Genomic DNA, 56,215 nt, shown 5'->3' with positions numbered 1-56,215 from the left:
ACCGAAACCTACCGGGGCGGCGGCATGGCCGGTGAGATCGAAATCCCGGTTGGTGTCGAAAAGCTCGAATCCGGATTCACCACCAACGGCGTGCGTCGTGAGGCGTTGAAGTGGTTCGGGCTGTCCGACCGCACCGCCTGCAATGCCGTGTTTCGCGGCACTTTCAAGGGCCTTCAGGGCAAGGTCACCCCGGTCATCGTCACCATGCGTGGTGGCCTGAAAGAAGTCGACATGGGCGACTGGAAGGCCGGTGAAAAAGCCGAGACCAAACACAGCATGGCATTGACCTACTACAAGCTCGAAGTCGGCGGTCGATTGATTTACGAGATCGACATGGTCGGCATGGTGCTGGTGATCGACGGCGTCGACCAGCTCGCAGAAGAACGTTCGGCCCTGGGCCTTTAAGGAATACGCAATGAATCAAGCAACTCAAACCACACCCGAAGAGCCGCTGCCAAAGTGGATGGAGCTCACCGACGAAGGTTGTCGAATCAGCTTCAAATATCCGACCGAACTCAATGGTGTTCAGGTCGACCGCCTGGCGATGCGCGCACCTTGCGTGCGGGATGTGCGGGCCGCGCAAGCGGCCTCTAACGGTGACGCCGAGCAGCGGGAACTGTCGTTGTTTGCCTCGCTGACCCAGACCCCGGAGGCGGATCTGTTAGCGCTCAAGCTGGTCGATTACATGCGCCTGCAGACCGGCTATTTTCGTCTGGTCACGGACGAGTAAATGTGACGGCTCCACGTTGAAGCTCCTGGCCAAACGCATGGCCAAAGAAACCGGGTTCTCGGCAGCTGAGATCACGGCCATGCCCTTCAACGAACTGGTGTGGTGGCTCTCTGACTGAGCCACCGCTCAACACTTTCCGACGCATAAGGCACGCTCATGGCGAAGAACCTCGCGCTTGGCTTTGTCATTGGCGGCGCCGTCGATCCGACGGTGGGCAAAGCGTTCAAGGACGTCGAAAGCAAGATCAAACATCTGGATTCGGTAGGCAGCAAGGCCCGAGTCCTGCAGAACACCATCGGCGACACGATGCGTCTGCGCGATGAATGGCGCAAGGCGCATACGACCGGCGCTGAAGGCGCCGACAAGCTGCTAGCCAAGTATGAAAAGAACCTCGCGCTGCTTAAGAAACAGGGCGTCGAGGTGGGGCGGTTGAGCAAGGCTTACGCGACGATGGGGCGCGTGGCCGCCGGCGCTGAATTGAAAGCACTGGGACACCGGCAGATCGAGGAGGGCCGGTCCGGTCTGAAAAGCACCCTCGGTCAGGCCGGAGCGCTGACCGCCGCCGCAGCCATTCCGACCAAGGTCAGTGCCGATTACGGCGCGATCATTCGCGACATCGCGATCAAGGCCAACATTGCCAACTCGCCGGAAGAGGCGCAGCTGTCCAAGACCGTGATCGACACGTCGCGCGATACCGGCATGGCACGCAATCAGGTGGCCGAAGTGGTCAACGCCCTGGTCGGTGCCGGCATGGAGCTGGACAAGGCACTGGCCTATGCACCGACGGCGGCCAAGTTTGCCGTGGGACAGGGATCGGAGGGCACTGAAACGGCCAGGATGATCAATGCTCTGGGACAGAACGCCAAGATCACTGACCCCAAGGTGATGGAGAAAGCGCTGGAAGCCATCGCCTATCAGGGGCAAGCAGGCAGCTTTGAAGCGGTCGACATGGCACGTTGGTTTCCTGAACTGCTGGCCGGCATGGGCAAGCTGGGCATCACCGGCATGGATTCGGTGACGCAGCTGGGCGCCATGCTTCAGGTGCAGATGAAGACGGCCGGCGGTTCGGACGAGGCGGCGAACAACCTCAAAAACTGGATGGAAAAAATCGGTTCTGGCGAGACGGTCGAAGCTTACAAAAAGGCCGGCATCGACTACAAGGGCTCGATGCAGACAGGTTTGCAAAACGGCATGTCCACACTGGAGTCCAGTTTTGCCCTGGCCCAGAAGTACATCCAGGCGATCGATCCGAAGCGAGCCGCCGAAATGGCCAAGGCCACGGCCGCTATCAGCAAAGAGGCCGATCCCGAAAAGGCCAAGGCCATGATGAAGTCGCTGGAAGAGGCTTTGCGCACGGGTGACTTGTTTGCTGACATGCAGGTGAAAGCAGCCCTGACCGCGTACATGCAGAACAAGGATCTATACAGCCAGCTGAAAAAGGACTCGGCCGACGCTACCGGAATCCTCGACAAGAACCTGGCTGAGCGTCGACAAACCTCGGCGCAGAAATGGTCCGAGATGGCACAGTCCATGGATGACGCCATGCGCAGCATCGGCGATGCGCTGCGGCCGGTAACCGACACCGTGGCCGACGGTATCAACAACGTCAGTCGCAAGCTGTCGGGGTTCGCCGATGAGTTTCCACGAGTTGTCGTTGGGATCGGCACGGCCGTGGCTGGACTCGTTGCGCTCAAGGGCGCGGTCAGCGCATTCAAGGTCGGCAAGGGTCTGATGAACCTCGGGCGCGGCACGCTGATGGGCAATCCGAACATCCCGCAAAAGGTGATCGTCACTAACCTGCCAGGTGCAGGTAGTGGGCTGGATGCCGGTGACGTGAGTGGCGGCGAAAGTAAGAGGGGCAAAGGCGGAAAGGGTGGTGGCAGCGGAGGCGGTGGTCGCGGCGGCAAGATCGCCGATGGCGTCAAGGGGCCGGCGATCTTGGCGGTGGTCGACGCCGGCTTCAAGGCCTACGACACCTACGAAAATGCCGTGACTCAAGACGAAAAAGCCGAAGGCTACGGCGAGGCTGCGGGTGGACTGGCCGGCACTTTGGCCGGAGCAGCTGCGGGCGCCGCCATCGGAACGGCGGTGCCGATCATTGGCAACATCGTCGGTGGGCTGATCGGCGGATACCTCGGTTACATGGGCGGCGATGCGGCCGGCGGTTTTTTGGGCAAAAAACTATTCGGCACCGATGAGTCCCTCAAGCGAGTACCGGATGCCGGGCCATTGATGATGGCCAGCGCCGGCAAAAACCTGCCGCCGGTGATGGGCGATATTGCAAAGTCGTTCGAGCCCAAGGCCGCTGCTGGTCCATTGGCACCTGCAGCAATGGGCGATGTGGCCCGGTCGCTTGCAGCACCTGCTACAACGCCGGTGCCTCCGGCATTGTTGGCCGCCCCGGTTCCGGCCGCGAAAGCAGACACGCCGAAGGTCGAGCAGCGGGTCGAGATTTCGGCGCCGCTGCACATCACAGTCCAAGGCGATGCCAAGGATCCGGCGCAAATGGCGCGAGAGCTGCAGCCCTACATCGCGCAGCAAATGCAGCAGGCCACGCAGCAGTTGCAGAACCGCAAACTCTACGATGAACCGCATGTGTAAGGAGGACTGATGGCCTATATGGAACAGCTGCAGTCAGGGCTCAAGCAACTGGCGGCGGCGGGAGAGACCGGACGGCGTAGCCTCGACGGCATGATGGGGCCGGTCAACGGCGCTATCAGCGAGATCAGCGGCGCGGCCTCCGAGCTGGAAGGCATTCCGATTGTCGGTCCGGCAGTCGGTGAGAAACTGCAGCGCGTGATGCGCGGGGTGAATGCCGCCCAGGCCAAGGTCGGGCAAGTGGTGGCCACGTACAACAAGGCCACCCGTGCGGTGTCGCAGATTGATGAGCGCATGGGCCAACTGAAGGAGCAGGCCGCCCGGGCGTCGACCGCCATCAATAAGATCGCCGGCAAGGTTAGCCCATCGCTGGGGAACATCCTGCCAACCGGATCGCTGGCCGGTGACGCGACGCCAGTACCGGAAGCGGTGAAGCCATTCCCGCACCTGCTGATCGTACAGCCACTGGATCCCAAAGCGGTCCCGTATTACTTCAACCTGGATACTGCCGCCTTCGACGAATTGCGACGCTCGACGGAGTACCGCTGGGCCTCGCAGGAGCGCCTGACTCGCCGGCCTGCGCAGCAAGCGGTGGGCATCGGTGAGGACAAGATCACTCTCAAGGGCGCGATCTTTCCGGGTTTCAAGGGTGGCATCAAGCAACTGGATACGCTACGCAGTCTCGGTGCTCAGCAGCTGCCACTGACGCTGACCACCGGCAATGGCGACGTGCTCGGCACCTGGTGCCTGAAGAACGTCGACGAAGAACAGAGCGCGCTGTTGCAGGGTGGTATCCCGCGTAAACAGGCGTTCACCTTGGAGTTTGTGCGCTATGGCGATGACTTGCAGAACATCTGACGGAGATCTGCTCGATACCCTGTGTTACCACGCTTATGGGCATCTCAACGGAACGGTCGAGGCGGTGCTGGATGTTAATCAGGGCCTGGCCGACGAGCCGCAACCGTATCGCGCCGGCATCGTGATCGAGCTGCCGGATCTGCCGGCGCCCGACGAGAGTGAGGTGATGTTGTGGGGTTGAGTGCAATGTCGAGCACGATTTAGCAGGGTTTGCCCTGCCCGTCGGGCGCCGATAAGCTTGTCATTTTTGCGAATGACTAAGGCGCTCCTCATGGAAAGATCAACAGAGTTAAGGAAAGTAAAACGCAGCATTTGGGGGGAGCTCAACTACAGGCTGAACTGGATCATCTTCGGCACCATCGGTGCGATCCTCCTGGCCTTTATTCCTGTACTCGGATGGCTCCTCGCTATTGGGGTGATGGGAGCAGTGCTATTCAAGACTTTTGGTTTTCGAGAGACCCAGCTTGTCGGCAACTGCCCGGCATGCACCAAATCGCTACCGGTTGATCCTAAGAACGATGTGTTTGCCTGTCCCGTCTGCAACAGCGTTATTGCCGTGGGAGAGGACAGCCTGACCATCGTCAAGATCGACTGACCAGCAGAAAAGTGAAACCACTGAGCCCGCCTTGTGCGGGCTTTTTATTGGACGAAACAATGACCCCAATCTTTCGTGTCGTAGCCGACGGCGCCGACATCACCCAGCGGATCAATGATCGCCTCCTGCAGCTGAAGACCACCGACAAACCCGGTATGGAGTCCGATGAGTTCGAGCTGCGCATCGACGACCGCGACGGTAAGGTGGTGCTGCCTCCACGCGGGGCCAGCATCGAGATCTACCTGGGCTACGCCGAAACCAAACTGACCCGCATCGGCCGTTACGTTGTCGATGATATCGAGCTGTCCGGCCCGCCGGATACATTGGTGATCACTGGCAAGGCCAGCGACATGCGTGGCAGCGGCAAGACTACTCGCAGCGGCAGCTGGGAAAATGTGCCGTTGTCGCGGATCGTCGCCGACGTCGCGGCTCGCAACGGCTGGCAGGCGGTCTGCCCAGTGCAGACCAAGGTGCCCCGCGCCGATCAGCTCAACGAATCTGACTTCAATTTCATCACGCGTCTGGCCAAGCAGTACGACTGCACGGCCAAGGTGGCCGACGGCAAGCTGTTGGTGATGCCACGTCAGGGTGGGGAGAGCGCTTCGGGCAAAGCGCTGGGAACGGTGACTATCCATCGTCGGGACGTCAGCCGCTTTCAGTTCAGAGTCGGCGACCGCAACACCCACAAAGCCGTGTCGGCCAAACACCAGGACAAGAAGACCGGCAAGCTCGCCGTTGTCACACTCGACAACGACGAATCGCCGGACGGCTTACCGCCGGTGCACACCGACCGCCACATCTATCCGAACAAGTCAGCCGCCGAAGCTGCTGCCCAAGCCCGCCTCACTGCATTCAATCGCTCCACGGCCGGCGTCCGACTGGAGATGGTAGGGCGCACCGATCTTTTTGCCGAACGATCGATCAACGCCCAGGGCTTCAAAGTCGGGCTCGACGGCGAGTACCTGGTCGACTCCGTAGAGCAGGTCGTCACTCAGGCCGGCTGGAGCACAACGGCCGAGTGCAACGGCGGCAAGAAGGGCAAGGCGAAAGCCAAAGGCAAGAAGAAAAAGCCGGCGAAGGATCTGAAGGTTGTTCAGATCAAGCAGTAGCGCCGAAGTCCCACAACCGAGGAGAACTCCATGTCACTGACAGAGCAACAACTGCAACGCATCATGCCCAACGCCCGCCGCCAAGCGGGCGTTTTTGTTTCTGCGCTCAATGCCGCGATGATCCGCCGGCAGATCAACACACCGCAACGCCAAGCTGCGTTTCTCGCCCAGGTCGGGCACGAGTCCGGCGAGCTGAATTACGTGCGCGAACTGGGCGGCGACCAGTACCTGAGCAAGTATGACACCGGGACTCTGGCCGCACGGCTGGGCAACACGCCCGAGGCCGACGGCGATGGCCAGCGTTACCGTGGCCGGGGGCTGATACAGATCACCGGCCACAACAACTACCTGCGCTGCAGCTTGGCGCTGTTCGGCGACGAGCGTTTGTTGCGTACGCCTGAGTTGCTGGAGCTACCGCAGTGGGCCGCCGAGTCGGCCGCGTGGTTCTGGTGGGTTCGTGAGCTGAATGCTCTGGCGGATCGACACGAGTTCGAAGCGATCACCCGCAAGATCAACGGCGGCCTGAATGGTCTGCAGGATCGCTTGCAGTTGTGGGAGCGGGCGAGGGCGGTGCTATGCGCCTCGGCGAAATGATCCCGGCGCCGTATCGGTTGTTGGTCAACGCGGCGCTGCTGGCCACTCTGGCCGGCGGATCCGCTGCTATCGCCTGGCAAGTGCAGGACTGGCGCTACGGCAAACAGCTCGCCGAGCAGGCCCGCCTCCACACCGAATCGCTCAATCAACTGGCCCTGGCCTCCGCGGCGCAGCAGCGCGCCGAACAAGACAAACGCCTCGCGCTCGAGCAGCGCCTGGCTACCAGTGAACAAACTCATTACCGAGCCTTGACCGATGTCCAACGTAATCAAGATCGCCTGCGTGACCGTCTTGCCACTGCTGATCTGCGCCTGTCAGTCCTACTCGACGCCACCACCAATGCCGGCAACGGATCGGTGCCAACCTCCGCCACCACCGGCAGCATGGTTCATGGTTCCACAAGAGCCGAACTTGACCCAGCGCATGCTCAACGAATTATCGGCGTCACCGACGACGGCAACCGGGGATTGATCGCTCTGGCCGCGTGTCAAGATTACGCACGAGAGGTATCGCGGAAGAGGGAGAGGTAGGAGCTGACTGCAGGTTCGAGGTCGAAACCTTCAGCTCCCCGAGAGCACTTGCTACACAGCTGGCAAGAGTTTCCTACCGGTCAAAGCTAAGCGAATACTCGAGTTGCCGGCAACGGTTCCACTTAGGGAAAGAGTGCCGGTCTCGTAGTTAATCTCACCGCTGGCGTCGAGCGTGTAGTTGTCGATTCCAGTGACGCTCGTGTTCCCATCCTTCCATTTGGAAACCTGAAACGGCCCGGAAAACCTACCAGAGGTTTGAGGTACATGGCCCTGGTACAAAAAATTTGCATCCCCCCCATTCACGGCCCCGTCCTTGATGACCACAACGCCGGATCCGCTATCTGGAAGGTTCGTTTCAAACTCTACCGAAAAAATTCCGTTCGACATCTCGATGCTCCTGTGTGATGGCCAATTGAGACTAGGTCACTCAAGAGAATTAGCAAGGAGAAGGATTCCCTACATATCAATCGTCGTAAAAAAGAGCGGCCGGTCCAGATGCGCCAACATCCGGATCGACCGCCGTCCCTGCAGATTGTCCCTGCAAGTCCAGCCAAGGCTCTTGCTCCGTGCACAAAGCGCGGCGAGCCTAGCACCTGTTTATCCATACAGTAAAGGTCTTGCTTTTTATGTCTACACCCATCATCCCTTGGATGGGCGGTAAACGCCGCCTGGCCGACCGCCTACTTCCGCTTTTTCCGCCTCACGAATGCTACGTCGAAGTCTTTGCCGGCGGTGCCGCGCTCTACTTCATGAAGCCCCAGCCATCGCCCGTGGAAGTCCTCAACGACATCAACGGCGACCTGGTCACGCTTTACCGCGTCGTGCAGAACCACCTCGAAGAGTTCGTGCGCCAGTTCAAATGGGCGCTCAGTTCGCGGCAAGTGTTCGAATGGCAGAAGATGACCCGCCCCGAAACCCTCACCGACATCCAGCGCGCCGCCCGATTCTTCTACCTGCAGCACCATGCCTTCGCTGGCAAGGTCTCCGGGCAGACTTTCGGCACGGCGACCACCGCCCCGGCCATCAACCTGCTGCGCATCGAGGAAAACCTCTCGGCCGCGTGGCAACGCCTGTCCGGCACCTACGTCGAAAACCTCCCCTGGCTTGAATGCGCTGAACGCTACGACCGTGCCCACACCTTCCATTACATGGACCCGCCTTACTGGCAGACCGCCGGCTATGGCGTAGACTTTCCGTTCGAAAACTACGAGCGGATGGCCGACTTCATGCGTCGCTGCAAAGGCAAGGTGATGGTCAGCATCAACGACCATCCGGATATCCGCCGCGTGTTTGCAGGCTTCCATTTCGAGACTCTGGACATCCGCTACACCACTACTAATCAGCGCCAAGGGAAGGCCGACGTCACTGGTGAGCTGGTGATCATGAACTGGGAGCCGGCAATGCTGGGCGGCCTGTTCTAGCTCCAGAGCTGCCCGCCTGCATACAAAGTAAGAATAAGAGTAATAAGGTTGATGGTTTTGATGTACGCAACAATCAGCAGTGCATTTATCATTTTAAATACTCGCAGAGGTACGCGCCGTTGTTGTGGCGGTGCTTGAGGAATGAAGTTCTCTGTAACTGTTGCTAACAGTACGGCTAGATAAATAACTGCGTCAATATGTGATGGTGCTGCTTTCCAAAAAAATAAGCTCAATCCCCATGGGTCGAGCGAGTGCGGATAGTGTTGTGTTGTCTATGGCCCTTGTATATCAAGGCTTTCCGGCTGTTTTGGCTCGGCAGTAAAAGGGGCGGGCTAGTGCGAGATTTTATCAAATCCTATTGTTGGAATTGAGTTTGGAAAAGCTATCATGAAATTGGTAGCTAAATCCGATGTTAGGAATTGAGATTGAAATAGCTATCGTGAAATCGGAAGTTAAATCCGATGTTAGGAATTGAGATTGGAAAAGCTATCGTGAAATCGGAAGTTAAATCCGATGTTAGGAATTGAGATTGGAAAAGCTATCGTGAATTCGGTAGTTAAATCCGATGTTGGGAATTGAGATTGGAAAAGCTATCGTGAATTCGGTAGTTAAATCCGATGTTGGGAATTGAGGTTGGAAAACTAACGTGAAATCGATAGCTAAATTCGACGTTGGGAACTGAGGTCGGGAAGCTAACGTGGACGCCGTAGTCAAATTCGACGTTGGTAATTGTGCCTGAAAAGCTATCGTGAAAGCGCAAGCTAAATTCAGCGTTGGGAACTGAGGTCGGGAAGCTAACGTGGACGCCGTAGTCAAATTCGACGTTGGTAATTGTGCCTGAAAAGCTATCGTGAAAGCGCAAGCTAAATTCAGCGTTGGGAACCGGCGCTCCACATAGGAATTCGAAATCTAGGAAGGGTATCGGATGTTGGATCGCTATCAGAAAACGTTTGAACGTTCGGGTGTCCGTCCATGATCAGCCCGCCTGTCCGATATCTCCTACAAGAATTGACCTCAAGGCTTTCAGAAAGTTAACTGTATATTTGTACAGTATCGGAAGTCGTGCGTCATGAATTACTCAATTCTCGGTTCCATCAGTGAGGGCGGCTCGAAGGTGCCGCTGTGTCTCTTCCGCGTTCCGGCAGGCTTTCCCTCGCCGGCAGCAGATCACATCGAAGCGCAGATCTCGTTGGACGAAGTACTGAACATCCGTGCGCCTCACGTCTACCTGGTATCGCTCTCTGGCGAAAGCATGCAGGGCGCCGGGATCTATGAGGGAGACCTGGCCATTGTTGATCGATCAATCGAGCCTGCCCACGGCCACATCGTCATTGCGCTGTTGAACAATGAACCTGTGTGCAAGCGCCTGTGCCTTCGCGGCAGGGAAGTTATCCTGATGTCGGAAAATCCCAAGTACCCGCCACGTTACGTTCTTGAAGGTGATGAGCTGGCGATCTGGGGAGTGATCACCAGCAGCGTACGCAGCCATGTCTAAGGCGCTGCCGATATTCGGCCTGATCGATTGCAATAGCTTCTACGCCAGCTGTGAACGTGTGTTCCGACCAGACCTGGCCAAAGTACCTATCGTGGTGCTGTCGAACAACGACGGCTGCGTCATCGCCCGTAGTTACGACGCCAAGCCCTACGTGAAAATGGGTGAGCCGTACTTCCAGATCAAACACAAACTCAAGCAACACGGCATTGTCCCGTTCTCCTCGAACTACGCGCTGTACGGTGACATGAGTGAACGTGTCATGACCTTGATCGAGTCCATGGTGCCGGCCGTCGAGGTCTACAGCATCGACGAAGCCTTCGTCGACCTCACCGGCATCAACGACGTGGAGGGCCTCGGCCGCAAGATCCGCAGCCAGGTGCTGCGTTGCACGGGCATCCCCGTCGGCGTCGGCATCGCGCGCACCAAGACCCTGGCCAAGCTGGCCAACCACACAGCCAAACGCCTGCAGGCGCAAACCGGTGGTGTCGTGAACATCTGCGATCCGATCAAGCGCGACTGGGTGTTACGCAACACGGACGTAGCCGAGGTCTGGGGAGTAGGGCGACGCATGAAGCTGCACCTGGATGGCATGGGCATCAAGACCGCGATGGACCTGGCCAAGGCAGACGCTTGGACGCTACGAAAAAATTTCAGCGTGGTGATCGAGAAGACCGCCCGTGAATTGGCTGGCACTGCATGCCTTGAGTTGGACGAGCCAGATCCACCCAAGCAGGAGATCTGTTGCAGCAGGATGTTCGGTAAGCGCCTCACAGAAATGGCACCGATCAAGGAAGCCGTCGCCACATACGTGATGCGCGCTTCGGAAAAATTGCGGGCCCAGAACTCACTGTGTAAGGAGATCCGCGTCAGCATTCGCACCGACATGTTTAATCCGGACGAGGCCAAGTACGCAAACGGCGTCCTGATTGAACTGCCATATCCCACCGATGATTTGCGTCTGCTGACCAACGCATCCGTCAACGCTGTCGAGCGTGTATTTCGGCCGGGATTCAAATACAGCAAGGCAGAGGTGATGCTCGTCAATCTTTGCCAGCCTGGTGAATTCACTGAAGATCTATTTGCCACCACGCAATCGGCCGAGGCGACGAACTTGATGACGGTGCTGGATAAGATCAATGAGAGATGGGGCAGGGGAACACTGCGGTCTGCGGGCGTGCCCAGCAATCCGGATTGGGCAATGCGGCGTGAGATGATGAGTCAGAGCTACACGACCAAGATTGATCAGCTGTGGACGGTAGCTTGTATTTAGCAGAAGTGTCCCGTTTTATTGTTACTGGACACCGAAAACTGGAAACAAACATCTTGAAATTCCGCGATGGAACGGATGCCCGGCAAATAGTAATCCAAGAGAAGTAAGTCGAGCCCTAATATTCGACTTCGAATTGCTATAATGAGTGTAAAATGGAACTCGAGTTAGAGTAATAATATCAGTCAGGGTGCAGAAAAATGGAGTCAACACTAAACAATCTGTAATCGCTCGTCTTCCCGCACAACCATAACGTTGAGGCGGCCAGCGATAGGCTCGATCGCCTCAAGCAGGGTGCTTTCCATATTTTCTGTAGACGGATCGTTATAGATCTTAATAAGTAGGTCAAGTGCAGCGCGGTTCCCGTGCGCTACGATGGCGTTTATTCCGGCAAACGGGATATTCGGACGTTTGCAGCGTGTGAAAAGTTCAGCAAGATTGAGCGGAAGAAGGAGTCTTCTACGTTGTAATTCGTCAATGGCGCTTCGAATTTTGTGTCCATATTCGTCTTCGTCATCGAATCTGGTGTCATCAGGATCGCCTAGTGCGTAAATTAACCGCTTCAGATGATCTATTGCTCTCACCGAGCCTAGCCTTACTGCAGATAATGCAATGGTTAGCCTCTGTATTTCACTTGCGTCTTCTAAATCAATCCAGTCGTCAACAAGGTTGGCCCATGCATCGAGTGCTGGGTGAGGAGGAGCAGGCATAAGCGCTCCTCCACCGAAAAAATCCATCTCAAAAATGTATGTCATACCCAAAACGGCGCGGTCTGCAAAGTCTGCTGCTTCCTTAGCATTGGTGACCCGATCTCTAATTGTTGTCGCGGCGGCTATACCTAGATCACGGAGAGGATAATGTCCAAAAAGAGAGATGGTAAGTTCAGCGAAGCGAAGATCTATTGTCGCTAGATCCCCAATCAATAGTCGAAAAGCCTGTTCGTCGCTAAAACGTGCAGAAAACAGTAACATGATATATCGCAAGCTGATCGCTAGACTTAGATCTTTGGAACAGTCGCGTATGAATGAAGCTCTCTCCTTGTCTGTTTTTAGGATGTATGTAACTGACTCGGCAATGCGCTCTCGCAATCGTAATTCAAGGCTTTCATTGCGAAGGATATTTAGAATTGCTTCTTTCGGATGACGGCATTTTGATATTGCTTGAAGAGCTGCCCAGCGATCATCATCCAAATGGATTGCACGTTCAATGATCGGCCAGGCTCTGTCGTCTAAAGTTTTTCCAGCGATAGAGAAAGCTACAAGTCTCAACTTGTCCGTAAGCATTTCGTTGCAAGCAAGTTTGAGCGCGATTTCTGGTGTAATTCTATCAGGATTTAGTGCTCCGATCAGATCTGTTAGCCCACTTAACTGCGCTATAGATGTATTAGGATCAAACACTTTGTGGATGTAAAGCTCGAGGGCCTCATCGCCTAGGCTATCGATTGCTGGCTGAAGCGAGTGCATACTCATAAAGCGCTGGAGTCCATTTTCAAGAACAGTGCATAGGACCTCACGCGTAAGTGCCGGATCGTTGGTTTGGGTGACGATTTCGCCGGCTCCACTCGGTATCAACTTGCGCTGGCTTAGCATGGCCCGAATTTTAGGATTAAGTGGTTTTGAGAAACCGTCTACTATAACTCGGCCTATGCGATCCCTGATAAAATAAGATGATATCTCCCACACTGTGGCAAGCTGTACAGCTATCTCATCTTTAAGCCCAGAGTCCACTTTTGCACCATTGACGATGCATCGAGCGACTAGTCGCAAACCAGTGGAAAACGCATCATCTCGACGCCCTAACATCTGCCGGATGATCGGCGATGGTTTAGGATGCAATTCTAGTGCGAACTGAACCACCTGCGCCCAAGGTCGTTGAATCGCATCGTCAATACGTTGTGAAAGGGTTTGGGACTGCTCGCGAATTAGGTAGCAGGCAGCAAGATACTCTTGAACAATAGGGTAGGGAAACTGCAGTCGAATTGCGCTTTGCCTACGTAGTACACCCTGCGTCAACAAACAGGCGAGAACCGCTTCCGCTGATTCTTTCTGCACTCCAACTCGAGCAGCAGCATCAAGTACCTCTCGTTCTGTTGTTCCAATCTCTTGTGCCTCCAAGCGACCAAACGCCAAAACTTCAGCGACTAGACGCAGACTTGATATGTTGGATGAGGGGGATAGAAGCACTTTATGCTCATGTGGCGCGAATAGAGTTTTAAGATAACTTTCTATCAGGTCAACCCGTCCACGAGGCATCGTCATTGCTTTGCCGGTAAGTGCCAACAGCATCGAGAGAAATAATGGGATTTTAGCTAAGCGGGCGACATCTGGATAAGCCTCAAGGCGGCGGGAAAACTCCCAGCTATCAAGATCAGGGATTCGACTTTTCATTGCATCGGCAAAGCGAACTACGTCTAAGTCATTCAGAGGCATTAGTTCAATAAATCGAGCGTCCGCCGGCCCGCTAATAACGGCCGGATCACGCACTGTCATAAGCCATGGTACTAGTGGGTGTCGAGCCGAAAAGGTGGCTATGCGATTAAGTACGGCCTGGCGTTGGCTCGATGGTATTTCATCTAGTCCATCGAATAGAGGAACTACAGAGCCCTGCTCAGCCAGTCGATTCCAGTCAACACGAATGTCAAGTTCTCGATTTTTCTCATTTGCAAGGAATTCTAAGGTGCTAACATTAGATGCTGCAAATGTTGCAAGTGGTATAAGTACCGGAACATAAGAGGTACGGGCTAATCGAGCCGCCACCGCGTTCAGTAAGGCTGATTTTCCGTAGCCTGGTCCTGCCACAATTATGTATCTGTCAGATTGTTGTTGTGGGAAGCTTTTGAGGTCTACGCTGCTTTGCTCAATAGGAGAGTTTAAGACAGGCTCTTCATCCTCAAAGTCTGTCGGAGCAGAGCGATCAAGATCTCGCGCACGTGGCCAAACAAAAAGATCGTCGCTACTGCCAGAAACCCCCGTACCTGGAATTTCGATCCGAGATAGGCGCATAATCGTAGATCGATATGCGGGAAGTCCCCATTCCGCAGGTTCTTTAACTTCTATACCAAATTCGTTTGCCAGTTTTGTGCGAAGCGCAACGGCGAGAATTAGTGCCCTTTGCCGAGCACTACCTCCGGCAATATCCCTTAAAACCGACAAAAGACGAGCTGGAAGAGAGAATGCTGTGCCGAGGCGGCGCCGCTCGAACGCCCGCTCCATCTCTTCCAGCGGTAAAATCTCTACCGTGATACGTCGGAGCAGTTCGAGTGCGTCGACATCGGTAATCAAATGAGGCCCGATGGCAGAGAGTACTTTTTTATTGTGAACTGACAGTCGCGCTGACCACTCTCCGGCGTCCTGGGCCGTCAATGCGCGCTCCGCTAAGTCTCTAATGGAGCGCGCGGTTTCGTCTGCTTCAGCTAGTACGAGTAAAAGACGATCTTCACCTGCAAATTCTGAGCTTACGAATTGAGCAGATAAGTCAGCCCACATACGCTTCCAAGGTTCGCCAGAAGTACGAATACGTGTTTTGGCCTGGATCCACTCTCGATGTCCATCGGCATATCGTACAACGATGTCATCAACATCTGCGGGGGCTTCTAGCCGTACCTCGACAACCCTCTCTCGCGGGGGAAGAGGACGTAGATCTAGTAGGTCGGCAAGTAACCCCGCCGCTACCGTATTTTGGTAGAAGATCCCATCTTGAGTTGTAGAACCACCTAGCTCTGACATTTAGTTTTTCATTCCCGGCAGCGCTCGGAGGACGTGTATTGGAGAGACATTAGTAGTGAATTTTCTCGCGCCGTGATCAGTTAAGCAATGCCGCAGCGAGCTGTCATTTTGAGGATGGCGTGACAGAAAGGGCGTGGGTGATGCCTAGATCGATATGTGGTCATTGTGCGCGGCAGTGTAATGCTGCGTCCAATCCATCATAGGGAGCATCTAAATGCTGCTCACGGCGAATGCGAGCCACACCTGATTACCATTTTTGACCTGTTGTCGCCCTGGTGGTCAAAAACGCTGTCGACAGCTAAGCGGGCGAATACATAAGTACGTAAGCTTATCATCACCAGTGTCCCAGTCTGTTAAGATATGGCAATCTTGCTATCTTTTGGGGAACTCTTGTCGCGAAAGTATAGGATCACGCTCTAGGAGTTCGAGACGGAGTTGCGCGATCAGGGCCCTGATTGCAAATCCTTCTTTTTATACAACGGCGCGAGTTGTTCAATTTAGTACTCGCGCATGAAGACTAGTCAAATGTCAGTTGGTGCTTCATTACTCCGTGAAATATTGTGGCTATGTAGTTGAGGGTTATTTTGTTGATGAATGAAAAAAGCAAGTCCGCCTCGACAATGTCATCAAGTCCGATATTGTCGCTTCGCGCATTTGAGTAATGAAAAAACCTATTTCGCAAAGTAACAAAAAAACTATGATATTCCGCAAAAGGAATAGCCAAGCGGTCTGGTCGATTTGTTGCGGGTGTATAACTTTCTAGATTTTTCCAGCCTGCAATTTTTTCAGCTAAAGCTTTGAATATTGGCTCCCTATACTCTTGCTTTGTATTTATTTCTACATCAATAGTTCGCGATAATTCTGGCATTCCTTTGAAAAGACTAACCACAAATGTTTTATGGAATTTCAGCTCGCCAGCATTCCCATCGGAATCATTGTTCATCCACTTTCGTAGATTCTCAAATGTGCCGACGTAGTCTTGCGTCCTTGATGCATAAATCATTGGGAAAGCATATGATAGATGCTCATAAGATCTGTACAGGTGGACGAATGCGGCTGTATGACGCCCGCCCTCTTCATGGTAAATGCAGCTTGCCAACTCATTCAGAAACGGCTGATAGAATTTTCGATTATTCCAAGCTGTTCTCTTCACCAATCGTTCATAATCCGAGAGTTTCAGGTCCTCATCGAATTCATCAAAAAATGACAAATCTCTATTTTCATTGTTTCTAATGTCACTATAGAAATAATTTTTTGAGAGAACTGCGCTTTCATCTGTGTTCAGGTTCGTGATTTGGCAACTGCCGGATAATACTCGAAATATTATGGGGAATTCCGCAACTCGTTCATGTATAAAAAAAGGAGATTCCGCTGTAATTACAGATCCATTGCACTCCGAAAATTCGTAGCTAATAGTTTTCATCTATGCCGCGATCTCATCCGAGAAATAGGTAAGCAGCTCGATATCATTAGCATCCTTTAATGTATTGATTTTCTCTATAAATTTCTTGCTGAGTTCGCGGCGATATTTTCCGAGGTTTACCTTGGCTGCATCAATTGATTTGAATGCTCCGTCGAACATTTCAACGGCTTCACCAAATTCGTTGGCACTCATTTCAATTAAATCGTTATATGAGGATTTGACGCCTACACAAAAGCCGATGAAGTTATTTTGAGTTTTAAGCCAGGATTTAGCATTTTCATTAACCGAAAACTTGTCTACCAGCTCAAGAACTTGTTGGAATTCTAGGCCGTTCTCTACTACAGCGGTCGCCATAATATTCCCAACAATAATCTCATCCATTTTTTCGCTGATAATTTTATTATTTTCGTTATGAACACTGTTGGTGAAGAAAGCCAAATATCCTTTGGATATGTCGGCGAGATTAAAAGCGCCGCGTTTTATTTTGTCGCCACGATCTTTCTCTGATTGGACCTCGATATCGAGCGACTCGAAATCGAACAGTTCTTCAGTGAGAACCTCTATTTGATGTCGAGGTGTCATTGGGCGCTGACCATTATTTAGCGTGATCATCCGATATAGAAGCATGTCTTTGTTTTCAGAGATGATAATGCTAAGAAATAATGCTTTATCTTTTGGAAAGTCTTCTTCATCTCTGATGCTGTTAAGCGTATTCAGGCGTTGCATGCCGTCGAGAACGTATCCGTTAGTAATGTTCTCATTAGCGTATGAAGCTGCATCTTCTATGTTTTCGAACTCGGGATTCTGATCAACCATTGCCAAAGTAATCGCGGGCATCAGGCATCCTTTTAAAAGGTCATTCCGAAGGCGATCATAAAAGGCTGGGTTTTGAATTTTTCGCTGAGCGGCAAAACGGTTGATAAGCGGAAAAATATTCTCGATTGCGTAGCCATATGTGGTTTGGCCAGTCAACACAACGCTCTTGATAACAGCATCGTATTCCTGCGTGAAAATTGTGATGCTCATGTAAGATTCCCTCCTCAAAACGAGAATAATATTCACATTCCTGGTCGGGGTAAAGATCAGCTCTAAATCTATCGCTCAACTCTCGAATCAATCGTCGAGAGGAGTGCATGCCGTGATTTTTCTCCACGTCTAAAGGCGACGGACTTGGAGTGTCCCATGGCTCGCCAAAAATTTTTCAGTCAAAACCTGAGCCGTTCCTTTCGCGCATTGTCTACTGCGACCGGGTCTAGTTAAGGAGTGGATGGCGGCATGGGCTCAGCTGTCATCCTTCATTGCTAACCAGTAATCGCATCACGGCTCAGTACTCGCAACGTTCTAGGCTCCCTGGATTTCACCCGATATGTCGATGGCCACGCTGACGCAACAGAGTTTGAACCCAAGCTACCCTAGGGATGGTCGAGGCTGGACAAGAGGCATGACCCCTTCCTGGCATGAAATGGAATGTGGGTATTTAGCGAAATAGGGAAGGCGCGGTCATCTCTGCAGACATACTGTTTTTAGGGCTGATTTCAGCTTCGTGCTTGTCGTAATAGCTTGCTGATGCAGAGGTTTCACCCCGAGTGTCCACTTGGAGTGGAGGCATGTACCAGAGCGCCCGCTACTTATTTACAGCTTTCATCCGATTATCCATGAGTTGAAAAAAGCCCCGCATCGTTGCACGCAATGCGAGGCTTTCTCGATGTATGGGATTTGAATCCCGTACCAATTTCTGTACCACTAACTTAGTGATGGTAGGTGATTTGGGGTTTCTCTCGATCCTAAGTCACTGATTATATTGACCCTGGTAACCCACTCGAGCCGCTTAAACATAGCGGTGTAATTCTGTTCCAGGGACATGAAACTACCTGTGGGGATTTTCGCAAAGGGCAAGGGTACGGTGGCGGACACGACCCTGCAAGTTCGGTGTGACGGGATTATTCGTCGCGGCCTTCCATCATGGTGCGTTTGAGCATCACATACACGGCGCCGGCGCCGCCATGTTTCGCCTGGCACGAGCAGAAACCCAGCACCTGCGCATGCTGGCGCAGCCAGGTGTTGACGTGGCTTTTGATCATCGGCCGCTTGCCGTCCAGACGCACAGCCTTGCCGTGGGTGACGCGCACGCAGCGGATTTCGAATCTGGTGGCTTCGGCGAGAAACGCCCAGAGGGTTTCGCGGGCTTTTTCTACGCTCATGCCGTGCAGGTCGAGGCTGCCTTCGAACGGGATCTGCCCGATCTTGAGCTTGCGCATCTGGCTTTCCTGCACGCCGTCACGGGCCCACATCAGCTCGTCTTCGGGGCCGACGTCAATCACGAACTGATCGGACAGGCCGTCAACGGTGGTGGTGTCGGTGCGCACGGTGGCGGACTGGCGCAGCTTGGCGATCCGGTCTCGGTCAGCCTTGGGTTTGCCGGTGTCGGCGCGGTCGTGCTTGATCGGCTTGACGCCTTGGATCGCACTTTTGAACAGGGAAAAATCGTCGTCTTGCATATCAGCCTCCGCGAAGGGCGGCCAGTTTACCCAAACGGATACAAAACGGCCCGGCAAAAAGCCAGGCCGTCGATCAATCGTGTTTTTTCATCAGGTGCGGGGACATGTTCAATTCCCGCGATTGCCGTGCGCGACGCCGGCAACGACGCCACAGGGCCACGCCGAAATACAGGAACAGCAGGCCGACTGCCAGAATGATCGCCGAGCCGAGCGGGGTTGCGTTCAGGTCGCCGAGCGCCGGTGGGCGCCCCAGCAGGCTGGCGGCCCCGGCCATCGCCAGCAGCACGCCGAACGTCGCCAGTATGGCCGCGATCGCCGCGCCGAATCGAAATCGCCAGTTGCTTTGGCCTTTGGGCCGCAAGCGGCGTGCGTCAAATCCATCGGATAACTTCATTCCGACCTTCCTCAATGGGTATCGGCCCTTCGACCGGGAGTTGACCGGGTTGTTCCTGAGGCTAGGGTAATTGAAGCAAATGCGAGGTTTTTGCAGATGAGCGGCGGGCTGAGCCGCTCATTTACGGAAGATCAGATCAGATCCTGGGTCAGGGCGAGAGTAGCGAAGTTGTCAGCCATGATCGCCATTTCCGCTTCCTGCACCTGTTCGGCGCTGAGCACGCGGCCCTTGAATGGCAGATCGCGGGTGGCACAGGCATCTTCGACCAGGGTGCAGCGGAAACCCAGGTTCTTCGCCGCGCGCACGGTGGTGCTGACGCTGGAGTGACTCATGAAACCGCAGACGATCAGGTCCAGCGAGCCGATGGTTTGCAGACGATCGTAGAGTTCAGTGCCGTGAAAGGCGCTCGGCAGCAACTTGCCGATGATGGTTTCATCGCCCTGGGGTTCCAGGCCGGGGATGAACTCGCCGCGTTCGCCCTGCGGGTCGAACAGACCGCCGACGGTGCCGAGGTGGCGCACATGCACGATCGGCCGGCCGGCCGCGCGGGCGGCGGCAACCAGTTGTTTGATGTTCGCGACAGCCGCGTCCATGCCGCTCAGGGCCAGCGGGCCGCTGAGGTACTCTTTCTGGGCATCGATGATGACCACGGTGGCATGGCTCAACGTGGCCGCTGCGTAACCGCGACCGCTGAGTTGAAACATCGTTTTTGGAACGGACATTCTGGGGCTCCTTCGGGTGGGGCTTTTGCGACATTGTCCTCTGGCTGAGCGGTTCTGTGAATCGCTACCATCGTAGACACCGTCGTTGCTGGCCTGCAGCCTTGTCAAGTTACACGATCTGTTCAATAGCCGAGGGGAAAATCGGAAGCGTCCTACCGTCGCCCCGGAGTCTTTCCTGCGTCGTCGCGGCGCGTTTTGGCTGCTAGAATCGCCAGTCGTTTTTTCTGGAGTTCTGCCCCGTGATCACTTCCCGACTTCGTACCCTGCGCGACCACATTCGTTGGGCCGTCAGCCGCTTCCATGGGGAGGATCTGTTTTTCGGCCATGGCACCGACAATGCCTGGGACGAAGCCCGGCAGCTAGTGCTCGGTGCCTTGCACCTGCCATGGGAAATCGCCGACAGCTATCTGGATTGCGCGCTGGAAGACGACGAGCTGGTCAATCTTCAGCGCCTGCTCAAGCGTCGCATCGAAGAACGCATTCCGACCGCTTACCTGCTGGGCGAAGCCTGGTTCTGCGGCATGTCGTTCATCGTCGATGAGCGCGTGCTGATCCCGCGTTCGCCGATTGGCGAGCTGATCGAAAACCGTTTTGCCCCATGGATCGGTGACGAGCCGGCGCGGATTCTCGATCTGTGCACCGGCTCCGGCTGCATCGGCATCGCATGCGCCTACGAGTTCCAGAACGCTGAAGTGGTGCTGGCGGACCTGTCGTTCGAAGCGCTGGAAGTGGCGAACCAGAACATCGAGCGTCATGGCGTCGATGAGCGTGTGTTCACCGTGCAGGGCGATGGTTTCGATGGCCTGCCGGGTCAACGTTTCGACCTGATCGTGTCGAACCCGCCCTACGTCGATGCGGAAGATTTCGCCGACATGCCGGACGAATACCAGCACGAGCCGGAACTGGGCCTGGCCTGCGGCGATGACGGTTTGAACCTGGTGCGCCGGATGCTCGCCGAAGCGGCGGATCACCTGACCGAGAAGGGTTTGCTGATTGTCGAGGTGGGCAACAGCCAGGTCCACGTCGAGGCGCTGTACCCGGAAGTCGATTTCGCCTGGCTGGAGTTCGAGCGCGGCGGGCATGGCGTGTTCATGCTGACCGCCGAACAGTGCCGCGCCCATCAGGCACTGTTCGCTTCCCGCGTCTAAATGGCATGAATCGCTCCCACAGCTGAAATGCATTCCCCTGTGGGAGCGAGCCTGCTCGCGAATGGCGGTACCGTGGTCTCAAACCATCAACGGTGCGTTGCAATCCAGATCAGCAACCCAGCCTGAAACACCGCAAACGCCACCAGACAGGTAATGGTGAAGCGCAACCCGGCATCTTCGCGCTTGAACTTGCTGACCTTGTCTTCCTGCTTCTTCAGCTTCACTTCCTGCTCGGCCAGATTCTGCTCGGCCTGCTGCAACATCTGCGCAGCTTCAAGAATTTCGACGATCTGCAGCTTTTCGCTGTTCCAGTCACCCAGCAGGTCGCCGACCTTCACTTCTTTGACGCTACCCTTCAAATGCTGGGCATCGGCGTAAACCACATCAAAGCCGTGCACCCGCAAAAAGTGATCGCGGCGCAGGCGAGTGTCCTCGTTCAGCGCGTCCTTGTTGTTCAAGTCCATGCCGTCGACGGTGTAGGTGGGCCAGCGTTTTTTTGCCCAGTTGATGCCCTGGGCAGCCATGAAACGGCCGATGCCACGGTTCATCGGTTCGATCTGCAGACCGCTGTCCGGGCCGAAATGCACGCGTTTGGTCGTGTGATCGACCCACACGTCCAGATGATTCTGTTCTTTGCGCACACGCTGAGCAGGCAACTTGATCGCCATGCGCATCAGACTGTGTTCTTTGCCGTTGCGCTCGGCGTATCCGAATTCAACGAAGCGCAGCGGCCGTCCGCCGGTATTGCGGTCAGTCTGCAACGGCGCCAGGCGGAGCATCTTGTGGTGCTCGACGTGGACATCCGCCCATGGCAGCTCGACCGCTGGCGGTGCGTCTTTTTCAGCGGTGGTGTCGGGTGAAGTCTGGGTATCAGTCATAACGGCGAGATCCTGTCCAAGCTGCTTGCCGCCAGCCAGTACGCTGGCGACAAAGGCTTATCGGCCGTTTTCTACAGGACTAGAGGGTAAAAAGAGCTCAACGGGTGCGAAGTCCGTCAATAAATTCAAGAACGCGTGTCCCCAGTTCCGCCGCCAGGGGCAAATTCGGGTCCTTGTAGGAGGCCAATTGCCGCTTCACGTCATTGGGCACGATGCGCAACACGTGGTTCATGCCTTCGATCAGCGCCAGTTGCGCATCCGGTTTGGCGGCCTTGAGCAATTTCGCATCATCGACCTGGACCTGAATGTCGTTGCTGCCTTGCACGACCAGCGTCGGCATTTGCAGTTGAGCGAAGGCCGCCGCCGGATCCTGACGGAACAGCGAAATCAGATACGGTTGCACACTCGGACGGAAAATCACCTGTAAGGGCGCCGGCACATTGTCGTCGGTGCGCCCGGCCTTGAGGCTGTCGAGCAATTCGTTGCTGCGCAGCATCAAAGGAGGAGGGAGGCTGCGGGCCAGTTGGCGGCGCAGTACCTGATCAATGGGCCGGGCTGTGCCAGAGAGGGATATCACCGCGGCGGCGTCCACCTTCGGCGCCGCCAGGCTGGCGATCAATGCACCTTCGCTGTGGCCCAGCAAAATCAACGGACCGAAGCGCGGATCGGCTTTCAGTTTCTGCCCCCAGGCTACAGCGTCCGCCACGTAGGCTTCCACCGACAGGTTTCGCTCGTCCGGGGTTGCCGCCAGGCTGGCGGCCACGCCGCGCTTGTCGAAACGCACACTGGCGATGTTGTGTTTGGCCAGCACCCAGGCCAGTCGCTTGAGGCTGTCATTGCGTCCGCCGTCCGGGTTGTTTCCGTCACGATCGGTAGGACCCGAGCCAGAAAGGATCAGGACAACCGGCACGGGGTTGTCGGATTTGGGCAGCAACAGCGAGCCGAAAAGTTCGCCGTTGTCAGTCGTCAACGTGACCGGACGTTGCAGGACAGTCGCCTGGACGAAGCCGGTAAACAGGGAAAGGCTCAAGATCAAAACTCGCAGCATCATCACGCCATCATTTGCCAAGGTGCCGGTTGGACTCACCCACACCGCTAAGGTTCGAGGATGAACTACTCGGTTAGCCTGCGTATACTGGCGCGCATCACGAATCTGGGTTCGATTTAACGGAGCGTCCTGCATGTCCGGCAATACCTACGGCAAGCTGTTCACTGTCACCACCGCGGGCGAAAGCCATGGTCCGGCGTTGGTCGCCATTGTCGACGGCTGCCCGCCGGGCCTGGAGATTTCCCTTGAAGACCTGCAACGCGACCTTGACCGTCGCAAGCCGGGCACCAGCCGCCACACCACCCAGCGCCAGGAAGCCGACGAAGTCGAGATCCTCTCCGGGGTGTTCGAGGGCCGCACCACCGGTTGCTCCATCGGCCTGCTGATCCGCAACACCGACCAGAAGTCCAAGGACTATTCGGCGATCAAGGATCTGTTCCGCCCGGCCCACGCCGACTACACCTACCACCACAAATACGGCGAGCGCGATTATCGCGGCGGCGGTCGCAGCTCCGCGCGGGAAACCGCCATGCGCGTCGCGGCCGGCGCCATCGCCAAGAAGTACCTGGCCAGCCAGGGCATCGTCATTCGCGGCTACATGAGCCAGCTCGGCCCGATCGAAATCCCGTTCAAGACCTGGGAATCGGTCGAGCAGAACGCCTTCTTCAGCCCGGACCCGGACAAAGTGCCGGAGCTGGAAGCCTACATGGACCAGCTGCGTCGCGATCAGGACTCCGTCGGCGCCAGGATCACCGTGGTTGCCGAAGGCGTGATGCCGGGCCTGGGCGAGCCGATCTTCGACCGTCTCGACGCCGAACTGGCCCATGCGCTGATGAGCATCAACGCGGTCAAAGGTGTGGAAATCGGCGCCGGTTTCGCCTGCGTCGCCCAGCGCGGCACCGAACACCGTGACGAGCTGACCCCGGAAGGTTTCCTCAGCAACAATGCGGGCGGCATCCTCGGCGGGATCTCCTCGGGGCAGCCGATCGTCGCGCATCTGGCGTTGAAGCCCACTTCGAGCATCACCACCCCGGGCCGTTCGATCGACATCGAAGGCAACCCGGTCGATGTCATTACCAAGGGCCGTCACGACCCATGTGTCGGTATCCGCGCCACGCCGATTGCCGAGGCGATGATGGCCATCGTGTTGATGGATCACCTGCTGCGCCACCGTGGCCAGAACGCCGATGTGCGCGTGAGCACCCCGGTGCTGGGTCAGCTTTGATGGGTGATCTCAAAGCCGCCGCGGTCTGACCGTGGCGGCGCTCCCGTACTGGCGGCTGTCCAGTTTCTATCTGTTCTATTTCGCCTTGCTCGGTTCGACGGCGCCGTTTCTGGCGCTGTACTTCGATCATCTCGGATTCAGCGCCGCGCGCATCGGCGAGCTGGTGGCGATCCCGATGCTGATGCGCTGCGTGGCGCCGAACATCTGGGGCTGGCTCGGCGATTACACCGGCAGGCGCCTGGCCATTGTGCGCTTTGGTGCGGTTTGCACGCTGTTGACCTTCTCATTGATTTTCGTCAGCAAGACCTACGCCTGGCTGGCGATGGTCATGGCCTTGCATGCATTCTTCTGGCACGCGGTGCTGCCGCAGTTCGAAGTCATCACCCTGGCGCATTTGCAGGGCCAGACCTCCCGCTACAGTCAGATTCGCCTCTGGGGCTCGATCGGTTTCATCATCACCGTGGTCGCCCTCGGTCGCCTGTTCGAGTGGCTCAGCCTCGATATCTACCCGGCGGCGCTGGTGTTGATCATGGCCGGCATCGTGCTCAGTAGTTTGTGGGTGCCGAACGCACAACCGCCTCAGGGCAACCGGCCGACGGGCGAAGGCTTTCTCAAGCAGTTGCGCAATCCCGGGGTGCTGGCGTTTTACGGTTGCGTGGCGCTTATGCAACTGAGCCACGGGCCGTATTACACGTTTTTGACCCTTCACCTCGAACGCTTGGGCTACAGCCGTGGCGTGATCGGCATGCTCTGGGCGGTCGGCGTGGTGGCGGAAGTGCTGATGTTCATGGCCATGAGCCGGATCCTCGCGCGTTTTTCCCTGCGGCGGGTGCTGATGGCGAGTTTTCTGCTGGCGGCGTTGCGCTGGTTGCTGCTAGGTTCGTTCGCCGAATTCCTGTGGGTCCTGTTGTTTGCCCAGGTGCTGCATGCGGCGACGTTCGGCAGCTTTCATGCCGCTGCCATCGCGTTCGTGCAACGTAGCATTGGCGCGCGTCAGCAAGGGCAGGGCCAGGCGCTGTATGCAGCGCTGGCCGGCACCGGTGGCGCGCTCGGCGCGTTGTATTCCGGCTACAGCTGGAATGCCCTCGGCGCGACATTGACCTTTAGTATTGCCAGTCTCGCAGCGCTCGCCGCTGCCGTTATCATTGCCATTCGAATGCAAGAGGACAGGCCATGAGCCTTACCCGTGAACAGCTTGCCCAGCAAATTGTCGACGCCGGGCGTTTTCTTTATGGTCGCGGCTGGTCGCCGGCCACCAGCAGCAATTACTCGACGCGCCTGTCACCGAGCGAAGCGCTGCTGACCGTTTCCGGCAAGCACAAGGGCCAGTTGGGCCTGGACGACGTGCTCGCCACCGACCTGTCCGGCAACAGCCTGGAACCCGGCAAAAAACCGTCCGCCGAAACCCTCCTGCACACCCAGCTCTACAACTGGCGCCCGGAGATCGGCGCGGTGCTGCACACCCACTCGGTGAACGCCACGGTGCTGTCGCGCCTGACGCCGCAAGACTTCATCGAGTTCGAAGACTACGAATTGCAAAAAGCCTTCAGCGGCATCTCGACCCACGAATCCCGGGTGCGCGTGCCGATCTTCGACAACGATCAGGACATTGCGCGCCTCGCCGCCAAGGTGCAGCCTTGGCTCGACGCCCATCCCGATTGCGTGGGTTATCTGATTCGCGGCCACGGCCTCTACACCTGGGGCGCGCAGATGAGTGACGCGCTGCGTCAGATCGAGGCCTTTGAATTCCTGTTTGAATGCGAGTTGAAGACCCGCAGCGTCATGAACCGCCAAGGCTGACTTCACCAGAACCAGCCCCTTTGCCTGATGAATGCAGTGCCCGACCGGTCTGAAAGAACCGGACGGCAAGGCCGATACCGAGGAATGCCCCATGAGCAGCCTGTCCGTCTATCACGTTTCCAGCCCCGAAATTCCGAACAAGGTGCTGACCCATTTCGAAGACATCGCCTCGACCCTGGCCGAGCAGGGCGTGCGCTTCGACCGCTGGCAAGCCGCCGCGAAGATCCAGCCGGGCGCCAGCCAGGAAGAAGTGATCGGTGCCTATAAAGAGCAGATCGACAAACTGATGACCGAGCGCGGCTACATCACGGTCGACGTGATCAGCCTCAATAGCGACCACCCGCAAAAAGCCGAGTTGCGCGCCAAGTTCCTCGAAGAGCATCGGCATGGCGAAGACGAAGTACGCTTCTTCGTCGCCGGTCGTGGCCTGTTTACCCTGCACATCGATGATTACGTCTACGCCGTGCTGTGCGAGAAGAACGATCTGATTTCGGTGCCGGCCGGCACCAAACACTGGTTTGACATGGGCGAGAACCCGCACTTCGTGGCGATCCGCCTGTTCAACAACCCTGAAGGCTGGGTCGCCAATTTCACCGGCGAAGACATCGCCGGCCGCTTCCCGCGTCTGGAGGACTGAGCCAATGTCGATCAAGGTCATTCTCACCGACATCGAAGGCACCACCAGCGCGGTGAGTTTTGTGTTCGACGTGCTGTTCCCGTATGCGGCGAAACATCTGCCGGATTTCGTTCGCCAGAACGCCCAGCGCGCGGATGTTGCCGAGCAACTGGACGCCGTGCGCCGCGACAGCAACGAACCGCAGGCTGACGTCGAGCGGGTCGTGGAAATTCTGCTGGGCTGGATCGCCGAAGACCGCAAAGCCACGCCGCTCAAAGCGTTGCAGGGCATGGTCTGGGAGCAGGGTTATCAGGCCGGCCAGTTGAAAGGCCATGTTTACCCGGACGCCGTTGAAGCGCTGCAGCGCTGGCATCAGGCCGGATATCAACTGTTTGTTTATTCGTCCGGTTCGATCCAGGCGCAGAAGCTGATTTTCGGCTGCTCGGAAGCAGGGGATCTGACGCCGCTGTTCAGTGGCTACTTCGATACCACGTCGGGCCCCAAGCGCGAAGCGCAGTCGTACAGCAACATCCAGCAGGCCATCGGGGTCGAGCCGCAGGAGATCCTGTTCCTGTCCGACATCGTCCAGGAACTCGATGCCGCCCAGGCCGCCGGCCTGCAAACCTGCGGGCTGGCCCGTGAAGGCGGGGAGTTGGCAGGGCATGTGACCGTCGACAGCTTTACCGGGATTGAGCCGGAAGCGTTCTGAGTTCACCCAATCGACGCGCAAAAAAACAGGCCGTGAAGCGAAAGCTCCACGGCCTGTCTGTTTATACGGTGTTCGAATTACATCGAGTGATAAGTCGGCAGGGCGAAACGCTGCTGGCTTTGCAACATGCCGATCTGCGGCAGCTCGCTGGCTTGTTCTGCCAGATCACGACGGATCGCGCTGATCGCCCACGACAGTTGGTCGCCGGTATGCAATTGCTGATAGGTGAGTGCACGCTTGAACACTTTGCCGTCGGCACTCTTCAGCGTCAGCAGAATCCCGCCATCGGGACGGGGCTGGGTGGTGACGGCGAAGTTGGAGAACAGGGAGGTAAATTTTTCTTGGATCAGGTTCATGTCTTTCAGCTCCGTATGCACTTGAATGGCAAGCATGTATAGGGAGTTGCAGCGATTGTGCCAGTATTTATGTTTATAAAAATCGTTGTAAATCAGTAAGTTATAAAATCAGTTCGTTTCGTCTGTCGTGCAATCTGCATGAATGGCCATCGTGCATCCTGCATTTTGCGGGATCACTGTCGATCCGATGGAACCAATATCTCCGGCCGGAATCCGGCTGTGCGTTGCAGCGCCGGGCGGATACAAAACATTGCAAAAACCGCGTGTACAGCCTGAGAAGCCCTGACGTATTTTCGGCCTCGACCCTCGCTCTAGAAGCGCCGGTTGCCTCACCCGATTGCCCGACAATAAAAATCCGGCCTGCACGTCAAGGTCGAACGGGAGCTGCCATGCGCCACGCGCCGAGCGACACGATTACCTGGGGCATGATGCTCCGCAAGCTGCCGATGATTGCCAAAGCCATCCCTCGGGTGGTGAAAGGCATGAAGGTGGCCAACGTCACGGATCCGACGCAAACCTGTGGCCTGGGCTGGACATTCGAGCAAGCGACCCTGCGCAATCCCGATGGCCCCGCGCTGCTGTCGGGCGAGGTGGTGCTGAGTTATTCACAAGTCAACCAGTGGGCCAACCGCATCGCCCACTATCTGAACGGGCAGGGCATCGGTAAAGGCGATGTGGTAGCGGTGTTCATCGAGAACCGCCCGGAACTGCTGGTGACGATTCTGGCGCTGGCCAAAGTGGGCGCCGTCAGCGCGCTGCTCAATACCTCGCAGACCCGCGATACGCTGATCCACAGCATCAATCTGGTGACACCGGCGGCAATTGTCGTCGGTGAAGAATTGCTGCCGGCGTATGCGGCGGTGCGCGAGCAAGTGTCGATCCCGGCAACGCGCGTCTGGTTCGTCGCCGATCAGGATACCTTCAGCCATCCGGGCATCGCGCCCGAGGGCTATATCAACCTGATCAGCGCCAGCGCCGACGCACCTGTCGACAACCCGGCCAGCAGCCGGCAGATTTTCTTCGACGACCCCTGTTTCTACATCTACACCTCCGGCACCACCGGTTTGCCCAAGGCCGGGGTGTTCAAGCACGGCCGCTGGATGCGCAGCTCGGCGAGCTTCGGCATGATCGCCCTCGACATGCGCCCGGACGACATCGTCTATTGCACCTTGCCGCTGTACCACGCCACCGGGCTTTGCGTGTGCTGGGGTTCGGCGGTCAATGGCGCGTCGGGTTTCGCCATTCGCCGCAAGTTCAGCGCCCGGCAGTTCTGGAGCGATGTGCGTCGCTATCGCGCAACCACCATCGGTTACGTCGGCGAGTTGTGCCGGTATCTGGTGGATCAGCCGCTCAGTGCCGACGACAGTCGTCATGATGTGCGAAAGATGATCGGCAACGGCCTGCGGCCCGGTGCGTGGGCCGAGTTCAAGACCCGCTTCGGCGTGGATCACATCTGTGAGCTTTATGCCGCCAGCGACGGCAATATCGGCTTCACCAACATCCTCAATTTCGACAACACCATCGGTTTCTCGCTGATGGCCTGGGAGCTGGTCGCCTACGACCAGGACAGCGGCGAGCCGATTCGCGGCGATGACGGATTCATGCGCAAGGTCGGTCGGGGCGAGCGGGGCCTGCTGCTGGCGCGGATCGACGACAAGGCACCGCTGGACGGCTACACCGATCCACAGAAAACCGCCAAGGTCGTGCTGCAGGACGTGTTCACCAAGGGCGACCGCTTCTTCAACACCGGCGATCTGCTGCGCAACATCGGTTTCGGCCACGCACAGTTTGTCGACCGTCTCGGCGACACCTATCGCTGGAAGGGCGAGAACGTCTCGACCACCGAGGTCGAAAACCTGCTGCTCCAGCATCCGCACATTTCCGAAGCGGTGGCCTATGGTGTGGAAGTCCCCAACACCAACGGTCGCGCCGGGATGGCGGCGATCACCCCGGCCGAGTCGCTGGCGACCCTGGATTTCGCCGAATTGCTGGCCTTCGCCCGCCAACGCATGCCGGCCTATGCGGTGCCGCTGTTCTTGCGGGTCAAGGTGAAAATGGAAACCACCGGCACCTTCAAATACCAGAAAACCCGCCTGAAAAACGAAGGTTTCGACCCCGGCCAGAAGGGCGATGACCCGATTTATGCCTGGCTGCCGGGGACCGAAACCTACGTGCAGGTGACGGATGAAATTCTTGCCGACATTCGGGCAGGCAAATACCGCTATTGATATTGGCTATCGGCGGACTTGGAAAAAAGGGGATGACAGCTATCGCCGCGCTCGGGAAACTATCGGCTTTCCGATTGACCGAAAGTGGAGTGAACCATGTCTGACCAAAGCCGCCAGATGACCCCCGAGGAAGCCGCCGAATTCACTGAACAGGTGTTCAACAAGGCGCGCGAGGGCGATGCGGTGATGCTCGATCGCCTGATCACTGCCGGTCTGCCGGTGAACCTGACGAACAGCAAAGGCGACACCCTGCTGATGCTCGCCAGTTACTACGGCCACGTGGACGCGGTGCAGGTGCTGCTCAAGCACAAGGCCGATCCGGAACAACGCAATGGCAACGGCCAGAGCCCGATTGCCGGCGCGGCGTTCAAGGGTGATCTGGCCGTGGTCAAGGCCCTGGTCGAGGGCGGGGCGCAGATTGAAGGCGCCTCCTTCGATGGCCGCACGGCGCTGATGATGGCGGCGATGTTCAACCGTGTTGAAATCGTCGACTACTTGATCGACCAGGGCGCCGACCCGAAAGCCAAAGATGCCAATGGCGTCACCGCGCTGGACGCGGCCCGCACCATGGGCGCTGTGGACACCACCGCGCAGCTGGAAAAACTGCTGGGCTGAGGCCGCTGGCCGGAACCCTCTCTGTGGCGAAGGCGAGAATGCGCTATCCTTCGCGCCCTCAAAATTCCCTTCGCCACAGGATCCGCCCCCATGAAAGCCGCACTTGCCGAACTCATCAGCAAAATCAGCTCCGGCTGCATGGGCGAAGACGAGATCCTGAAGGTCGCTGACGAAGCGGCACAGGCCTACGCCGATGCCGACGCTTTTCTGACCGCCAACCCGGACATCAACTACGACGACACTTTCCCGATTCCGCTGGGCGAGTGGGTCGTGGTCGGCAGCCTGCCGGAGACCGTGTTGTTCCAGGCCGACACCTACGCCGAACTGTTCGCGCAGATCGTTGCCTCGTTCGGCCCGGGCGTCGAATTCAACCTCAAGCCCAAGCAACTGGCCAAAACCGAGGCGCTGACCGCGCTCAACCGCATCCAGGTACAGATGAGCAGCCTGAACAAGGAAAACGGCGGTTACACGTTGATGAACTTCAGCCAGTTGCTCGACGACGAGCTGCAAGTGGTGCTGGTCTACGGCAACGATGTGCCGCGCGTACTGGAACTGTGCGCCGAAGTCGGTATCGCCGCCGCGTCGTCGCTGGAAGCCTTGAAGGTCGCCGTTCACGTCTGAGCGCAATAAAAGGGAACCCTGAGCGCGACCGTCTATCCTAAAAGTGCACGCCACTATTCTGGAGCGACACCATGGGTTCCACGTTCAACGGCCTGGTCGGCCTGATCATTCTTGCGCTCGACATCTGGGCGATCATCAATGTGCTGAAAAGCGGCGCCGAGACCGGGATGAAAATCCTCTGGGTACTGCTGATCATCCTCCTGCCGGTGCTGGGACTGATCATCTGGGCGATTGCCGGGCCGCGGGGCAATGTGCGGATCTGACCGTTCGCACCCTGATCGGGTCGGGCCGATGAACTGAGGTTCGACCTGTCATCTTCGGCAACGTAGAATGCGCGCCTTTCCCGGGCAATCGAACCTGACGATTGGCGCCCGCGCATTCATCGGAGCACTTCACCATGACCGTCACCAAGACCAGCGAATACCTGGAAACCCTCTACGAAGGCTACGGCCAGCGTTTTCGCATGGAAAAACTGCTGCACGAAGTGCGCACCGAACACCAGCACCTGGTGATTTTCCAGAACCCGCGCATGGGCCGGGTGATGGCGCTGGACGGCGTGATCCAGACCACCGAAGCCGATGAATTCATCTACCACGAAATGCTCACCCACGTGCCGATCCTCGCCCACGGCACCGCCAAGCGCGTGCTGATCATCGGCGGCGGCGACGGCGGCATGCTGCGCGAAGTGACCAAACACGCCAGCGTCGAGCACATCACCATGGTCGAGATCGACGGCACCGTGGTCGACATGTGCAAAGAGTTTCTGCCGAACCACTCCAAGGGCGCCTACGACGATCCACGCCTGAATCTGGTGATCGACGACGGCATGCGTTTCGTCGCCACCACCACTGAAAAGTTCGACGTGATCATTTCCGACTCCACCGACCCGATCGGCCCGGGCGAAGTGCTGTTCTCGGAAAACTTCTACCAGGCCTGCCACCGCTGCCTGAACGAGGGCGGCATCCTCGTGACCCAGAACGGCACGCCGTTCATGCAGATCGAAGAAGTGAAAACCACCGCCGGCCGCCTGCGAAGCCTGTTCCCGGACTGGCACTTCTATCAGGCGGCCGTACCGACCTACATCGGCGGTTCGATGACCTTCGCCTGGGGCTCGACCAACCCGGCCTACCGCAAGCTGAGCCGCGAAGTTCTGCAACAGCGCTTCATCGGCAGCGGCATCGTCACCCGCTACTACAACCCGGAAATCCACATCGGTGCTTTCGCCTTGCCGCAATACGTGCTGCAAGCGGTGAACAAGCCAAGCAACGACTGATCGTTCGCGGGTAAGAAAAAGCCGAGGCCGGTGTGTGAAAACACACCGGCCTCGGCTTTTTTCATGTTGCATCGGTGTAAACCTTTTGAACGATCAATCCTGACAAAAGTCGAGATAGAGGTAAGCCCATTTGCGGGTTTGTTCGAGGAGGCTCCAATGCAAAAGTGGAAAGTCACTTTCGTGGATGATCACGGTGAAATTGTCGATGAAGTCTTCGAGCGTGCGGAATGCCCCAGCGATGATGAGGCCGCACGACTGATCAAGGAACGACTGCTTCCCGTCGCCGCCGAGCTTGACCTGAACGATCTGGAAGGGCGCACCGCCGATGCCGGCGTAAAAAGCCTGAAAACCCAGAACAGCATCGAAATCCGCAGCATCACCCGAATCTGAATCTTCATTTTCTTCATGTACCAGGCCTTGGCAGCGGCTCTATCTTGGGGCTACTCTGCAAGCGAGATCAGCGAACGGATCGCTAAGGTCTGGTCTTGTCAGCTACATGCTTGTTTCCCGCCGGCAACGCGGTTGCCGTAAGCACCCGGGCCCTTTGGGCCAGTGCAGGGAATACGGAAAGTCTATCCATCTATGCGAGGGGGACGATTCATGAGCACAGCCTATCAAGAAGACATCAGCAGCAGCGTGCTGCGCCGCATGAAAGAAGGCGGTTTCGATTTTTCCCGATTCCATCCCATCGAGTTCTACGCCATTTTCCCGGACGAGGAGCGGGCACGCAGGGCGGCAGGCAAATTTCGCGGTGAATCCATCAATGCCCAGGTCAGTGCGCGCGACGACGGCGCCTGGTCTCTGGAATTGAGCAAGGTGATGTACGCAACCTACGACGACATTGGCGATTTCGAGCAGGGCTTTTCGGCGGTGGTCGAGCCCTTGGGCGGCATCATCGAAGGCTGGGGCGTGAAACAGGAGATCCGCAACCGGCACCGTTTGAACTGATCACTCTTGCAACACGTCGAGCTACGGCTGACCTTCGGGTCGGCCGTTGTCGTTTCTACGGCCCCGAAAGCGCATGGCAAAACCCTGAAACAAGAAACCGGCGCAAAAAAAAGCCACCTGAAAAGGTGGCTGAAAGGGAAGACCGGAAGGAGAGGAAACCGGTCAGGGTTACGGCCGGGAGGGCTGCCGAGGCAAGCCGGATCAGTGAGGCTGCATACTTCGTCAACGACGTTTTTGCAGCGGATGCGCGGATTATCCGCAGTGGCCTGCGGGCAGTGAAATCAACTCTGACTATGCTGGTGATAGGCGACGGGACTGCGTCGCAATGAAGCGGGGGCGATCAGGTTGGAGCATTTGCCGCACAGGAATGGTGCGGTGCGTGTGGCGTGAATATCCAACCGATTGAAATCAAAGCGTTTATGCCGATGGCACGGGCCTTGCGAAGGCCTGTATGTCCGGAGTGACAAGGAGTACGGCATGATCCGCACCTATTTTGATGAGATGTATGATGCCGGCGGCCAGATCCGCCCGCATTACCGGGAGTTTGCCCGGTGGCTGGCCGAGACACCTGACGAGCTGCTGGCCCAGCGGCGACGCGAGGCCGATCTGCTGTTCCATCGCGCCGGGATCACCTTCACGCTCTACGGGGACGAGCAGGGGACAGAGCGTCTGATTCCCTTCGACACCATTCCGCGCAGCATTCCCGCCAGCGAATGGCGGATTGTCGAGCGCGGCTGCATTCAGCGAGTCAAGGCGTTGAACATGTTCCTCGCCGACCTTTACCACGAGCAGCGCATCATCAAGGCCGGGATCATTCCCGCCGAACAAGTGCTGGCCAACGAGCAATACCAGTTGGCGATGCAGGGGCTGGATTTGCATCGCGATATCTATTCGCACATCTCCGGCGTCGATCTGGTGCGCGACGGCGACGGCACGTATTACGTGCTCGAGGACAACCTGCGTACGCCGAGCGGCGTGAGCTACATGCTCGAAGACCGCAAGATGATGATGCGTCTGTTTCCCGAGCTGTTCGCGGCCCAGCGCATCGCCCCGATCGACCATTACCCGAACCTGCTGCTCGACACCCTGAAAAGCTCAAGCCCGATTGACGACCCGAGTGTGGTGGTGCTGACACCGGGACGGTTCAACAGCGCGTTTTTCGAGCATGCGTTTCTCGCCCGGGAAATGGGCGTGGAACTGGTGGAGGGCGCGGACCTGTTCGTGCGCGACGACAAAGTCTTCATGCGCACCACCGACGGCCCGAAAGCGGTGGACGTGATCTACCGCCGGCTCGACGACGCGTTCCTCGATCCGCTGGCCTTCCGCCCGGACTCGATGCTCGGCGTGCCGGGACTGCTGTCGTCCTATCGCTCCGGCAACGTGGTGCTGGCCAATGCCATCGGCACCGGCGTGGCGGATGACAAATCGGTGTATCCGTTTGTCACCGAGATGATCCGTTTCTACCTCGACGAAGAACCGATCCTGAAGAACGTGCCGACCTGGCAATGCCGTAACCCGTCCGAGCTTTCCCATGTCCTGGCCAATCTTCCAGATCTGGTGGTCAAGGAAACCCAGGGCTCCGGCGGTTACGGAATGCTCGTGGGGCCGGCGGCGACGACCGCGGAAATCGATGCGTTCCGCGAGCGGATCAAGGCCAAGCCTCACGCCTATATCGCACAACCGACGCTGTCGCTGTCGACCTGTCCGACCTTTGTCGAAAACGGCATTGCGCCGCGCCATATCGACCTGCGCCCGTTCGTATTGTCCGGCCGCGAAACCCGGGTCGTACCCGGCGGTTTGACCCGTGTCGCCCTGCGTGAAGGCTCTCTGGTGGTGAATTCATCCCAGGGCGGCGGAACCAAGGACACCTGGGTGGTCGAGGATTGAAGGAAGCCTGCCATGTTAAGTAGAACTGCCTCGGATCTGTACTGGATGTCGCGTTACCTGGAGCGGGCGGAAAACCTCGCACGGATGCTCGATGTCAGCTATTCGCTGTCGCTGATGCCGCAGGACGGCCGTGGCGACGGTTTGCACGAACTGGCGATGCCGTTGCTGATCACCGGCACGCTGGACGATTACCTGGAACGCCACGGCGAATTGCATGCCGAGCGATTGCTGCACTTCTTCGCCCTCGACGCGGCCAACCCGGCGAGCATCTACAGCTGCCTCGGCGCGGCGCGAGCCAGCGCCCACGCGGTGCGCGGGCGGATCACCGCGGACATGTGGGAAAACATCAACGCCACCTGGCTGGAAATCCGCGGGATCGCCAATCAGGGCCTCAGCCGCTACGGCATGAGTCGCTTCTGCGAGTGGATCAAGGAGCGTTCGCACCTGTTCCGTGGTGCGTCCTACGGCACCATCATGCGCAACGACGCGTTTCGTTTCATTCGCCTGGGTACGTTTATCGAGCGGGCGGACAACACGTTGCGCCTGCTCGATGCGCGTTACGAAATGGCTGGCGATCAGGCGGAAGCTGTCAGCGACGGCACCGCCCATGCCTATTACCAGTGGAGCGCCTTGTTGCGAGCCTTGTCATCATTCGAGGCATACACCGAGATTTATCGCGATGCGCCGGGCGCCCGGCATGTGGCCGAGCTGCTGTTGTTGCGCGCCGACGTGCCGCGTTCGCTGCGTGCCTGTACCGAAGAGATCGACCAGATTCTCGCGCAACTGCCGGGGGCCAACGGTCGCCCTGCACAACGACTGGCGGCGGAAATGGACGCGCGTCTGCGCTACACCGGTATTCAAGAAATTCTCGAGGAAGGGCTGCACGCCTGGCTCACCGAATTCATCCCGCTGGTGCGCCAGTTGGGCAACGCCATTCACAGTTCCTACCTGGAGGCCGCATGAGACTTTCCATCAGCCACGAGACCACCTATCACTACGAAGATCAGGTGCGCGCGAGCATCCAGTACCTGCGCCTGACACCCCACGACAGCGAGCGTCAGCACGTGCTGAGCTGGCAGCTTGACCTGCCGCGCCCGGTGCGCGCCCAGCTCGATCCGTTCGGCAACATCCTGCACGTCCTGACCATGGACGAGCCCCACGAAGCGATCATCATCGGCGCCCGGGGGCAGGTTGATATCGACGAATTGCGCGAGGCGGAGCACGAGAGTCAGTCGGCGCTGCCGTTCCTGCGGTTCACCCGGCTGACCGAGGCTGACGAGGCGTTGCGGGCGTTTGCCGAACAATCCTGCAAGCAGCGACGCGACCGCAATGCACTGATCGACCTGATGCACGGTTTGAACCAGCACATGACTTACAAGCCGGGTTCCACTGAAGTCGACACCAGCGCCGCCGAGGCATTCGCCGGACGGGCGGGTGTTTGCCAGGATCACGCCCACGCGTTTCTGGCCTGCGCGCGCAGTCTCGGGGTGCCGTCACGTTATGTGTCGGGTTATCTGTACAGCGAGGATTGTGAGCATCTCGCCAGTCACGCCTGGGCCGAAGCCTGGATCGATGACGCCTGGTACAGCTTTGACGTGACCAATGAACTGGCGCGGCCGGAGCGGCACCTGAAACTGGCGGTGGGTCTGGATTATCTGGATGCCTGCCCGGTGCGCGGCATGCGCCGGGGAGGCGGGTCAGAGCAGATGCATGCGAAAGTGCTGGTGTCGCCGACGCCGGTGATCTCGGTTCAGCAGCAATAACCGCACTACTCCTGTGGGAGCGAGCATGCTCGCGATGGCAATCTTTCAGCCGGCACGTGCATGACTGAGACACCGCATCGCGAGCAGGCTCGCTCCCACAAGGAAGGCATCAAGGCTTAACCTTGCGCCCGGCCATATGCTGCAAATACCCGATCAGCTTCTGCAGATCCGCATCCGGCAACACCTCGGCAGAAAACCCCGGCATCTTCGCCTGCGGCCACTGACGCAGACTCTGAGGATCGCGGATGTAGCGCTTGAGGAAGTCCGCGCCGAAGTACTCGGTCGGGTTGTAGGGAATATTGAGATCCGGCCCGAACTGCGCATCCCCTGCGCCATTCAGGCGATGGCAGGCCAGGCAGTTCTTCTGGAACAGCGCAAACCCCTGATTCACCGGGTCATCGGCCTTCAACGCAGGGTCCGGCAACAGGGCAGGGAAGCGCTCGGCCACCGGAGTCATTCGCTTGATGCTCGCCACTTCGAATGGCCATTGTTCCGGGCTGATATTGCCGGCCTGCGGATCGGTCCACACCAGATAAAACGGCCCGGCGCTGTGCTTGCCTTCCGACAGCGGCGGCCAGGGCTGCGCCGGATCCTCGATGGCCAGCCAGGCGCGCGAGCCTTTATTGTTCAGTAGCGGCGCGGCGGACAGCTCGGCGGCGAAACCGTCCAGCGCTACGGCTTGCAGGTGATCGTCCGGTTTGATGCCGGTCAGCAGCGCGGCCATCGGCACGGCGCGATAAGTCATGTCCTTCTTGTAGGACACATCATTCTTGACCGTGAGGGTTTGTACTTGAGGATGCTTGAGCAATTCCTCGGTCTGCCAGGTGCGGCTGTTCGCGCCCAGCTCCAGGTTCAGCTGCGCGGCAGACAGGGGCATGCTCAGCAGCATGGCCCCGAACAGAATGAGCGTTTTCAAAATGACCGCCGTCCGTGTCGTGGAAGTGCGCAAAGGTTGGCACAGCCACGCTGGCCCGGATAGCGGGCCAGTCACATTTTCAGTGGCGATGAACAATACCTGCCGCTTGAATCAGCCGATGACCTTGGTCAGGTTCGGCAGAATCAACAACAGCGTCGTGGCGAAAAGAATGAGCCCTGCTTGCCGTACTTTTGGTTGTTTGAACATGGCTTGACCGCCTTTTTTGTTATTTCCTGATGCCTGCCTGCATATCCATGATGGCAAGCGCTGCACTTCCTGTTGAAGAACGTCTGCCTCGGCAAAACCCGACGACAACAACGTACATCTTCACCTTAGGGCCCGCGTCACGCTTTGCTTAGATCCATTTCGTATGTACTTGCTGCCGGTCGCGATTAAAAAGGCATGAGGCCCATTGCCAGCTTCTTTGTCGCCCGTTTGCTAGACAGCTCGCTCACCTGAACCGGTTAACCAAGCCATGGATGACCGTCCGTCTGAGCGTGCGCGTCAACGTCATTGAGCGCTGTGGTCATTGAATCCGTCGCCTGCGAAGACAACAGTGACAGCACGAATTTCACTCACCGCACAGGTTCGAGGACGTCATGACCCAAGCTTTGATTTTCGACGCGTTACGCACGCCCCGTGGCAAGGGCAAGGCCGACGGTTCGCTGCACAGCGTCAAGCCGGTGAACCTGGTGGCCGGGCTGCTGACCGCTTTGCAGGCACGCACGGCGCTGGACACCAGCCAGGTCGATGACGTGGTGCTTGGCTGTGTTACGCCGATTGGCGATCAGGGCTCGGACATCGCCAAGACCGCCGTGCAGGTGGCCGATTGGGACGTCAGCGTCGCCGGCGTGCAGATCAACCGCTTCTGCGCTTCCGGGCTGGAAGCGGTGAACCTGGGAGCGATGAAAGTGCGCTCCGGGTTCGAAGAGCTGGTGGTGGTCGGCGGCGTCGAATCGATGTCCCGCGTGCCGATGGGCAGCGACGGCGGCGCCTGGGCGCTGGACCCGCAGACCAATCTGCACAGCCACTTCACGCCACAAGGCGTCGGCGCCGACCTGATCGCCACCCTTGAAGGCTTCAGCCGGCAGGACGTCGATGCCTACGCGCTGCACTCGCAACAGAAAGCCGCGCGTGCCCGGGCCGACGGTTCGTTCAGCAAGTCGTTGGTGCCGGTGCAGGACCAGAACGGCATTATCCTGCTCGATCACGATGAGTTCATCCGCGCCGAGTCGACCCTTGAAGGTCTGGGCAAACTCAAGCCGAGTTTCGAAATGATTGGCCAGATGGGCTTCGACGCCACGGCACTGCGGGTCTACAGCCATGTCGAGCGGATCAACCATGTGCACACGCCGGGCAACAGCTCGGGGATCGTCGACGGCGCGGCGCTGATGTTGATCGGCTCCGAGGCCAAGGGACGCGCGTTGGGCCTGCAACCCCGGGCGCGGATTGTCGCCACGGCGGTCACCAGCACCGATCCGACCATCATGCTCACCGGCCCGGCGCCGGCCACTCGCAAGGCACTGGCCAAGGCCGGGCTGCGGGTGGAAGACATCGACCTGTTTGAAGTCAACGAGGCGTTCGCCTCGGTGGTGCTGAAATTCATCAAGGACATGGCCGTCGACCCGGACAAGGTCAACGTCAATGGCGGCTCGATCGCCATGGGCCACCCGCTGGGCGCCACCGGTTGCGCGATCCTCGGCACCTTGCTCGATGAACTGGAAGCCCGACGCCTGCGCTACGGCCTCGCGACGCTGTGCGTCGGCGGCGGCATGGGCATCGCCACCATCATCGAACGCCTCTGACCTCAAGGAAACCTGTCATGACCCAAGCCATTCGTTACGAAAAAGGCCAGGACGGCATCGTTCTCCTGACCATCGACATGCCGGGCCAGAGCGCCAACACCATGAACGCGGTGTACCGCGAGGCCATGGCTGAAAGCGTCGCCCGACTGCTGGCGGAAAAAGATGAGATCGCCGGGGTGATCATCACCTCGGCCAAGAAAACCTTCTTCGCCGGCGGCGACCTGAATGAACTGATCAAGGTCGGCAAGCCCGAAGCCAAGGCCTTCTATGACATGGTGCTGACCCTCAAGGGCCAGTTGCGCACCCTGGAAACCCTCGGCAAACCGGTGGTCGCGGCGATCAACGGCGCGGCGCTCGGCGGCGGCTGGGAAATCTGCCTGGCCTGCCACCACCGCGTGGCACTGGACGATGCGTCGGTGCAGCTCGGTTTGCCGGAAGTGACCCTCGGCCTGTTGCCGGGCGGCGGTGGCGTGGTGCGGATGGTGCGCATGCTGGGCATCGAAAAGGCTTTGCCGTATCTGCTCGAAGGCAAGAAAGTCCGTCCGCAGCAGGCGTTGCAGGCGGGGCTGATTGATGAACTGGCAGCGGATCGCGATGAGCTGCTGGCCAAGGCCCGGGCCTGGATTCTGGCCAATCCTGCGACGGTGCAGCGTTGGGATGTGAAGGGCTATCAGATTCCCGGCGGCACGCCCTCCAATCCGAAAGTCGCGCAGATGCTGGCGATTGCGCCGTCGATCCTGCGCAGCAAAACCCAGGGCACATTGCCGGCGCCGGAGAAGATTCTGTGCGCGGCGGTGGAAGGTGCGCAGGTGGATTTCGACACGGCGCACCTGATCGAAACCCGCTACTTCACCGAACTGACCACCGGGCAGATCTCGAAAAACCTGATTGGCACCTTCTGGTTCCAGCTCAATGAAATCAATGCTGGCGGTTCGCGTCCGCAGGGTTTTGCGCCTTCTGTGACGAAGCGCGTGGGCGTCCTCGGCGCCGGAATGATGGGGGCGGGAATCGCCTACGTCAGCGCTGTGGCCGGGATCGACGTGGTGCTCAAAGACATCAACCTCGCGGCTGCGGAAAAGGGCAAGGCGCATTCGGCGGCATTGCTGGACAAGAAAGTCGCTCGCGGGCAGATGACTGCGCAGCAGCGTGAAGCGGTGCTGGCGCGCATCCATCCGACCGAAAGCGACGCCGATCTGGCAGGTTGCGATCTGATCATTGAGGCGGTATTCGAGGATCGTGATCTCAAGGCCAAGGTCTCGGCAGCAGCACAGCAGGTGGTCGGCGCCGACGCGGTGATTGCTTCCAACACTTCGACCTTGCCCATCACTGGCCTGGCGACCGCAGTGCCGGATCAAGGCAAGTTCATCGGCCTGCACTTCTTCAGCCCGGTGGAAAAGATGCCGCTGGTGGAAATCATCAAAGGCGCGCAAACCAGCGACGAAACCCTCGCACGCGGGTTCGATTTCGTACTGCAAATCAAGAAAACCCCGATTGTGGTCAACGACAGTCGCGGCTTCTTCACGTCGCGAGTATTCGGCACCTTTACCAATGAAGGTATTGCGATGCTGGGTGAGGGCGTGAGTGCGCCGATGATCGAGACCGAAGCCCGCAAGGCCGGGATGCCTGTCGGGCCTCTTGCGATCTCCGACGAAGTTTCCCTCAGCCTGATGAGCCATATCCGTCAGCAAACGGCCAAAGACCTGCAGGCAGAAGGGAAACTGCTGATTGAGCACCCGGCGTTCGCCGTGATTGACTTGCTGCTCAACGAATACAAGCGGCCGGGCAAGGCAGCGGGAGGCGGTTTTTACGAGTACCCCGCAGGTGGGCAAAAACATTTGTGGCCCGAACTGAAGACCCATTTCGAGAAAGCCGATGGGCAGATTTCGCCGAAGGATGTACGTGATCGGTTGCTGTTCGTGCAGGCCATCGAAACCGTGCGCTGTGTGGAGGAGGGCGTGCTGACTTCGACGGCGGACGCCAATGTCGGCTCGATCTTCGGCATCGGTTTTGCGGCATGGACGGGCGGCGCGTTGCAGTTCATCAATCAATATGGCGTGAAGGACTTCGTCGCGCGGGCGCAGTACCTGGCGGAACAGTACGGCGAGCGTTTCGCACCGCCTGCGTTGCTGCTGGAAAAAGCCGCGAAAGGCGAGTTGTTCTAACGGGGCGGGGAGGCATTCCGGGGCTTGCCTTGCCGGGTGGTTTCAAGGCAGGCTCTGGGGTGTGCATTATTCCCATCACGTGTCAGGTATTTTTTATGTCGCTACGCATCTGCATTCTGGAAACCGACATCCTGCGTCCGGAACTGGTCGATGAATATCAGGGTTACGGGCAGATGTTCCAGCGCCTGTTCTCGCAACAGCCGATCGCCGCCGAGTTCACGGTGTACAACGTGATGCAGGGCGACTATCCGAGTGATGACCTGACCTTCGATGCGTATCTGGTTACCGGCAGCAAGGCCGACTCGTTCGGCACCGACCCGTGGATCCAGACCCTCAAGCAATACCTGCTGACCCGCTACGAGCGCGGCGACAAACTGCTCGGCGTGTGCTTCGGCCATCAGCTGCTGGCGCTGTTGCTGGGTGGCAAGAGCGAGCGTGCTACTCAAGGCTGGGGTGTCGGCATTCACAACTACAAACTGGCGGCCAAGGCGCCGTGGATGAGCCCGGTGCGCGAAGAGCTGACGCTGTTGATCAGCCACCAGGATCAGGTGACGGCGTTGCCGGAGAACGCCACGGTGATTGCTTCCAGCGATTTCTGCCCGTTCGCCGCGTACCACATCAACGATCAGGTGCTGTGCTTCCAAGGGCATCCGGAATTCATTCACGACTATTCGCGGGCGCTGCTGGATCTGCGTCAGGAAGCGCTGGGCGAGCAGGTGTACAGCAAGGGTGTGGCCAGCCTGGAACATCAGCACCACGGCACCACCGTGGCGGAATGGATGATGCGCTTCGTGGCGCACAAGCCGACCGCTGCTTGAACCCAGGCGCCCCCGTGTTTTGCACGGGGGCGTTTTTTCTTATAGCCAGCCGGATTTCTTGAAACTCGCCCACAGGCTCACGCAGCCGACCGTGATAAAGCCCAGCACGCCGAAATAGCCGTAGTGCCAGCTCAGCTCCGGCATGTTCTGGAAGTTCATCCCGTAGATCCCCGCCACTGCCGTGGGGAACGCCAGAATCGCCGCCCACGCGGCGAATTTGCGCTGCACCACGCTCTGGCGTGACGCCTCCAGCAGCACGCCGATTTCGATGGTCTGGCTGGCAATGTCGGCCAGGGTGGTCAGGTCTTCCATCTGCCGCGTGACATGGATCTGCACATCACGGAAGTATGGGCGCATGTTCTTGTCGATGAAGGGGAAGCTCAGCTTCTGCAGCTCCTCGCCGATTTCCACCATCGGCGCCGCGTAACGGCGCAAACGCAAGACGTCTCGGCGCAGGCCATGGAGTTTCTGGATGTCGTGTTCATTGAGCGCACTGCACAGCACGTTGCGTTCCAGCTCATCGATCTCGGCGTGGATCGCTTCGCCCACCGGCTGATAGTTCTCGATCACGAAATCCAGCAGCGCATACAGTACGAAATCTTCCCCGTGTTCCAGCAGCAGCGGCCGTGCCTCACAGCGCTGGCGCACTTGGGCGTAGGACGCCGAATGACCGTTACGCGCGGTGATGATGTAGCCGTTACCGGCGAAGATATGGGTTTCGATGAACTGCAGAATCCCGTGTTCGCGCACCGGCGAGTAGGTGACGATGAACAGCGCGTCGCCAAAGGTTTCCAGCTTTGGCCGGCTGTGTTTTTCGAGAGCGTCTTCGATGGCCAGTTCGTGCAGGTTGAACTGGCGTTGCAGGTTGGACAGTTCCTGGGCGCTCGGCTCTTCGAGGCCGATCCAGACGAAGTGGCCGGTCTTGGCGGCCCAGGCTGCGCCTTCGTCGAGGGAAATATTGGTGACTTTCTTACCAGCGCTGTAAACCGCAGCAGCAACAACTCGACCCATGGTGGTGATTCACTTCTTCTTGGCAGATGGCAGGGGAGACATGGCTTCAGCTTAGCCGTGTCGCTGCTTGAGAGTCAGTGAAATCTCCACAGTTCACCGGGCAAAAGAAAACCCGCACAGGGCGGGCTTCTTTTTCACGCAGCTTGCAGCTGCCGGTCCATCGCATCGATGCATTCGCGCATCTGTTCGCGGCACTGGTTGATGAGCATGGGCATGTCATCCATGGTCAGGCCGGCGGTAGGAATTGCCGGCAGCGAGCGTATGAGAACTTTCCCGCTGTGCCAGCGGTTCAGACGCATGTGCTTGATGTAGCTGCTGACACACACCGGAACGATCGGCACCCCGGCGGCGATGGCCATCTGGAACGCGCCTTTTTTGAATGGCAGCAGTTCTTCACCCAGGTTGCGGGTGCCTTCCGGGAACACCCAGATCGAGGTGTCTTTGTGCTGCAAGGTGTCGGTGGTGGTCAGCATCGACTGGCGCGCCTTGTGCGCGTTCCCACGATCGATCAACACGTTGCCCGCCAGCCAGAACAGTTGCCCGAACAGTGGCACCCACTTCAGGCTCTTTTTGCCGATGCACACGGTACGGCGCGGCACCACGTTGCCGAACACGAACAGGTCATAGTTGGACTGATGGTTGGCGATGATCACGCAGCTGTCTGGCTTGTTCATCAACGGCCCGACATCGGCCTTAACCCGCAGGCGCAAAATGCACATGGCCGGCAGTGCATAGAGACGGGCGCACAGGCGACTGTTGTCCGGATTGAATGGGCGGCACAGCCCGAGGATCACACCGAGGATTCCCGCCAGAATAAAGTGCAGGCCTATCAACAACATACGAAACACGAACAGCATTTTCAGGCCCATCGGGACAAAAGGTGGCGCAGTGTACGGATGTGCACTGTTTTCGGCAATTGCCGCTATAGAGTCCGGAGATGAGCGATGTTTAAGCGCATGTTTCCGACTTGTTGGTCAGAGGCGTCCTAGAGCTGCTGCAGAGTTTTTAACTGGGCGTGTAAGAAAAAGCCCGACACGACGGTCGGGCTTTTCTGAATCGGAATGAGCCGGGTATCAGCCCAGGTGCTCCTGATCCTGAATGATCGCGTTGTCCAGGGCTTCCAGTAGCGCCTTGCGTACTTTCAACTTGGTGTTCTTGTGTGCGGTCATGTTGATTTTCTTCAACTGACGCGCGGCGGCGAGGGCAGCGCCTTGCAGCTCTTCGGCCGCTACAACCTTGTCGAGGAAACCGGCATCCACTGCGCTTTGCGGATCAAACATCTCACCATTGATAACCGAGCGATGGAAGGCCGAGCGACGCAGACGATCACGAGCCAGCTCGATGCCGGCGTGGTGCATGGTCATGCCGATCTGCACTTCGTTCAGACCAATGCTGAACGGACCGTCGACACCGATCCGATAGTCGGCGGACAACAGAATGAACGCGCCCTTGGCCACGGCATGGCCCGGGCAAGCAACAATCACGGGGAACGGGTGCGACAGCAGACGACGGGCCAGAGTCGAACCCGCAGTCACCAGAGACACAGCTTCTTTAGGGCCGGCGGTCATTACTTTCAGGTCATAGCCGCCAGAGAGAATGCCCGGCTGACCTGTGATGATCACAATGGCACGATCCGCCACCGCCTGATCCAGCGCCGCGTTGAAGGCCGCGATCACGTCCGGGGAAATGGCGTTGACCTTGCCGTTGCTCAGGGTCAGGGTCGCGATACCGTCTTCGAGGTGGTAGGCAATCAGGTCGCTCATGGCGCAATTCCTTATAAGAAAGATGGGCAGACGTTACCCACCGTCGCCGGTCAGGTAAAGCACTGTGACTGACCCGCCAGTCACTGTTTACTGGCCGATGCGCTGCAACGCGCCCGGTGCCTGACGCCTGCGCGTCTATATAGAAGGGCCGCGTTTACCCGAGATTGGCCGGATCGCCATGGACTCTCGATGGCGGTCGCGGCTTTTTCGCTTAACCGCATGAAAATTCTGAAAAAAAGTTTGCCATCAGAAAAGCTTTCGACTACATTAGCGCGCCTCGACAGACAGAACATGTTTGAAGAGATACGGTGAAGTGTCCGAGTGGCTTAAGGAGCACGCCTGGAAAGTGTGTATACAGGAAACTGTATCGAGAGTTCGAATCTCTCCTTCACCGCCAAATTCGATGTAAACAAAACCCCTGGTTTCGAAAGAAGCCAGGGGTTTTGTGTATTCTGGCGTCTGGTTTTTGGTCACAGAGATTGCTTCGGCTTCCCTTTGCCAGGGCATTACAATCGAGGTTTTATCCGGCATGTAAAAGGACGACCTCCATGATCATTTCCACCACCCACTCCATTGAAGGCCGGCAGATTACGGCGTATCTGGACATCGTCAGTGCCGAGTCGGTGCAGGGCGTGAATGTGATTCGCGATATGTTCGCCGGTATGCGGGACTTTTTTGGTGGGCGTTCGCAGACGCTGGAGCGGGCATTGAAGGAGGCACGTATCCAGGCGACTGACGAGATCAGGGAGCGTGCGCGGGCTTTGCAGGCGGATGCGGTGGTCGGGGTGGATTTCGAGATCAGCATGCCGGCAGGGAAGGGTGGCATGGTGGTGGTGTTTGCGACCGGTACGGCGGTCAAGTTGCGCTGAGGCTAGTGAGCCCATTCAACGGAATGGGCTCTGTGCTGATAATCAGCCCTGCGGTTTGAGCAGGATGGTGCCTTTCGAATCGTAGGTCAGCGGCGTGTCGATCGCGACGAGAGGCGGCGTATCGCCGGGTTGAACTGGCTGAACCGGGTCCGGGTGGTAGATCACGCCAGGCTGCAACGGACTCGGTCCGGTCGGCTGCTTGATGACGATTTCACCCGAAGCGATCTTTTCCTTGAGTTTCTCCGCCCCGGCCTTGCCGGCGGCGATCTGTTCATCCGTGAGTTTTACAACAGGCAGTGTCGGGAATCCTTTGATTTCCATGTTCTCTCCTTGAGATTCATTGCGTAGGAAAAAGGGCAGCGGCCGGTCGCCGCAAATCTTTAGCCGCATGGGACCAACGGTTCCCCAATGTGTTTAATTTCCGTAGGCCATTCGTCGGGCTCCGGGGGATCTGAACCACAAGTCCAGGAATGACCGGCTAGTCTCAAAAGCCTTGGAGGTCGATATTTTTTCAGGCAAAAGGGTTTGCCAGTGTCGGCCCGCATTTGAGAAGGGGAGCAAAGATGACTGATCCGTACATCGAAGACGACGGGGCTGAATTTTCATTCAACAATTGCGTGCGCTGCGGCCAGACGGAGTATCAGGCCGGGTTTGGCGAGGATCCGGTGCAGACCGGCAAGATCAAGTCCACGGCACCCAAGGGCCCGAAGGCGAAGTTTCTGCCCAAGGTCACCACCCGCTCCAGAAAGTGAGTTCTATACCGCAGAGCCCCGTCATTGAACGGGGTTTTTTATGGCCTGCCTGTTGAGGAAGCGTCCTACTTGGATTGAGGCTTTTGTCCGGTTTTTTCACAAACTTTTCACACCCGCCTGAGTAGGGTGAAGCCATCCGTTAGAAAGCAAGTCTCCAGCCCGTCTCCCCAGCGGGCTTTTTTTTGTCCGTCATTAAACCTTTTCCGTATTCGCTGTCCAATCGGCGCCAAGTGCACTGCAACGCTGGACATCGCCGCGGCAACAGCATTCAATCTGCGCCCTTTTTTAATTCCTTTTGTTGAGGTTTTCGTCATGCGTTTAACTCTACCTGCTCTGGTTCTGGGGCTTCTGGTTGCTCAAGGTGCAATGGCTGGCGATGGTACTGCCGCACTGGGTGGTGGTCTGGGCGGCGCATTGGGTAACGTGGTTGGTCAGAAAATGGGCGGCAGCACCGGTGCAGCGATTGGCGCTGGTGTAGCGGGTGCGGCCGGCAGTGCACTGGCTGCCAAAAAAGGTGCTCGTACCAAAGCAGCCATCGGCGGCGGCGTCGGTGCGGCGGGCGGTTCGGTCATCGGCAACAGCCTGGGTGGCAGAACGGGCGCCACCATCGGTGCTGGCCTGGGCGGCGCAGCCGGTGGTGCGGTGGGCAGCAACCTGTCCAAGGGTCACAAACGTCACTGATTGCCAACGCATGTCTGAAAAGGCCCGGTTTGATGCCGGGCCTTTTCGTTGCTGAACGTTTTTCCCGAATTCGCCTCCAATGCCACATAGCCCCCCTCCGCGGGCGAACCGTCCCGATCCGGGACCTGTGAGGTCTGTATGCGCTTGACATTATCCGCATTGGTTTTGGGATTACTGGTGGCCCAAGGCGCCATGGCCGCTGGTGATGGCACAGCCGCCGTGGGTGGCGGATTGGGTGGCGCGCTGGGCAACGTGGTTGGCGGCCAACTCGGCGGCAGCACCGGTGCTGCGGTGGGTGCTGGCGTTGGTGGCGCGGCCGGTAGTGCCGTCGGCGCGAACAAACGCAATCGCACGGAAGCCGCCATTGGCGGTGGCCTCGGTGCCGCTGGCGGTTCAGTGATCGGCAACAGCCTCGGCGGCTCCACCGGTTCGACCATCGGCGCAGGCTTGGGCGGCGCGGCGGGTGGCGCGGTCGGCAACAACCTGGGTGACGATGGCGGCAAGTCGCACTCCGGGGGCGGCCACAAGCACAAGAACAAACACAAGAACCGTCATCGTTGAGTGATCGGTTCTACGGAAACCCGGCTTTATGCCGGGTTTTTTGCGCCTGCGCGTCATGCGCTGGAACGATTAGCGGCCATACTTTTCGAACGTTTACACATTTGAGATTAATGAGGTGCGCCATGACCCCCGAAACCGAAGGCAAGGAAGAAAAAGGCCCGAGCGGATTGCCGTTTATCAATGATCCGGGGAATGAAGATCCGGGGTCGTTGATGGATGATGCGACGGTTCCGCTTATGGAGGGTGAGGAGGAGCTTGAGTATGAGGATTTTGATGATGATGAGTGAACGGGCACTCCCTTCATTGAGCTTGGTGCACACCTAAATGAGACTTCAATATTTTCTCCACCAATATTCGCGTCCTGTCCGTTTAGATAGCATCTTGAATGGGTGTGAGGGAGGCGAGTTTGGATTGGTTTTAAGGGCCTGAGTCAACAGGCCCTTTTTTGTGGTGTCGCCTAATCTGCATCTCTCGAGTCAGCCAATATATAAAGATTACTTATGGCTGACATTTTTTTGATTTTTTTCAGCTTTACATATTCTATGAATTCTTTTTCAACAATTTCTTCATCGCAATATTTTTTATGCTTGGATGGTCTATCGCAAGCGAAGTTGTATAGGCGCCAAATATCAAATCCATTGATTTCACCGTTAGGGCCATAGTCAAAGTCTACGGTTTCTTTCGGTAAGTGGATAAAGCATCCTATTCCATGTAATTCATACTTAACGCCTCCAGTGACTGTTCCGCATCGCTCTATTGCCTTTGTATGCCAGAGCCTTCGAATATCTCGGGTGCCAAATTCACGCTCAAATACCAAGGTGCCAGACTCCACTGTGGAGATGAAGTCATTTATCAGGATTTCCAAAGCTTCATTTTGATCACTCATCTTCTCCTCCGGTGCTCCAATCTGTCTAAACCTACATTATTTGCTGAGTCTAATACGTCCTCAATGCTTTTTAGAGAGCCGTTGTATGTGTTGAGATCGGTTATGAGTCTAATTGTCACGTTTGTCGCAGTTTGCCGTGCAGCCGCTGCACGATGGTGTCCGTCCAGTATGTATAGGCTGCCGTCATGTTCTATAACGTCAATGGGATATGCTGAGTTGTAACCGTCACGCATTTTATTTTTAAAGTTGTCAACTTTCTTGGTTGAGGTTTTTCCCTCTATTGTATGCACTCGCTTCAAAATTTTTGGATCTATATTTTGAGCAATCTCCGGTAGATTCGGTTCCCCCTGATCAACCTTAACCCCATTACTTCCATCTGGAACCGGACATCCCGGCTTATTCGGCGGCGGACAATTGGAGGTCAACCCCAACGGATCCACCCACCCCGTCGGATTCGGCACGTACCGGTACTGATTCAGCCCACCCGCCAGCTTCACCGGATCCGGCGTCAGGTACCGGCCCACGTCCGGGTCGTAATACCGGTGCCGGTTGTAATGCAGCCCGCTTTCGTCATCGAAATATTGCCCCTGAAAGCGCAGCGGCTGGTTCAGGTAGTCCTCGGTCGCGAGCTCCAGCGAGGTGACCTTGCCGTAGGCGCTGTACTTGGCTGACCAGACGATCTCGCCGCTGTAGTCGGTCAACTCTTGCGGGGTGCCGAGGTGGTCGAGTTGGTAGTAGAACGGGCAGGCGCGTTTCGGGCCTTTGCCGTCGAGCAGCGCCAGCGGGCGGAAAGTGCCGGGTTCGTAGATGAAACTTCGGTGTTGTTCTTTGCTGCTTTCGGCGATCAGGTGGTCGCCTTGCCAGAAAAACTCGGTGGTCTGGCCATTGACGGTCTTGCGGATGCGCCGGCCGAAGGCGTCGTATTGGTAGGTCGCGGTTTTGCCATCCGGGCGGGTCAGGCCGATCAGGCGGTGCTGGCTGTCGTAGCGGTATTCGGTGATCAGTGTCTGCGCGCGGCCGCGGCGTTCGCGGATCAGGTTGCCGAAAGCGTCGTAGTCGTAATGGCGATCGCCTTGGATCAACAGGCGATTGCCCTTGATCTGTGTCGGGCCCGGGCGGTCCTGCAGCAGCAGGTTGCCGGCCGGGTCGTGGGCGAAGGTTTCCGGCAGGTCGTCGCGGGTGTGGCGTACGCTGGCCAGACGGTCGAGCGCGTCGTAGTAATAGCTACGTTGACCGTGACGACTGTCGGCGATAGACGCCAGGTTGCCATTGACCGCGTAACTGTAGTGGCGCAGGTACAGCGCGCGGTCATGTTGATGAACAGAATGAACCCGCAACCGGCCCTGTTCGTCGTAGGCATATTCGCTGAGCAGCAGGCCTTGTTGACGTTGCTGTTCGCGGCCGTTCTGGTAGACGTGGCGAGTGAGCAAGGCGCCATTGAGGTCGATCGCGGTCAGCGCGCCGCCCTTGGCGTAGTGGTAGTCGAGCTTGCTGTTGTCCGGCAGACGCATGCGAGTGAGCTGGCCGCAGGCGTCGTAGGTGTAACGCAAGGTGCCCCAGCCCTGATGCTCGCGCACCAGCCGGTCCTGCAGGTCGTATTCAAAAGCCAGCGGGTGATCCTGGCCGTCATCCACGCCGACCAGTCGACCGAGGCGGTCATAGCGGTAGCTGACCTCGACCCCGTCCGGCAGGGTCTTGAGCAGCAATCGCCCGGCGCTGTCGCGCTGGTAAGTGGTGACCAGCGTCGAGCCGTCGTCGCCGAACTCGGTCTTTTCCAGCAGGTGGCCGTTGCGGTCGTAGGCGTAAGCGGTACGCCGGCCATCGAAGCCGGTTTCCTGTCGGATCAGTCCGGTGGGCGTGTAGTCCAGCCGATATTTTTCGCCGGACTCGTTCTCGATTTCCGTGAGCAGCAGCTGCGCATGGTCGTAGCGGTACTGCAGCCGCGTGCCGTCGGGGTTGATCCGCCGGCTGACCAAATGCAGGTCGTCGTCATATTCGTAGCGGGTGATGCGCCCCAGTTCATCGCGTTCGGCGGTGACCTGGCCGTAGGCGCTGTAGGACCAGGCGCGGGTGGCGCCATTCGGCGAGGTGGTCTGGATCAGCCGGCCAACGGCGTCCCACGCATGACGGGTGACCGCGCCATGTTCGTCCTGAACCGTCGTCCGCCGCCCCAAGGCATCGTAGGAAAACTTGCGAACCCCGCCGTCCGGCAGACTCTCCTCGACCAACTGGCCCAGGTCGTTCCACATGAACACATGGCGGCCACTGTCCGGATAACGGACCGACAGCAACCGCCCCTGCGCGTCGTAGTGGTAATGGGTGACGTGGCCATCCGGGTCGACCGCTTCGGTGATATCGCCCTGGGCATTGCGCCGGTACGTCCACACCGCATCGCCACGCGAACGGCTGTGCAGGAAACCGTTGCGGTACTCGTAGGTCGTCGGCGCATCGTCCGGCGGAATCAGCGCGATCAGCCGCCCGGCGTCGTCATAGCGGTATTCGGTGACCGCCCCCAGCGCATCCTGCTCGGCGACCAATCGGCCCTGCGCGTCGTAGGCCTTGAGCTGTTCGCCACCATCGGCGGCGACCTGACGCACCAGCCGCGCCGTATCGTCGTGGACGTAGGTTTCTTCAGTGCCGTCGACGTACTGCACCGTGACACTGCCGGCGTCATCCCAGACGTAACGCGTATCCATCTGCGAAAACGACGCCCAGTGCCGCACGCAACGCGCTGCCTTGCCGGCACGCTCCCACTCCCAGAAGAAACTCGCGCCGCCCGCCAGTTGCCGTTGCAGGATGACGTGCTGGTCGTCGTAGTCGTAACGCTCGCACTCGCCGACCGCGTTCGACGCCTCGATCAATCGATGGCGGGCATCAAAGCGGTAGCTGGCCAGCGTCTGCTCGCTGCGCCAGACCGCATCGCGCCAAACCTGATAATCGACCGCAACCAGATGCGCTCGCTCATAGCGCAGCAACAAGGAACGGCCAGCCCCGTTGTCCAGGCGCTGAATCCGGTCGGAAAGATCCCGATGCACGGTCAGACGATTGCCGTAGGCATCGCTGACAGCCGTCAGACGCCCAACCCGAAAGTGATAAAACCGCGCCGCGTCCCCCGCCAGCGCAACGATCAACTCCTCCGGCTCATCTCCCAGAAAGATCGCCGCCCGCGACAAGCTGTTGTGAATGGCTGGCCGCTCGCCATTCGGCAGCGGAAACCGCGTCCGCCGGTTCTCGTGATCCACCCAGACCACCGAAGCGCCATCGACCTCCAGCCGATGCGCCAGCGAGTGACTCCAGCCAAACCCCAACCCGACATCGATCTCGGCCGCACTGCTGCGGTACAACCGGCTGAACTCGAACGGCAGCAGCCCATCGAGCACACCATCGGTCAGCGTTAGCAGCTCTTCGCCGGTGACCATCGACACCGGGCAGCCATTGGTGCAGGTCCTCGGTGCACAATCGGCGCTGTCACCGTTGGGATTTTTCGCCTGATCCGAAGCGTCATCCCGAGGCTCATGCCGTTCCATTCGTGTCATGCCGTGGGACTTGTCGCGGGCAATGGCCGCCGGATTAGGCACCGTCAGTACCAGCGAATCGGCCGTACGAATTTCCAGCGGAATGGCCGGTGTCGGCCGCAATGGCGCCTGCCGCGCATTGACCATCAACGGTTTCAAAGCGCTCGCATGGTGGGTCAGGTCAGGCGCCGAGGTCAGCTCTGCCAGCCGCAACGCCGATGCCGCCAGCCATTCCCGCGCACGGGGTGCCTTGATCTTGCCCAGTACCTGGGTGCTCAACCGCAGCGGCACACCCATGCCACCCGACACACACATCAACAGAAAACTGACCAGCAGTTCGGCCCGAACCTCAGCCACCACCTCGGCCAGATACTGCGGCGGCAGCATCTTCAGCCAACTGGTAAAGGCCGCCAGATAAATGAACAGCAACGGCTCATCGCTGAGCATCAGCAGGCCATTGGCGATGGCCTCGGAAGACGCCTCAAGCAAGGCATCCAGTTCAGCGCTGGACAGGTACTGCAGAAGCTTTTCGCTGTTGGCCTGCAAGTCTGCAAGCAGGGCAAACAGTTGCTTCACGTCATCCCAGAGGCCATTCAGGGCGGATTCGAAACCGTGCCAGTCAGCCTGTTGCAGCTGCCCGTAACGCTCGGTGAAGCCGGCGCTGGAAAACTCTGTCCACTGCGGTTGAAACCCTTTCCATTCCTCACGTAACCAGCCTTCCAGACCCTCGATGAGGCCTTGATACGAGGCGTATAACGTCCGGATATGCGCAGTGGAAACATCGGGAAAGAAGGTGATGCGATAACGCTGGCCCCGGTCGCAATCGTCGACCTTGAGAATGCCGCTGGGGCCGATGGTGTAATGCAGCGGTTCGCCGAAAAACGGAACACCGTCGACATCGGAAATGATCGGTTCAAGGATCACCGGCGTGTCGCCGATCGGCACAAACCGTGCGGCTTCGAACATGTGCACCAGCGTCAGGGGGCCGGTGGCGGGGCACATGACCACGGAGGAACTGATGGGTCTGCGGCTGCCAGCCGGTGCACTGAGCCGGACATCGTTGCCGACCTTAAACACCTGCTCGACACCCAGCGCGGCGCCCATCCAGAACTGCTCGGCCCAGGCGTCATAGTTGTTGAGACAGAGGCGAAACTCCTGAAACAGCTTTCCGACGTCGGGCTGATCAGGGTTCAGCGCAGCGACCACCAGCAAACCGATGCTGTTGTTCAATTTCAGGAGTGGATCAGGTGGAAGCATTGGCAGTCACTCGCGCGCATCGGGGGAATGGCGCGAAACTTTGCGGGGGATCGAACAGGAAAGAAGTCAGCCGAGTAGGCGATGTCTGTAGGGCGATTCTCTAAATGTGCGGGAGGGCGTTCGGCGGACAACCGACATTGCCCGTTGCTCAACCTCGGCTGCGCTCGTTATGCTGCTGAACCCTTTAATCAGATCCGAGCAGCGGCGCTATCCACGCCGCTCGGGATGTCTTTGATAACGGATCCGATGATGAATGCACCGCTGAAGGCGTTTGGCCCGATCAAGGCCGTGATTTTCGACATGGACGGTTTGCTGCTGGACACCGAGGGCATCTACACCGAGGTCACCTCACTGATTGCCGCGCGTTACGGGCGTACCTTCGACTGGAGCATCAAGCAGAACATCATTGGTCGCGGCGCTGGCGATCTGGCGCGCTACGTGGTTGAGGCGCTGGACCTGCCGATCACCGCCGAAGAGTTTCTGGTGATCCGCGAGCCGCTGATGCGCGAGCGCTTTCCCACCGCGCAGGCGATGCCGGGTGCCGAGGAACTGATCCGTCACCTCAAGGCGCACAACATTCCGATTGCGGTCGGTACCAGCTCATCGCGTCAGTCGTTCGGTCAGAAAACCACCTTGCACCGCGACTGGTTCGCGCTGTTCGACTTCATCGTCACCGCTGACGACCCGGAAGTCGGCGCAGCCAAACCGGCACCGGACATCTTCCTTACCGCAGCGCGTCGCCTTGGTGTAGCGCCGGAAGATTGCCTGGTGTTCGAAGATTCGCCATTCGGCGTGACAGCCGCGAAAGCAGCCGGCATGACCGCCATCGCCATTCCCGATGCCGCCATGGCCGATGAAAAATATGCACACGCCGACGGGATTCTTCGCACGTTGAAAGCGTTCACGCCGAGTGCATGCGGATTGCCGGCGCTCGACTGGGCCTGATCAAACCGCCGACATAAAAACGCCGCCCCTCTGTCAAAGGAGGGGCGGCGTTTTTCGTTATCGACTATCTGATCAATCAGGCGCCGAAACCACCGTCGATGGTCAGGCTGGCACCGGTGATGTAACCGGCCTCCGGGCTGGCAAGGTAGGCCACGAAGCTGGCGATTTCCTCGGCTTTACCGTAGCGACCCACCGCCATCAGCGGGATCAGGCTGTCGGCGAACTCGCCATGAGCCGGGTTCATGTCGGTATCGACCGGGCCGGGTTGCACGTTGTTGATGGTGATGCCCCGTGGGCCGAGGTCGCGGGCCAGGCCTTTGGTCAGGCCCACCAGTGCGGATTTGCTCATCGCATACACGCCGCCACCGGCGAAGGGCATGCGGTCGGCGTTGGTGCTGCCGATGTTGATGATGCGCGAGCCTTCGCCCATGTGTCTGGCGGCTTCCTGGCTGGCGATGAACACGCTGCGTACGTTGATTGCCAGGGTCTGGTCGAAGTCTTCCAGTTTGAAGTCTTCCAGCGGCGCGACGGCCAGCACGCCGGCGTTGTTGACCAGGATGTCGAGGCGGCCAAAGGCTTCGACAGTGGCGCTTACGGCGTGGCGAATGGCACCGGCGTCGGCGCTGTCGGCCTTGATCGCCAGGGCTTTGCCGCCGGTGGCGGTGATGCTGTTTTGCAGTTCTTCAGCCTTGGCGGCCGAGCTGACGTAGGTAAAGGCAACCGCGGCGCCTTCAGCGGCCAGGCGCTTGACGATGGCGGCACCGATGCCGCGAGAGCCGCCTTGAATCAGAGCGACTTTACCGCTGAGGTGTTGAGTGGTCATGTTCGATCTCCAGAAGTTTCAAGGCAGGCTGCCTTGGTGTGGTGTCGAGTATCTGCCCCTCGCCAATAGGCGGGTAGACCGTGGTTGCTATAGTCTGTGTAAACCAAAAGTTTAGAATGGCCGCCATGGAAACCTTCAGCAGTATCGAATGCTTCGTGCGCAGCGCCGAAGTCGGCAGCTTTGCCGAGGCTGCGCGACGCCTGAGCCTGACACCGGCCGCCGTGGGCAAAAGCGTGGCGAAACTGGAAGCGCGCCTCGGCGTGAGGCTGTTCCAGCGTAGCACCCGTCGGTTGACCCTGACGGAAGCGGGGCAATTGTTTCTGAGTGAGGTCAGCGGCAGTCTCACCACCATCCAGAACGCCGTGAACAATCTCGCC

At 58.1% G+C, this 56,215-nt stretch carries 56 protein-coding genes and 1 tRNA gene (2 of these 57 cut by a window edge); 39 read left to right on the top strand and 18 right to left on the bottom strand.

Annotated features, from left to right (window positions below; all coding sequences use genetic code 11):
- From L6D74_RS13675 to L6D74_RS13635, 9 genes are all read left to right on the top strand, one after another.
- Positions 1–405, top strand: partial view of a phage major tail tube protein gene (locus L6D74_RS13675; protein ID WP_236189508.1) — the 3' portion only. It extends 99 nt beyond the left edge of the window; the window shows 405 of its 504 coding nt (coding positions 100–504); the start codon falls outside the window, past its left edge; its stop codon occupies positions 403–405.
- Between the two features lie 10 nt (positions 406–415).
- On the top strand, positions 416–730 hold the full coding sequence (locus L6D74_RS13670) for a phage tail assembly protein (RefSeq protein ID WP_373874469.1): 315 nt from the start codon (positions 416–418) through the stop codon (positions 728–730).
- A gap of 156 nt (positions 731–886) precedes the next feature.
- Positions 887–3,331, top strand: a complete 2,445-nt coding sequence (locus L6D74_RS13665; protein ID WP_236189506.1) for a phage tail tape measure protein — start codon at positions 887–889, stop codon at positions 3,329–3,331.
- Between the two features lie 9 nt (positions 3,332–3,340).
- Positions 3,341–4,186, top strand: a complete 846-nt coding sequence (locus L6D74_RS13660) for a phage tail protein (RefSeq protein WP_236189505.1) — start codon at positions 3,341–3,343, stop codon at positions 4,184–4,186.
- Positions 4,161–4,367, top strand: coding sequence for a tail protein X (locus L6D74_RS13655; protein WP_236189504.1), 207 nt, complete (start codon positions 4,161–4,163; stop codon positions 4,365–4,367). The genes L6D74_RS13660 and L6D74_RS13655 overlap by 26 nt, the downstream gene beginning before the upstream one ends.
- Before the next feature lie 90 nt (positions 4,368–4,457).
- A complete protein-coding gene (locus L6D74_RS13650) occupies positions 4,458–4,781 on the top strand; it encodes a hypothetical protein (RefSeq protein WP_134785659.1) in 324 nt (107 codons plus the stop codon).
- 59 nt (positions 4,782–4,840) lie between these two features.
- Positions 4,841–5,890, top strand: coding sequence for a phage late control D family protein (locus L6D74_RS13645; protein WP_236189503.1), 1,050 nt, complete (start codon positions 4,841–4,843; stop codon positions 5,888–5,890).
- 30 nt (positions 5,891–5,920) lie between these two features.
- Positions 5,921–6,484 (top strand): glycoside hydrolase family 19 protein, encoded by a 564-nt coding sequence (locus tag L6D74_RS13640; protein WP_163974208.1) that lies wholly within the window; start codon positions 5,921–5,923, stop codon positions 6,482–6,484.
- Positions 6,466–7,014: a lysis system spanin subunit gene (locus L6D74_RS13635; protein WP_236189502.1), complete on the top strand. Its 549-nt coding sequence runs from the start codon at positions 6,466–6,468 to the stop codon at positions 7,012–7,014. The genes L6D74_RS13640 and L6D74_RS13635 overlap by 19 nt, the downstream gene beginning before the upstream one ends.
- Positions 7,015–7,065: 51 nt before the next feature.
- On the opposite strand, the gene L6D74_RS13630 is transcribed toward L6D74_RS13635, so the two are convergent.
- Positions 7,066–7,401, bottom strand: coding sequence for a GrlR family regulatory protein (locus tag L6D74_RS13630; RefSeq protein ID WP_223008187.1), 336 nt, complete (start codon positions 7,399–7,401; stop codon positions 7,066–7,068).
- 239 nt (positions 7,402–7,640) lie between these two features.
- On the opposite strand from L6D74_RS13630, the gene L6D74_RS13625 reads away from it, so the two are divergent.
- From L6D74_RS13625 to umuC, 3 genes are all read left to right on the top strand, one after another.
- Entirely contained in the window at positions 7,641–8,435 is a 795-nt protein-coding gene (locus L6D74_RS13625) for a DNA adenine methylase (protein WP_236189501.1), read from the top strand.
- Between the two features lie 1,069 nt (positions 8,436–9,504).
- Entirely contained in the window at positions 9,505–9,930 is a 426-nt protein-coding gene (locus tag L6D74_RS13620; RefSeq protein ID WP_236189500.1) for a LexA family protein, read from the top strand.
- The gene (umuC, locus tag L6D74_RS13615; RefSeq protein WP_236189499.1) at positions 9,923–11,200 is read left to right on the top strand and encodes a translesion error-prone DNA polymerase V subunit UmuC; all 1,278 of its coding nucleotides are present in this window, start codon (positions 9,923–9,925) and stop codon (positions 11,198–11,200) included. Before L6D74_RS13620 ends, umuC begins: the two co-directional genes overlap by 8 nt.
- 209 nt (positions 11,201–11,409) lie before the next feature.
- Here the strand turns inward: umuC and L6D74_RS13610 are convergent, their stop codons facing one another.
- The 6 genes from L6D74_RS13610 to L6D74_RS13585 form a co-directional block, all read right to left on the bottom strand.
- Positions 11,410–14,922, bottom strand: a complete 3,513-nt coding sequence (locus tag L6D74_RS13610; RefSeq protein WP_236189498.1) for an NACHT domain-containing protein — start codon at positions 14,920–14,922, stop codon at positions 11,410–11,412.
- Positions 14,923–15,439: 517 nt separating this feature from the next.
- A complete protein-coding gene (locus L6D74_RS13605; RefSeq protein ID WP_236189497.1) occupies positions 15,440–16,345 on the bottom strand; it encodes a hypothetical protein in 906 nt (301 codons plus the stop codon).
- Positions 16,346–17,371 carry a hypothetical protein gene (locus L6D74_RS13600; RefSeq protein ID WP_236189495.1) on the bottom strand — a complete coding sequence of 342 codons (1,026 nt, stop codon included), beginning with the start codon at positions 17,369–17,371 and terminating at the stop codon, positions 16,346–16,348.
- Between the two features lie 914 nt (positions 17,372–18,285).
- Entirely contained in the window at positions 18,286–18,843 is a 558-nt protein-coding gene (locus tag L6D74_RS13595) for a Smr/MutS family protein (protein WP_064594618.1), read from the bottom strand.
- A 73-nt stretch (positions 18,844–18,916) separates the two neighbouring features.
- Positions 18,917–19,237, bottom strand: a complete 321-nt coding sequence (locus L6D74_RS13590) for a hypothetical protein (RefSeq protein WP_007960009.1) — start codon at positions 19,235–19,237, stop codon at positions 18,917–18,919.
- A gap of 131 nt (positions 19,238–19,368) precedes the next feature.
- Positions 19,369–19,959, bottom strand: coding sequence for a cysteine hydrolase family protein (locus L6D74_RS13585; RefSeq protein ID WP_011333204.1), 591 nt, complete (start codon positions 19,957–19,959; stop codon positions 19,369–19,371).
- A 239-nt stretch (positions 19,960–20,198) separates the two neighbouring features.
- Here L6D74_RS13585 and prmB point away from each other — a divergent pair, with 239 nt between their 5' ends.
- A complete protein-coding gene (gene prmB / locus L6D74_RS13580) occupies positions 20,199–21,107 on the top strand; it encodes a 50S ribosomal protein L3 N(5)-glutamine methyltransferase (RefSeq protein ID WP_007960007.1) in 909 nt (302 codons plus the stop codon).
- Positions 21,108–21,193: 86 nt separating this feature from the next.
- On the opposite strand, the gene L6D74_RS13575 is transcribed toward prmB, so the two are convergent.
- Both L6D74_RS13575 and L6D74_RS13570 read right to left on the bottom strand, forming a co-directional pair.
- A complete protein-coding gene (locus tag L6D74_RS13575) occupies positions 21,194–21,985 on the bottom strand; it encodes a hypothetical protein (protein WP_085649374.1) in 792 nt (263 codons plus the stop codon).
- 97 nt (positions 21,986–22,082) lie between these two features.
- Positions 22,083–23,036 (bottom strand): alpha/beta hydrolase, encoded by a 954-nt coding sequence (locus tag L6D74_RS13570; protein ID WP_236189534.1) that lies wholly within the window; start codon positions 23,034–23,036, stop codon positions 22,083–22,085.
- A 130-nt stretch (positions 23,037–23,166) separates the two neighbouring features.
- On the opposite strand from L6D74_RS13570, the gene aroC reads away from it, so the two are divergent.
- From aroC to mtnC, 5 genes are all read left to right on the top strand, one after another.
- A complete protein-coding gene (gene aroC / locus L6D74_RS13565) occupies positions 23,167–24,258 on the top strand; it encodes a chorismate synthase (protein ID WP_236189493.1) in 1,092 nt (363 codons plus the stop codon).
- A 31-nt stretch (positions 24,259–24,289) separates the two neighbouring features.
- Positions 24,290–25,435, top strand: a complete 1,146-nt coding sequence (locus L6D74_RS13560) for an MFS transporter (RefSeq protein ID WP_236189491.1) — start codon at positions 24,290–24,292, stop codon at positions 25,433–25,435.
- Complete coding sequence (locus L6D74_RS13555; protein ID WP_085666676.1) at positions 25,432–26,058, top strand: methylthioribulose 1-phosphate dehydratase; 627 nt, start codon at positions 25,432–25,434, stop codon at positions 26,056–26,058. The genes L6D74_RS13560 and L6D74_RS13555 overlap by 4 nt, the downstream gene beginning before the upstream one ends.
- Positions 26,059–26,149: 91 nt before the next feature.
- Complete coding sequence (locus L6D74_RS13550; RefSeq protein WP_039770173.1) at positions 26,150–26,695, top strand: 1,2-dihydroxy-3-keto-5-methylthiopentene dioxygenase; 546 nt, start codon at positions 26,150–26,152, stop codon at positions 26,693–26,695.
- 4 nt (positions 26,696–26,699) lie between these two features.
- Positions 26,700–27,383, top strand: a complete 684-nt coding sequence (gene mtnC, locus L6D74_RS13545; protein WP_236189489.1) for an acireductone synthase — start codon at positions 26,700–26,702, stop codon at positions 27,381–27,383.
- Between the two features lie 77 nt (positions 27,384–27,460).
- Here the strand turns inward: mtnC and L6D74_RS13540 are convergent, their stop codons facing one another.
- The gene (locus L6D74_RS13540; RefSeq protein ID WP_039769924.1) at positions 27,461–27,739 is read right to left on the bottom strand and encodes a DUF3509 domain-containing protein; all 279 of its coding nucleotides are present in this window, start codon (positions 27,737–27,739) and stop codon (positions 27,461–27,463) included.
- 389 nt (positions 27,740–28,128) lie between these two features.
- Here L6D74_RS13540 and L6D74_RS13535 point away from each other — a divergent pair, with 389 nt between their 5' ends.
- The 10 genes from L6D74_RS13535 to L6D74_RS13490 all read left to right on the top strand — a co-directional run bounded on the left by L6D74_RS13535 (position 28,129) and on the right by L6D74_RS13490 (position 37,074).
- Complete coding sequence (locus tag L6D74_RS13535; protein ID WP_236189487.1) at positions 28,129–29,967, top strand: long-chain-acyl-CoA synthetase; 1,839 nt, start codon at positions 28,129–28,131, stop codon at positions 29,965–29,967.
- Positions 29,968–30,063: 96 nt separating this feature from the next.
- Positions 30,064–30,582, top strand: coding sequence for an ankyrin repeat domain-containing protein (locus L6D74_RS13530; protein WP_039769928.1), 519 nt, complete (start codon positions 30,064–30,066; stop codon positions 30,580–30,582).
- A gap of 90 nt (positions 30,583–30,672) precedes the next feature.
- On the top strand, positions 30,673–31,203 hold the full coding sequence (locus L6D74_RS13525) for a hypothetical protein (RefSeq protein WP_085649378.1): 531 nt from the start codon (positions 30,673–30,675) through the stop codon (positions 31,201–31,203).
- Between the two features lie 71 nt (positions 31,204–31,274).
- A complete protein-coding gene (locus tag L6D74_RS13520; protein ID WP_007959984.1) occupies positions 31,275–31,466 on the top strand; it encodes a PLDc N-terminal domain-containing protein in 192 nt (63 codons plus the stop codon).
- A 134-nt stretch (positions 31,467–31,600) separates the two neighbouring features.
- On the top strand, positions 31,601–32,476 hold the full coding sequence (gene speE, locus L6D74_RS13515; protein ID WP_007959983.1) for a polyamine aminopropyltransferase: 876 nt from the start codon (positions 31,601–31,603) through the stop codon (positions 32,474–32,476).
- A 156-nt stretch (positions 32,477–32,632) separates the two neighbouring features.
- The gene (locus L6D74_RS13510; RefSeq protein WP_236189485.1) at positions 32,633–32,866 is read left to right on the top strand and encodes a hypothetical protein; all 234 of its coding nucleotides are present in this window, start codon (positions 32,633–32,635) and stop codon (positions 32,864–32,866) included.
- Positions 32,867–33,076: 210 nt separating this feature from the next.
- Positions 33,077–33,424 (top strand): ribonuclease E inhibitor RraB, encoded by a 348-nt coding sequence (locus L6D74_RS13505; RefSeq protein ID WP_007959978.1) that lies wholly within the window; start codon positions 33,077–33,079, stop codon positions 33,422–33,424.
- Positions 33,425–33,901: 477 nt separating this feature from the next.
- On the top strand, positions 33,902–35,311 hold the full coding sequence (locus L6D74_RS13500) for a circularly permuted type 2 ATP-grasp protein (protein WP_039769936.1): 1,410 nt from the start codon (positions 33,902–33,904) through the stop codon (positions 35,309–35,311).
- 12 nt (positions 35,312–35,323) lie between these two features.
- Positions 35,324–36,274 carry an alpha-E domain-containing protein gene (locus tag L6D74_RS13495; RefSeq protein WP_007959974.1) on the top strand — a complete coding sequence of 317 codons (951 nt, stop codon included), beginning with the start codon at positions 35,324–35,326 and terminating at the stop codon, positions 36,272–36,274.
- Positions 36,271–37,074 (top strand): transglutaminase family protein, encoded by an 804-nt coding sequence (locus L6D74_RS13490; protein WP_064594642.1) that lies wholly within the window; start codon positions 36,271–36,273, stop codon positions 37,072–37,074. The genes L6D74_RS13495 and L6D74_RS13490 overlap by 4 nt, the downstream gene beginning before the upstream one ends.
- A 109-nt stretch (positions 37,075–37,183) precedes the next feature.
- On the opposite strand, the gene L6D74_RS13485 is transcribed toward L6D74_RS13490, so the two are convergent.
- Complete coding sequence (locus tag L6D74_RS13485; protein WP_236189533.1) at positions 37,184–37,963, bottom strand: c-type cytochrome; 780 nt, start codon at positions 37,961–37,963, stop codon at positions 37,184–37,186.
- Between the two features lie 626 nt (positions 37,964–38,589).
- On the opposite strand from L6D74_RS13485, the gene L6D74_RS13480 reads away from it, so the two are divergent.
- The 3 genes from L6D74_RS13480 to L6D74_RS13470 all read left to right on the top strand — a co-directional run bounded on the left by L6D74_RS13480 (position 38,590) and on the right by L6D74_RS13470 (position 42,775).
- The gene (locus L6D74_RS13480) at positions 38,590–39,795 is read left to right on the top strand and encodes an acetyl-CoA C-acetyltransferase (protein WP_221399093.1); all 1,206 of its coding nucleotides are present in this window, start codon (positions 38,590–38,592) and stop codon (positions 39,793–39,795) included.
- 17 nt (positions 39,796–39,812) lie between these two features.
- Positions 39,813–41,957: a 3-hydroxyacyl-CoA dehydrogenase NAD-binding domain-containing protein gene (locus tag L6D74_RS13475; protein WP_236189483.1), complete on the top strand. Its 2,145-nt coding sequence runs from the start codon at positions 39,813–39,815 to the stop codon at positions 41,955–41,957.
- Between the two features lie 95 nt (positions 41,958–42,052).
- Entirely contained in the window at positions 42,053–42,775 is a 723-nt protein-coding gene (locus L6D74_RS13470; RefSeq protein WP_007959955.1) for an amidotransferase, read from the top strand.
- 39 nt (positions 42,776–42,814) lie between these two features.
- Here the strand turns inward: L6D74_RS13470 and L6D74_RS13465 are convergent, their stop codons facing one another.
- The 3 genes from L6D74_RS13465 to L6D74_RS13455 form a co-directional block, all read right to left on the bottom strand.
- On the bottom strand, positions 42,815–43,786 hold the full coding sequence (locus tag L6D74_RS13465; RefSeq protein ID WP_064594647.1) for a magnesium and cobalt transport protein CorA: 972 nt from the start codon (positions 43,784–43,786) through the stop codon (positions 42,815–42,817).
- Positions 43,787–43,920: 134 nt separating this feature from the next.
- A complete protein-coding gene (locus tag L6D74_RS13460; protein ID WP_236189481.1) occupies positions 43,921–44,643 on the bottom strand; it encodes a 1-acylglycerol-3-phosphate O-acyltransferase in 723 nt (240 codons plus the stop codon).
- 216 nt (positions 44,644–44,859) lie between these two features.
- Entirely contained in the window at positions 44,860–45,549 is a 690-nt protein-coding gene (locus tag L6D74_RS13455) for a crotonase/enoyl-CoA hydratase family protein (protein WP_064594649.1), read from the bottom strand.
- 307 nt (positions 45,550–45,856) lie between these two features.
- Here L6D74_RS13455 and L6D74_RS13450 point away from each other — a divergent pair.
- Both L6D74_RS13450 and L6D74_RS13445 read left to right on the top strand, forming a co-directional pair.
- Positions 45,857–45,946, top strand: a tRNA-Ser gene (locus tag L6D74_RS13450).
- A gap of 151 nt (positions 45,947–46,097) precedes the next feature.
- Positions 46,098–46,418 (top strand): YbjQ family protein, encoded by a 321-nt coding sequence (locus L6D74_RS13445; RefSeq protein ID WP_236189479.1) that lies wholly within the window; start codon positions 46,098–46,100, stop codon positions 46,416–46,418.
- A 42-nt stretch (positions 46,419–46,460) separates the two neighbouring features.
- Here L6D74_RS13445 and L6D74_RS13440 read toward each other — a convergent pair whose 3' ends face one another.
- Positions 46,461–46,739, bottom strand: a complete 279-nt coding sequence (locus L6D74_RS13440; protein WP_064594653.1) for a hypothetical protein — start codon at positions 46,737–46,739, stop codon at positions 46,461–46,463.
- Between the two features lie 242 nt (positions 46,740–46,981).
- Between L6D74_RS13440 and L6D74_RS13435 the strand changes: the two genes are divergently transcribed.
- The 4 genes from L6D74_RS13435 to L6D74_RS13420 all read left to right on the top strand — a co-directional run bounded on the left by L6D74_RS13435 (position 46,982) and on the right by L6D74_RS13420 (position 48,699).
- On the top strand, positions 46,982–47,170 hold the full coding sequence (locus L6D74_RS13435; protein ID WP_039769953.1) for a hypothetical protein: 189 nt from the start codon (positions 46,982–46,984) through the stop codon (positions 47,168–47,170).
- 312 nt (positions 47,171–47,482) lie between these two features.
- Complete coding sequence (locus tag L6D74_RS13430; RefSeq protein ID WP_007952176.1) at positions 47,483–47,851, top strand: glycine zipper domain-containing protein; 369 nt, start codon at positions 47,483–47,485, stop codon at positions 47,849–47,851.
- 138 nt (positions 47,852–47,989) lie between these two features.
- Positions 47,990–48,412 (top strand): glycine zipper domain-containing protein, encoded by a 423-nt coding sequence (locus L6D74_RS13425; RefSeq protein WP_085649385.1) that lies wholly within the window; start codon positions 47,990–47,992, stop codon positions 48,410–48,412.
- Between the two features lie 122 nt (positions 48,413–48,534).
- The gene (locus L6D74_RS13420) at positions 48,535–48,699 is read left to right on the top strand and encodes a hypothetical protein (RefSeq protein WP_169429543.1); all 165 of its coding nucleotides are present in this window, start codon (positions 48,535–48,537) and stop codon (positions 48,697–48,699) included.
- Between the two features lie 170 nt (positions 48,700–48,869).
- On the opposite strand, the gene L6D74_RS13415 is transcribed toward L6D74_RS13420, so the two are convergent.
- Positions 48,870–49,298, bottom strand: coding sequence for a DUF6896 domain-containing protein (locus tag L6D74_RS13415; RefSeq protein WP_236189477.1), 429 nt, complete (start codon positions 49,296–49,298; stop codon positions 48,870–48,872).
- Positions 49,295–54,070, bottom strand: coding sequence for an RHS repeat-associated core domain-containing protein (locus L6D74_RS13410; RefSeq protein WP_236189475.1), 4,776 nt, complete (start codon positions 54,068–54,070; stop codon positions 49,295–49,297). Before L6D74_RS13410 ends, L6D74_RS13415 begins: the two co-directional genes overlap by 4 nt.
- Before the next feature lie 249 nt (positions 54,071–54,319).
- On the opposite strand from L6D74_RS13410, the gene L6D74_RS13405 reads away from it, so the two are divergent.
- The gene (locus L6D74_RS13405; RefSeq protein WP_039769963.1) at positions 54,320–55,015 is read left to right on the top strand and encodes an HAD-IA family hydrolase; all 696 of its coding nucleotides are present in this window, start codon (positions 54,320–54,322) and stop codon (positions 55,013–55,015) included.
- 76 nt (positions 55,016–55,091) lie between these two features.
- Here L6D74_RS13405 and L6D74_RS13400 read toward each other — a convergent pair whose 3' ends face one another.
- Positions 55,092–55,838, bottom strand: coding sequence for a 3-oxoacyl-ACP reductase family protein (locus L6D74_RS13400; protein ID WP_236189473.1), 747 nt, complete (start codon positions 55,836–55,838; stop codon positions 55,092–55,094).
- Between the two features lie 125 nt (positions 55,839–55,963).
- On the opposite strand from L6D74_RS13400, the gene L6D74_RS13395 reads away from it, so the two are divergent.
- Positions 55,964–56,215, top strand: the beginning of a protein-coding gene (locus L6D74_RS13395) for a LysR family transcriptional regulator (RefSeq protein WP_236189532.1). The gene runs 690 nt beyond the window's last position; the window shows 252 of its 942 coding nt (coding positions 1–252); the start codon lies at positions 55,964–55,966; the stop codon falls past the right edge of the window.

Source organism: Pseudomonas pharyngis, assembly GCF_021602345.1.
GTDB classification, from domain to species: domain Bacteria; phylum Pseudomonadota; class Gammaproteobacteria; order Pseudomonadales; family Pseudomonadaceae; genus Aquipseudomonas; species Aquipseudomonas pharyngis.
The sequence above is the reverse complement of the archived record's forward strand: the minus strand, read 5'-3'. Positions and strand labels throughout refer to the sequence as shown.

Bases quoted from the DNA above. Each gene is read 5' to 3' on its own strand.
- L6D74_RS13670 (WP_373874469.1), top strand. From the start codon at position 416: ATGAATCAAGCAACTCAAACCACACCCGAAGAGCCGCTGCCAAAGTGG.
- L6D74_RS13665 (WP_236189506.1), top strand. From the start codon at position 887: ATGGCGAAGAACCTCGCGCTTGGCTTTGTCATTGGCGGCGCCGTCGAT.
- L6D74_RS13660 (WP_236189505.1), top strand. From the start codon at position 3,341: ATGGCCTATATGGAACAGCTGCAGTCAGGGCTCAAGCAACTGGCGGCG.
- L6D74_RS13655 (WP_236189504.1), top strand. From the start codon at position 4,161: ATGGCGATGACTTGCAGAACATCTGACGGAGATCTGCTCGATACCCTG.
- L6D74_RS13650 (WP_134785659.1), top strand. From the start codon at position 4,458: ATGGAAAGATCAACAGAGTTAAGGAAAGTAAAACGCAGCATTTGGGGG.
- L6D74_RS13645 (WP_236189503.1), top strand. From the start codon at position 4,841: ATGACCCCAATCTTTCGTGTCGTAGCCGACGGCGCCGACATCACCCAG.
- L6D74_RS13640 (WP_163974208.1), top strand. From the start codon at position 5,921: ATGTCACTGACAGAGCAACAACTGCAACGCATCATGCCCAACGCCCGC.
- L6D74_RS13635 (WP_236189502.1), top strand. From the start codon at position 6,466: ATGCGCCTCGGCGAAATGATCCCGGCGCCGTATCGGTTGTTGGTCAAC.
- L6D74_RS13630 (WP_223008187.1), bottom strand. From the start codon at position 7,401: ATGTCGAACGGAATTTTTTCGGTAGAGTTTGAAACGAACCTTCCAGAT.
- L6D74_RS13625 (WP_236189501.1), top strand. From the start codon at position 7,641: ATGTCTACACCCATCATCCCTTGGATGGGCGGTAAACGCCGCCTGGCC.
- L6D74_RS13620 (WP_236189500.1), top strand. From the start codon at position 9,505: ATGAATTACTCAATTCTCGGTTCCATCAGTGAGGGCGGCTCGAAGGTG.
- umuC (WP_236189499.1), top strand. From the start codon at position 9,923: ATGTCTAAGGCGCTGCCGATATTCGGCCTGATCGATTGCAATAGCTTC.
- L6D74_RS13610 (WP_236189498.1), bottom strand. From the start codon at position 14,922: ATGTCAGAGCTAGGTGGTTCTACAACTCAAGATGGGATCTTCTACCAA.
- L6D74_RS13605 (WP_236189497.1), bottom strand. From the start codon at position 16,345: ATGAAAACTATTAGCTACGAATTTTCGGAGTGCAATGGATCTGTAATT.
- L6D74_RS13600 (WP_236189495.1), bottom strand. From the start codon at position 17,371: ATGAGCATCACAATTTTCACGCAGGAATACGATGCTGTTATCAAGAGC.
- L6D74_RS13595 (WP_064594618.1), bottom strand. From the start codon at position 18,843: ATGCAAGACGACGATTTTTCCCTGTTCAAAAGTGCGATCCAAGGCGTC.
- L6D74_RS13590 (WP_007960009.1), bottom strand. From the start codon at position 19,237: ATGAAGTTATCCGATGGATTTGACGCACGCCGCTTGCGGCCCAAAGGC.
- L6D74_RS13585 (WP_011333204.1), bottom strand. From the start codon at position 19,959: ATGTCCGTTCCAAAAACGATGTTTCAACTCAGCGGTCGCGGTTACGCA.
- L6D74_RS13575 (WP_085649374.1), bottom strand. From the start codon at position 21,985: ATGACTGATACCCAGACTTCACCCGACACCACCGCTGAAAAAGACGCA.
- L6D74_RS13570 (WP_236189534.1), bottom strand. From the start codon at position 23,036: ATGATGCTGCGAGTTTTGATCTTGAGCCTTTCCCTGTTTACCGGCTTC.
- aroC (WP_236189493.1), top strand. From the start codon at position 23,167: ATGTCCGGCAATACCTACGGCAAGCTGTTCACTGTCACCACCGCGGGC.
- L6D74_RS13555 (WP_085666676.1), top strand. From the start codon at position 25,432: ATGAGCCTTACCCGTGAACAGCTTGCCCAGCAAATTGTCGACGCCGGG.
- L6D74_RS13550 (WP_039770173.1), top strand. From the start codon at position 26,150: ATGAGCAGCCTGTCCGTCTATCACGTTTCCAGCCCCGAAATTCCGAAC.
- mtnC (WP_236189489.1), top strand. From the start codon at position 26,700: ATGTCGATCAAGGTCATTCTCACCGACATCGAAGGCACCACCAGCGCG.
- L6D74_RS13540 (WP_039769924.1), bottom strand. From the start codon at position 27,739: ATGAACCTGATCCAAGAAAAATTTACCTCCCTGTTCTCCAACTTCGCC.
- L6D74_RS13535 (WP_236189487.1), top strand. From the start codon at position 28,129: ATGCGCCACGCGCCGAGCGACACGATTACCTGGGGCATGATGCTCCGC.
- L6D74_RS13530 (WP_039769928.1), top strand. From the start codon at position 30,064: ATGTCTGACCAAAGCCGCCAGATGACCCCCGAGGAAGCCGCCGAATTC.
- L6D74_RS13525 (WP_085649378.1), top strand. From the start codon at position 30,673: ATGAAAGCCGCACTTGCCGAACTCATCAGCAAAATCAGCTCCGGCTGC.
- L6D74_RS13520 (WP_007959984.1), top strand. From the start codon at position 31,275: ATGGGTTCCACGTTCAACGGCCTGGTCGGCCTGATCATTCTTGCGCTC.
- speE (WP_007959983.1), top strand. From the start codon at position 31,601: ATGACCGTCACCAAGACCAGCGAATACCTGGAAACCCTCTACGAAGGC.
- L6D74_RS13510 (WP_236189485.1), top strand. From the start codon at position 32,633: ATGCAAAAGTGGAAAGTCACTTTCGTGGATGATCACGGTGAAATTGTC.
- L6D74_RS13505 (WP_007959978.1), top strand. From the start codon at position 33,077: ATGAGCACAGCCTATCAAGAAGACATCAGCAGCAGCGTGCTGCGCCGC.
- L6D74_RS13500 (WP_039769936.1), top strand. From the start codon at position 33,902: ATGATCCGCACCTATTTTGATGAGATGTATGATGCCGGCGGCCAGATC.
- L6D74_RS13495 (WP_007959974.1), top strand. From the start codon at position 35,324: ATGTTAAGTAGAACTGCCTCGGATCTGTACTGGATGTCGCGTTACCTG.
- L6D74_RS13490 (WP_064594642.1), top strand. From the start codon at position 36,271: ATGAGACTTTCCATCAGCCACGAGACCACCTATCACTACGAAGATCAG.
- L6D74_RS13485 (WP_236189533.1), bottom strand. From the start codon at position 37,963: ATGCTGCTGAGCATGCCCCTGTCTGCCGCGCAGCTGAACCTGGAGCTG.
- L6D74_RS13480 (WP_221399093.1), top strand. From the start codon at position 38,590: ATGACCCAAGCTTTGATTTTCGACGCGTTACGCACGCCCCGTGGCAAG.
- L6D74_RS13475 (WP_236189483.1), top strand. From the start codon at position 39,813: ATGACCCAAGCCATTCGTTACGAAAAAGGCCAGGACGGCATCGTTCTC.
- L6D74_RS13470 (WP_007959955.1), top strand. From the start codon at position 42,053: ATGTCGCTACGCATCTGCATTCTGGAAACCGACATCCTGCGTCCGGAA.
- L6D74_RS13465 (WP_064594647.1), bottom strand. From the start codon at position 43,786: ATGGGTCGAGTTGTTGCTGCTGCGGTTTACAGCGCTGGTAAGAAAGTC.
- L6D74_RS13460 (WP_236189481.1), bottom strand. From the start codon at position 44,643: ATGCTGTTCGTGTTTCGTATGTTGTTGATAGGCCTGCACTTTATTCTG.
- L6D74_RS13455 (WP_064594649.1), bottom strand. From the start codon at position 45,549: ATGAGCGACCTGATTGCCTACCACCTCGAAGACGGTATCGCGACCCTG.
- L6D74_RS13445 (WP_236189479.1), top strand. From the start codon at position 46,098: ATGATCATTTCCACCACCCACTCCATTGAAGGCCGGCAGATTACGGCG.
- L6D74_RS13440 (WP_064594653.1), bottom strand. From the start codon at position 46,739: ATGGAAATCAAAGGATTCCCGACACTGCCTGTTGTAAAACTCACGGAT.
- L6D74_RS13435 (WP_039769953.1), top strand. From the start codon at position 46,982: ATGACTGATCCGTACATCGAAGACGACGGGGCTGAATTTTCATTCAAC.
- L6D74_RS13430 (WP_007952176.1), top strand. From the start codon at position 47,483: ATGCGTTTAACTCTACCTGCTCTGGTTCTGGGGCTTCTGGTTGCTCAA.
- L6D74_RS13425 (WP_085649385.1), top strand. From the start codon at position 47,990: ATGCGCTTGACATTATCCGCATTGGTTTTGGGATTACTGGTGGCCCAA.
- L6D74_RS13420 (WP_169429543.1), top strand. From the start codon at position 48,535: ATGACCCCCGAAACCGAAGGCAAGGAAGAAAAAGGCCCGAGCGGATTG.
- L6D74_RS13415 (WP_236189477.1), bottom strand. From the start codon at position 49,298: ATGAGTGATCAAAATGAAGCTTTGGAAATCCTGATAAATGACTTCATC.
- L6D74_RS13410 (WP_236189475.1), bottom strand. From the start codon at position 54,070: ATGCTTCCACCTGATCCACTCCTGAAATTGAACAACAGCATCGGTTTG.
- L6D74_RS13405 (WP_039769963.1), top strand. From the start codon at position 54,320: ATGAATGCACCGCTGAAGGCGTTTGGCCCGATCAAGGCCGTGATTTTC.
- L6D74_RS13400 (WP_236189473.1), bottom strand. From the start codon at position 55,838: ATGACCACTCAACACCTCAGCGGTAAAGTCGCTCTGATTCAAGGCGGC.